Source organism: Orrella sp. JC864, assembly GCF_037026685.1.
Classification (GTDB): Bacteria; Pseudomonadota; Gammaproteobacteria; order Burkholderiales; family Burkholderiaceae_B; genus Orrella.
Map to the genome: position 1 here is coordinate 56,760 of NZ_JBANET010000016.1, position 54,885 is coordinate 111,644.

The 54,885-nt window shown below is 69.8% G+C and carries 51 protein-coding genes, 1 tRNA gene and 1 other RNA gene (2 of these 53 running past the window's edge); 31 read left to right on the forward strand and 22 right to left on the reverse strand.

Annotated elements, in window-relative coordinates; genetic code table 11:
* Positions 1-153 carry the 3' portion of a glycine zipper 2TM domain-containing protein gene (locus tag V8Z80_RS14905; RefSeq protein WP_155196528.1) on the forward strand. 75 nt of this gene lie to the left of the window's left edge, so 153 of the gene's 228 nt are visible here — the last part of the coding sequence; its start codon lies beyond the left edge, outside the window; its stop codon occupies positions 151-153.
* Positions 154-402: 249 nt separating this feature from the next.
* Positions 403-1,014 (forward strand): NAD(P)-dependent oxidoreductase, encoded by a 612-nt coding sequence (locus V8Z80_RS14910; RefSeq protein ID WP_336062544.1) that lies wholly within the window; start codon positions 403-405, stop codon positions 1,012-1,014.
* 88 nt (positions 1,015-1,102) lie between these two features.
* Here V8Z80_RS14910 and minE read toward each other — a convergent pair whose 3' ends face one another.
* The 4 genes from minE to V8Z80_RS14930 all read right to left on the reverse strand — a co-directional run bounded on the left by minE (position 1,103) and on the right by V8Z80_RS14930 (position 4,985).
* Positions 1,103-1,354: a cell division topological specificity factor MinE gene (gene minE, locus V8Z80_RS14915; RefSeq protein WP_155196526.1), complete on the reverse strand. Its 252-nt coding sequence runs from the start codon at positions 1,352-1,354 to the stop codon at positions 1,103-1,105.
* A gap of 3 nt (positions 1,355-1,357) precedes the next feature.
* Positions 1,358-2,173 (reverse strand): septum site-determining protein MinD, encoded by an 816-nt coding sequence (gene minD / locus V8Z80_RS14920; RefSeq protein ID WP_155196525.1) that lies wholly within the window; start codon positions 2,171-2,173, stop codon positions 1,358-1,360.
* A 109-nt stretch (positions 2,174-2,282) separates the two neighbouring features.
* Complete coding sequence (gene minC / locus V8Z80_RS14925) at positions 2,283-3,137, reverse strand: septum site-determining protein MinC (RefSeq protein WP_336062545.1); 855 nt, start codon at positions 3,135-3,137, stop codon at positions 2,283-2,285.
* Positions 3,138-3,221: 84 nt separating this feature from the next.
* A complete protein-coding gene (locus V8Z80_RS14930) occupies positions 3,222-4,985 on the reverse strand; it encodes a glutamine--tRNA ligase/YqeY domain fusion protein (protein ID WP_155196524.1) in 1,764 nt (587 codons plus the stop codon).
* Positions 4,986-5,117: 132 nt separating this feature from the next.
* Between V8Z80_RS14930 and V8Z80_RS14935 the strand changes: the two genes are divergently transcribed.
* Entirely contained in the window at positions 5,118-6,458 is a 1,341-nt protein-coding gene (locus V8Z80_RS14935; protein WP_336062546.1) for a cytochrome ubiquinol oxidase subunit I, read from the forward strand.
* Positions 6,455-7,504 (forward strand): cytochrome d ubiquinol oxidase subunit II, encoded by a 1,050-nt coding sequence (locus V8Z80_RS14940; protein ID WP_155196522.1) that lies wholly within the window; start codon positions 6,455-6,457, stop codon positions 7,502-7,504. The genes V8Z80_RS14935 and V8Z80_RS14940 overlap by 4 nt, the downstream gene beginning before the upstream one ends.
* Here V8Z80_RS14940 and V8Z80_RS14945 read toward each other — a convergent pair.
* Together V8Z80_RS14945 and V8Z80_RS14950 are read right to left on the reverse strand one after the other, a co-directional pair.
* Positions 7,501-8,910, reverse strand: a complete 1,410-nt coding sequence (locus V8Z80_RS14945) for a HAMP domain-containing sensor histidine kinase (protein WP_155196521.1) — start codon at positions 8,908-8,910, stop codon at positions 7,501-7,503. The two genes, V8Z80_RS14940 and V8Z80_RS14945, sit on opposite strands and share 4 nt — an antisense overlap.
* Positions 8,907-9,611: a response regulator gene (locus V8Z80_RS14950; protein ID WP_155196520.1), complete on the reverse strand. Its 705-nt coding sequence runs from the start codon at positions 9,609-9,611 to the stop codon at positions 8,907-8,909. The genes V8Z80_RS14945 and V8Z80_RS14950 overlap by 4 nt, the downstream gene beginning before the upstream one ends.
* An 81-nt stretch (positions 9,612-9,692) precedes the next feature.
* Between V8Z80_RS14950 and V8Z80_RS14955 the strand changes: the two genes are divergently transcribed.
* From V8Z80_RS14955 to ypfJ, 3 genes are all read left to right on the forward strand, one after another.
* Positions 9,693-10,967 (forward strand): hypothetical protein, encoded by a 1,275-nt coding sequence (locus V8Z80_RS14955; protein ID WP_336062547.1) that lies wholly within the window; start codon positions 9,693-9,695, stop codon positions 10,965-10,967.
* A 66-nt stretch (positions 10,968-11,033) separates the two neighbouring features.
* On the forward strand, positions 11,034-12,860 hold the full coding sequence (recQ, locus tag V8Z80_RS14960) for a DNA helicase RecQ (RefSeq protein ID WP_155196518.1): 1,827 nt from the start codon (positions 11,034-11,036) through the stop codon (positions 12,858-12,860).
* 50 nt (positions 12,861-12,910) lie between these two features.
* Entirely contained in the window at positions 12,911-13,756 is an 846-nt protein-coding gene (ypfJ, locus tag V8Z80_RS14965; protein ID WP_336062548.1) for a KPN_02809 family neutral zinc metallopeptidase, read from the forward strand.
* Positions 13,757-13,799: 43 nt separating this feature from the next.
* Here ypfJ and ruvB read toward each other — a convergent pair whose 3' ends face one another.
* Complete coding sequence (gene ruvB, locus V8Z80_RS14970) at positions 13,800-14,867, reverse strand: Holliday junction branch migration DNA helicase RuvB (protein ID WP_155194353.1); 1,068 nt, start codon at positions 14,865-14,867, stop codon at positions 13,800-13,802.
* Positions 14,868-15,045: 178 nt separating this feature from the next.
* Between ruvB and V8Z80_RS14975 the strand changes: the two genes are divergently transcribed.
* Complete coding sequence (locus V8Z80_RS14975; protein WP_336062549.1) at positions 15,046-16,056, forward strand: threo-3-hydroxy-L-aspartate ammonia-lyase; 1,011 nt, start codon at positions 15,046-15,048, stop codon at positions 16,054-16,056.
* A 32-nt stretch (positions 16,057-16,088) separates the two neighbouring features.
* Here the strand turns inward: V8Z80_RS14975 and miaA are convergent, their stop codons facing one another.
* The 4 genes from miaA to tsaE all read right to left on the reverse strand — a co-directional run bounded on the left by miaA (position 16,089) and on the right by tsaE (position 20,973).
* Positions 16,089-17,066 (reverse strand): tRNA (adenosine(37)-N6)-dimethylallyltransferase MiaA, encoded by a 978-nt coding sequence (gene miaA / locus V8Z80_RS14980; RefSeq protein WP_336062550.1) that lies wholly within the window; start codon positions 17,064-17,066, stop codon positions 16,089-16,091.
* Positions 17,063-19,051, reverse strand: a complete 1,989-nt coding sequence (gene mutL / locus V8Z80_RS14985; protein ID WP_336062551.1) for a DNA mismatch repair endonuclease MutL — start codon at positions 19,049-19,051, stop codon at positions 17,063-17,065. The genes miaA and mutL overlap by 4 nt, the downstream gene beginning before the upstream one ends.
* 69 nt (positions 19,052-19,120) lie before the next feature.
* Positions 19,121-20,509: an N-acetylmuramoyl-L-alanine amidase gene (locus V8Z80_RS14990; RefSeq protein WP_336062552.1), complete on the reverse strand. Its 1,389-nt coding sequence runs from the start codon at positions 20,507-20,509 to the stop codon at positions 19,121-19,123.
* The gene (tsaE, locus tag V8Z80_RS14995) at positions 20,467-20,973 is read right to left on the reverse strand and encodes a tRNA (adenosine(37)-N6)-threonylcarbamoyltransferase complex ATPase subunit type 1 TsaE (RefSeq protein ID WP_155194344.1); all 507 of its coding nucleotides are present in this window, start codon (positions 20,971-20,973) and stop codon (positions 20,467-20,469) included. Before tsaE ends, V8Z80_RS14990 begins: the two co-directional genes overlap by 43 nt.
* A gap of 137 nt (positions 20,974-21,110) precedes the next feature.
* Between tsaE and fumC the strand changes: the two genes are divergently transcribed.
* Positions 21,111-22,499 (forward strand): class II fumarate hydratase, encoded by a 1,389-nt coding sequence (fumC, locus tag V8Z80_RS15000; protein ID WP_155194342.1) that lies wholly within the window; start codon positions 21,111-21,113, stop codon positions 22,497-22,499.
* A gap of 71 nt (positions 22,500-22,570) precedes the next feature.
* On the opposite strand, the gene V8Z80_RS15005 is transcribed toward fumC, so the two are convergent.
* A complete protein-coding gene (locus tag V8Z80_RS15005) occupies positions 22,571-23,476 on the reverse strand; it encodes an AEC family transporter (protein WP_155194341.1) in 906 nt (301 codons plus the stop codon).
* Between the two features lie 205 nt (positions 23,477-23,681).
* On the opposite strand from V8Z80_RS15005, the gene V8Z80_RS15010 reads away from it, so the two are divergent.
* The 4 genes from V8Z80_RS15010 (at position 23,682) to V8Z80_RS15025 (ending at position 26,617) form a co-directional block, all read left to right on the forward strand.
* Positions 23,682-24,668 carry a tripartite tricarboxylate transporter substrate binding protein BugE gene (locus V8Z80_RS15010; protein ID WP_442951986.1) on the forward strand — a complete coding sequence of 329 codons (987 nt, stop codon included), beginning with the start codon at positions 23,682-23,684 and terminating at the stop codon, positions 24,666-24,668.
* Positions 24,669-24,874: 206 nt separating this feature from the next.
* Positions 24,875-25,363 carry an aminoacyl-tRNA deacylase gene (locus tag V8Z80_RS15015; protein ID WP_336062553.1) on the forward strand — a complete coding sequence of 163 codons (489 nt, stop codon included), beginning with the start codon at positions 24,875-24,877 and terminating at the stop codon, positions 25,361-25,363.
* A 157-nt stretch (positions 25,364-25,520) separates the two neighbouring features.
* Positions 25,521-26,099: a DJ-1/PfpI family protein gene (locus tag V8Z80_RS15020; RefSeq protein WP_155194337.1), complete on the forward strand. Its 579-nt coding sequence runs from the start codon at positions 25,521-25,523 to the stop codon at positions 26,097-26,099.
* Positions 26,100-26,239: 140 nt separating this feature from the next.
* Entirely contained in the window at positions 26,240-26,617 is a 378-nt protein-coding gene (locus V8Z80_RS15025) for a ribbon-helix-helix domain-containing protein (RefSeq protein WP_155194336.1), read from the forward strand.
* 37 nt (positions 26,618-26,654) lie between these two features.
* Here V8Z80_RS15025 and V8Z80_RS15030 read toward each other — a convergent pair.
* Positions 26,655-26,729 (reverse strand) — tRNA-Arg (locus tag V8Z80_RS15030).
* Between the two features lie 198 nt (positions 26,730-26,927).
* On the opposite strand from V8Z80_RS15030, the gene V8Z80_RS15035 reads away from it, so the two are divergent.
* From V8Z80_RS15035 to ffs, 3 genes are all read left to right on the forward strand, one after another.
* Positions 26,928-28,127, forward strand: coding sequence for an MFS transporter (locus V8Z80_RS15035; RefSeq protein ID WP_336062554.1), 1,200 nt, complete (start codon positions 26,928-26,930; stop codon positions 28,125-28,127).
* A 15-nt stretch (positions 28,128-28,142) separates the two neighbouring features.
* Positions 28,143-28,355 (forward strand): hypothetical protein, encoded by a 213-nt coding sequence (locus V8Z80_RS15040; RefSeq protein ID WP_336062573.1) that lies wholly within the window; start codon positions 28,143-28,145, stop codon positions 28,353-28,355.
* Between the two features lie 80 nt (positions 28,356-28,435).
* Positions 28,436-28,533, forward strand: an RNA gene (gene ffs / locus V8Z80_RS15045) — signal recognition particle sRNA small type.
* Positions 28,534-28,609: 76 nt separating this feature from the next.
* Here the strand turns inward: ffs and V8Z80_RS15050 are convergent.
* Genes V8Z80_RS15050 through V8Z80_RS15065 form a run of 4 tightly spaced genes read right to left on the reverse strand, consistent with a single transcriptional unit; the run spans position 28,610 to position 32,954 of the window.
* Positions 28,610-29,716, reverse strand: coding sequence for an enolase C-terminal domain-like protein (locus V8Z80_RS15050; RefSeq protein WP_336062555.1), 1,107 nt, complete (start codon positions 29,714-29,716; stop codon positions 28,610-28,612).
* A 36-nt stretch (positions 29,717-29,752) separates the two neighbouring features.
* A complete protein-coding gene (locus V8Z80_RS15055) occupies positions 29,753-31,294 on the reverse strand; it encodes an acetolactate synthase large subunit (protein ID WP_336062572.1) in 1,542 nt (513 codons plus the stop codon).
* 11 nt (positions 31,295-31,305) lie between these two features.
* Positions 31,306-31,932, reverse strand: coding sequence for a glutathione S-transferase family protein (locus tag V8Z80_RS15060; protein WP_336062556.1), 627 nt, complete (start codon positions 31,930-31,932; stop codon positions 31,306-31,308).
* A gap of 59 nt (positions 31,933-31,991) precedes the next feature.
* Entirely contained in the window at positions 31,992-32,954 is a 963-nt protein-coding gene (locus V8Z80_RS15065; protein WP_336062557.1) for a Bug family tripartite tricarboxylate transporter substrate binding protein, read from the reverse strand.
* Positions 32,955-33,173: 219 nt separating this feature from the next.
* Between V8Z80_RS15065 and V8Z80_RS15070 the strand changes: the two genes are divergently transcribed.
* The 8 genes from V8Z80_RS15070 to V8Z80_RS15105 all read left to right on the forward strand — a co-directional run bounded on the left by V8Z80_RS15070 (position 33,174) and on the right by V8Z80_RS15105 (position 40,436).
* Positions 33,174-33,974 (forward strand): FadR/GntR family transcriptional regulator, encoded by an 801-nt coding sequence (locus V8Z80_RS15070; protein ID WP_336062558.1) that lies wholly within the window; start codon positions 33,174-33,176, stop codon positions 33,972-33,974.
* Between the two features lie 28 nt (positions 33,975-34,002).
* Positions 34,003-36,060: a DNA polymerase III subunit gamma/tau gene (locus tag V8Z80_RS15075; protein ID WP_336062559.1), complete on the forward strand. Its 2,058-nt coding sequence runs from the start codon at positions 34,003-34,005 to the stop codon at positions 36,058-36,060.
* Positions 36,061-36,115: 55 nt separating this feature from the next.
* Positions 36,116-36,442, forward strand: a complete 327-nt coding sequence (locus V8Z80_RS15080; protein ID WP_155194328.1) for a YbaB/EbfC family nucleoid-associated protein — start codon at positions 36,116-36,118, stop codon at positions 36,440-36,442.
* A gap of 13 nt (positions 36,443-36,455) precedes the next feature.
* The gene (gene recR, locus V8Z80_RS15085) at positions 36,456-37,067 is read left to right on the forward strand and encodes a recombination mediator RecR (RefSeq protein ID WP_336062560.1); all 612 of its coding nucleotides are present in this window, start codon (positions 36,456-36,458) and stop codon (positions 37,065-37,067) included.
* A 141-nt stretch (positions 37,068-37,208) separates the two neighbouring features.
* Positions 37,209-38,249 carry an ABC transporter substrate-binding protein gene (locus tag V8Z80_RS15090; RefSeq protein WP_155194325.1) on the forward strand — a complete coding sequence of 347 codons (1,041 nt, stop codon included), beginning with the start codon at positions 37,209-37,211 and terminating at the stop codon, positions 38,247-38,249.
* Positions 38,242-39,051, forward strand: a complete 810-nt coding sequence (locus V8Z80_RS15095; RefSeq protein ID WP_155194323.1) for an ABC transporter ATP-binding protein — start codon at positions 38,242-38,244, stop codon at positions 39,049-39,051. The genes V8Z80_RS15090 and V8Z80_RS15095 overlap by 8 nt, the downstream gene beginning before the upstream one ends.
* Before the next feature lie 4 nt (positions 39,052-39,055).
* On the forward strand, positions 39,056-39,847 hold the full coding sequence (locus tag V8Z80_RS15100; RefSeq protein ID WP_336062561.1) for an ABC transporter permease: 792 nt from the start codon (positions 39,056-39,058) through the stop codon (positions 39,845-39,847).
* A gap of 55 nt (positions 39,848-39,902) precedes the next feature.
* Entirely contained in the window at positions 39,903-40,436 is a 534-nt protein-coding gene (locus V8Z80_RS15105) for a carboxymuconolactone decarboxylase family protein (protein WP_155194319.1), read from the forward strand.
* A 25-nt stretch (positions 40,437-40,461) separates the two neighbouring features.
* Here the strand turns inward: V8Z80_RS15105 and tal are convergent, their stop codons facing one another.
* The gene (gene tal / locus V8Z80_RS15110) at positions 40,462-41,418 is read right to left on the reverse strand and encodes a transaldolase (protein ID WP_336062562.1); all 957 of its coding nucleotides are present in this window, start codon (positions 41,416-41,418) and stop codon (positions 40,462-40,464) included.
* A 112-nt stretch (positions 41,419-41,530) separates the two neighbouring features.
* Here tal and carA point away from each other — a divergent pair, with 112 nt between their 5' ends.
* From carA to V8Z80_RS15130, 4 genes are read left to right on the forward strand one after another with little or no spacing between them, the layout of a single operon-like run.
* Positions 41,531-42,685, forward strand: coding sequence for a glutamine-hydrolyzing carbamoyl-phosphate synthase small subunit (gene carA, locus V8Z80_RS15115; protein WP_336062563.1), 1,155 nt, complete (start codon positions 41,531-41,533; stop codon positions 42,683-42,685).
* A gap of 17 nt (positions 42,686-42,702) precedes the next feature.
* Positions 42,703-45,948, forward strand: a complete 3,246-nt coding sequence (gene carB / locus V8Z80_RS15120) for a carbamoyl-phosphate synthase large subunit (protein WP_155194316.1) — start codon at positions 42,703-42,705, stop codon at positions 45,946-45,948.
* 57 nt (positions 45,949-46,005) lie between these two features.
* The gene (lpxO, locus tag V8Z80_RS15125; RefSeq protein ID WP_155194314.1) at positions 46,006-46,902 is read left to right on the forward strand and encodes a lipid A hydroxylase LpxO; all 897 of its coding nucleotides are present in this window, start codon (positions 46,006-46,008) and stop codon (positions 46,900-46,902) included.
* A gap of 5 nt (positions 46,903-46,907) precedes the next feature.
* Positions 46,908-47,669, forward strand: a complete 762-nt coding sequence (locus V8Z80_RS15130) for an SDR family oxidoreductase (protein WP_336062564.1) — start codon at positions 46,908-46,910, stop codon at positions 47,667-47,669.
* Positions 47,670-47,703: 34 nt separating this feature from the next.
* Here V8Z80_RS15130 and V8Z80_RS15135 read toward each other — a convergent pair whose 3' ends face one another.
* The 3 genes from V8Z80_RS15135 to V8Z80_RS15145 all read right to left on the reverse strand — a co-directional run bounded on the left by V8Z80_RS15135 (position 47,704) and on the right by V8Z80_RS15145 (position 51,737).
* Complete coding sequence (locus V8Z80_RS15135) at positions 47,704-49,848, reverse strand: amylo-alpha-1,6-glucosidase (RefSeq protein ID WP_336062565.1); 2,145 nt, start codon at positions 49,846-49,848, stop codon at positions 47,704-47,706.
* Between the two features lie 5 nt (positions 49,849-49,853).
* A complete protein-coding gene (locus V8Z80_RS15140; RefSeq protein ID WP_155194306.1) occupies positions 49,854-50,915 on the reverse strand; it encodes a glycosyltransferase family 4 protein in 1,062 nt (353 codons plus the stop codon).
* A gap of 174 nt (positions 50,916-51,089) precedes the next feature.
* Complete coding sequence (locus tag V8Z80_RS15145; protein ID WP_336062566.1) at positions 51,090-51,737, reverse strand: histidine phosphatase family protein; 648 nt, start codon at positions 51,735-51,737, stop codon at positions 51,090-51,092.
* A 192-nt stretch (positions 51,738-51,929) separates the two neighbouring features.
* On the opposite strand from V8Z80_RS15145, the gene V8Z80_RS15150 reads away from it, so the two are divergent.
* The 3 genes from V8Z80_RS15150 (at position 51,930) to V8Z80_RS15160 (ending at position 54,560) form a co-directional block, all read left to right on the forward strand.
* Entirely contained in the window at positions 51,930-53,231 is a 1,302-nt protein-coding gene (locus V8Z80_RS15150; protein WP_155194302.1) for a solute carrier family 23 protein, read from the forward strand.
* 395 nt (positions 53,232-53,626) lie between these two features.
* The gene (greA, locus tag V8Z80_RS15155) at positions 53,627-54,103 is read left to right on the forward strand and encodes a transcription elongation factor GreA (protein WP_155194300.1); all 477 of its coding nucleotides are present in this window, start codon (positions 53,627-53,629) and stop codon (positions 54,101-54,103) included.
* A 31-nt stretch (positions 54,104-54,134) separates the two neighbouring features.
* A complete protein-coding gene (locus V8Z80_RS15160; protein ID WP_155194298.1) occupies positions 54,135-54,560 on the forward strand; it encodes a DUF4149 domain-containing protein in 426 nt (141 codons plus the stop codon).
* Here V8Z80_RS15160 and V8Z80_RS15165 read toward each other — a convergent pair.
* Positions 54,509-54,885, reverse strand: partial view of a YhbY family RNA-binding protein gene (locus tag V8Z80_RS15165; RefSeq protein WP_155194296.1) — the 3' portion only. The gene runs 229 nt beyond the window's last position; the window shows 377 of its 606 coding nt (coding positions 230-606); its start codon lies beyond the right edge, outside the window; its stop codon occupies positions 54,509-54,511. The two genes, V8Z80_RS15160 and V8Z80_RS15165, sit on opposite strands and share 52 nt — an antisense overlap.

Here is a 54,885-nt window from a genome sequence, read left to right on the forward strand (position 1 = left end):
GATTCCATGAGCTCGCGCCAGAAATCCACCGTGACCGGCGCGGGCCTGGGCGGCGTCGCAGGCGCTGTCATCACCAACGGCGGCGTGCTGGGTACCGTCGGCGGTGCGGCCATCGGCGGCGTGATCGGCGACCAGATCGGCAAGAACCGCTGACCGTGCGCAGCGCCACTCCGTCCAAGCATCACCGGCCCGGGCCCTTCGGGGCTTGGCCGATGGTAGGAGCCGCCGGGTGAAACACCCGGCCTGCGGTTCCAAGAGCCCGCCAGATGGCGGGCTCTTTTTTGGCCGGGGGGCAGCAAGCCGAAGGCGCAGCGTGGGGTGGGGGCATTTTTCCATGCGCCCGGCACGCCAAAGGGTTATTTTGTGACTTGGTCCTATATTCCCACGAAAGAGGAGTACCCCATGGCACGCATCGCACTCATCGGCGCCTCCGGACAGGCCGGCACGCGCATCCTCAAGGAACTCTCCGATCGCGGACACGCCGTCACCGCCATTGCACGCAATCCGGAGAAGATCGCGGCACTGCCCAATGTCAGCGCCAAGGCGGGCGACGTGGCCGACAAGGACGCGCTGGCAAAGCTGCTGGCCGGGCATGACGCGGTGGTTAGCGCCGTGAGGTTTGCAGACTGCGACCCGCGGGTGCTGATCGACGCGGTGCGCGCTGCGGGCGTCAAACGCTATCTGGTCGTGGGCGGCGCCGGCAGCCTGGAGGTCGCGCCGGGCCAGCGCCTGATCGACCAGCCGGATTTCCCCCAGGCCTACCGCCCCGAAGCCGGCAAGGGGGCTGAATTCCTTGCGGTACTCAAGCAGGAAAAAGAACTGGACTGGACCTTCCTGTCGCCTTCGGCCGAGTTCGTGCCGGGCGAGCGCACCGGCAAGTTCCGTTTGGGCAAGGACGCGCTGCTGGTCGGCGAACAAGGCAGCCGCATTTCCTTCGAGGATTATGCGGTGGCGCTGGTGGACGAGATCGAGCGGCCGGCGCACTCGCGCCAACGTTTCACGGTGGGCTACTGAGGCATGCCCTGATGAAACCGCTGCCGGCCATTTCCATGCGGCACGGCAGGCGCGGCGCCGCGGCGGTCCTGCCGCGGCGGCCGGGCGCTCAGTTTTGCGGCATCTCGATCTTGACTTCCAGGATTTCCAGCGAATCCTGCTTCTCGACGTGGACCTTGATGTCGTCGGGATTGATCTTGATGTATTTGGAGATGACCTCGATCAGCTCTTTCTGCAGCTGCGGCAGGTAGTCGGGCGCATCGCGGTCCGAGCGTTCGTGCGCCAGGATGATCTGCAGGCGTTCCTTGGCGACGCTGGCGGAAGTCTTCTTCTGTCCGAGCAGGAATGACAACAGGGACATGGCTTACTTCCCTCCGAACAGGCGCTTGAGCAGGCCGGGCTTTTCGTATTCGGTGAAGCGCAGCGGCTTTTCCTCGCCAAGGTAGCGCGCCACCACGTCCTTGTAGGCTTCCGAGACGTCGCTGTCCTTCAGGTGGATGGCCGGCACGCCCTGGTTGGAGGCCTGCAGCACGGCTTCCGACTCGGGGATCACACCGATCAGCTTGATGCGCAGGATGTCCTCGATGTCCTGGCGCGAAAGCATTTCGCCGCCTTCCACGCGCTTGGGGTTGTAGCGGGTGAGCAGCAGGAATTCCTTGACCGGCTCGTCGCCTTCGATGGCCCGGCGCGACTTGGCGGCCAGGATGCCCAGGATGCGGTCCGAGTCGCGCACCGAGGAGACTTCCGGGTTGGTGACCACCAGCGCGTCGTCGGCGAAATAGGCCGCCATCAGCGCGCCGGCCTCGATGCCGGCGGGCGAATCGCAGACGATGTACTCGAAGCCCATGGCCTTGAGCTCCTCGATGACCTTGCCCACGCCTTCCTGCGTGAGGGCGTCCTTGTCGCGGGTCTGCGAGGCGGGCAGGATGAACAGGTTGTCCAGCTGCTTGTCCTTGATCAGCGCCTGCTTGAGCGTGGCTTCGCCCTGGATGACGTTGACGAAGTCGTAGACGACGCGGCGCTCGCAGCCCATGATCAGGTCCAGATTGCGCAGGCCGACGTCGAAATCGATGACCGCCGTCTTGTGCCCGCGCATGGCCAGGCCCGAAGAGAAGCTGGCGCTGGTCGTGGTCTTGCCTACGCCGCCCTTGCCGGAAGTCACCACCACAATACGTGTCATGACGCGATAACCTTATTGATGTGTTTGAGTTAAACCGCAGTATCGTAAAGCAAAATGCGCCGTAAACGCTGATTACCAGATGTAGGCAAACGTAGGCGCTCGGCCGGGGTCAGCCCGCCAGCGGCGCGATGTGCAGGGTATCGCCGTCCAGGCTCACCACGCCGGGCCGGTTGTGCAGCGCGGCCGGCAGCCGGGCTTCCACCACCTTGTAGACCCCGGCGATGGCCAGCAGCTCGGGATCGAGCTGGGTGGTGAAGATGCGCGCCGTGCCGTCGCCGCGCGCGCCGGCCATGGCCTTGCCGCGCAGCGGCCCGTAGACGTGGATGTTGCCGTCGGCGATCACCTCGGCGCCCTGGCTGACCATGCCCACCACGATCAGGTCCGTGCCGCGCGCGTAGATGCGCTGGCCCGAGCGCAGCGGCCGCGATACCACCATGGCGGCGGGAGGCGCCGCGGCGTGAGCCTGCTCCGGGACCGCCGCCGTGCCGGCCGGCGCGCCCGTGTCCCCGGGCGCGGCGGATTCGCCGGATTCGGCCGCTTCGGCGGGCGGCGGCGCGGTGGCCACCTTGGCCGCCTCGACGTCCAGCGCCGCGGCCGGCGCGGCGGTGTCCGGCGCCGGCGCCTGGGGCCGCGAGGCGGCGGCCAGTTCGACCGGGACCAGGCCGGCCGCCTGGGCGGCGTGCAGGTTGGCGCCCTCGGCGACCACTCCGATGGGCGGCAGGGCGTGGCGGCGCAGGGCCTGCAGCAGGGCAGGCCAGTCCAGCGGCTGTTCGATCCGGCTGGCGTCGATCACCACCGGCTCGTTCTGGAAGAAGCTGCCGGCGTCCTGCATGCGCTGGTCCAGGGCGGCCAGCAGCGCGCCGGTGTCGGCGTTCTGCAGCACCACCCGCAAGGCATAAAGGTTGGCGCTCTTGAAGTCCAGCGCCAGCTTGGGCGCGGCGGGGGAGGGGGCGGTATCGGCCAAGGGATTCGATGCAACAAAAAGAAAGCCGCAGTGTAACGGCTGCGCCGGGGCCGTGTTAACCCCGGCGCGCCGTCCGCCCGCTGGCTAGCCGCGGTCTGCCCAGGAGTCGCGCAGCGTGGCGGTGCGGTTGAGCACCGGCCGCTCGACGGTGGACAGTTCGCGGTCGGCGGTGAAATAGCCCAGCCGTTCGAACTGCCAGACCGCGCCCGGCTCGGCGCGGGTGCCCGGTTCGAGCCAGCCTTGCACCACCTTGATGGAGTCCGGGTTCAGCGCGTCCAGGAAATTGCGCTCGCCCCCGTCCGGATGGGGCTGCGCGAACAGCCGGTCGTACAGGCGGATCTGGGCCGGCACCGCATGGGCCGCGCTGATCCAGGTGATGTTGCCCTTGACCTTGACGCTGTCGGCCCCCGGCGTGCCGCTCTTGGTGTCCGGCAGGTATTCGGCATGCACCTCGACCACCTCGCCGTTCTCGTCCTTGACGCAGCCCGTGCACGTGACCACATAGCCGTATTTCAGGCGCACCGAGTTGCCCGGGTAGAGCCGGAAGTATTTCTTGGGCGGGACTTCCATGAAGTCGTCGCGTTCGATCCACAGCTCGCGCGAGAAGGGGAACTCGCGCTGGCCCGCCTGCGGGTCGTGCGGGTTGCGCGGGGCGGTGCAGGTTTCGCTGCGGCCTTCGGGATAGTTGGTGATGACCAGCTTGAGCGGCTGCAGCACCGCCACCGAGCGCGCCGCGATGGGATCCAGGTCGTCGCGCACGGCCTGCTCGAGCAGGCTGTAGTCGATGCGCGAATCGGACTTGGACACGCCCGTGCGGTCGCAGAACAGGCGGATCGAGGCGGGCGTATAGCCGCGCCGGCGCAGGCCCAGCAGCGTGGGCATGCGCGGGTCGTCCCAGCCCTGGACGTGGCCTTCCTGCACCAGCTGCAGCAGCTTGCGCTTGCTGGTGACGATGTAGGTCAGGTTCAGGCGCGCGAACTCGTACTGTCGCGGCAGCGGCTCGGCCAGCTTGCCCAGCTCGGTCAGGCGCGCCAGCACCCAGTCGTAGAAGGGGCGCTGGTCCTCGAACTCGAGCGTGCAGATGCTGTGGGTGATGCCTTCGAGCGCGTCCTCGATGGGGTGCGCGTAGGCGTACATGGGATAGATGCACCACTGGTCGCCACTGCGGTGGTGGTGCGCGTGGCGGATGCGGTAGAGCACCGGATCGCGCAGGTTCATGTTGGGCGAGGCCATGTCGATGCGCGCGCGCAGCACCAGGCTGCCGTCCGGGTGCTGGCCCTCGCGCATCTCGCGCAGCCTGGCCAGGGATTCTTCGGCCGGCCGGTTGCGCCAGGGCGAATCCACGCCCGGCTCGGTCAGGGTGCCGCGGTTGATGCGCGTCTGCTCGGCGCTTTGCTCGTCCACGTAGGCATGGCCGGCCATCACCAGCGCCTCGGCGAACTCGTACATGTAGCCGAAGTAGTCGCTGGCGAAATAGCGGTTGTCGCGCCCGTCGGCCTGCCAGTCGAAGCCCAGCCAGCTGACCGCCTCGGTGATGGCGTCGACGTATTCCTGGTTTTCCTTTTCGGGGTTGGTGTCGTCGAAACGCAGGTGGCAGACGCCGCCGTAGTCGCGCGCCAGGCCGAAGTTCAGGCAGATGCTCTTGGCATGGCCGATGTGCAGGTAGCCGTTGGGTTCGGGCGGAAAGCGCGTGCGGATGCGGGCCGGATCGGGTTCGCCCTGCGCCTGCACGGCGGCCGGGCCGGGACGCCCGGCCCAGCGTTTGCCCTGGTAGCGGCCGCGCTCTAGGTCGGCTTCGATGATCTGGCGCAGGAAATTGGTGGCCGCGGGCGGCGTGGGATGGCTCATTGCAGGCAGGGTGAAGCGGCGTGGGTAAAAACGTCAATTTTGCCACGGCTGGCCGGCCGTCCTGTTATTCTCCGCTGCGCGGCTATTTGGGGTCCGCCCCCGCCGACCTTCTTTCCGACCACGCCCTGCACCATGGATGTCACCCCGTTGTCGCTGGCGCGCGTGCATTTTCTCGCCAGCCTCGGATTCTTCGCGCTGTTCCTGGCCATCGCCCTGGCGCTGGCATGGGTGCTGCTGCTGTTCAAGATCCAGGCGCGCCGCACCGGCGCGCCGGGCTGGACGGCGGCCTACCGCCTGTGGGTGCGGCTGTTCGCCCTGGCCTTCGTGCTGGCCCTGGCCGCCTGCGTGCCCTTGCTGTTCCAGCTGGGCGCGCTCTGGCCCATCCTGATGGAGCGCGTGGGCAACGTGCTGGGGCCTTTGCTGGGCTTTGCCGTGGTCACCGTCTTCGTCCTGAAGTCCTGTTTCCTGGGCGTGATGCTCTTTGGCCAGCGCCGCGTCTCCGACCTGGCCCATACGCTGTCGGTCGGCATGGTGGCGGCGGGCCTGCTGCTGGCGACCTTCTGGCTGGCCGCCATGGTGTCCTGGACGCACGCGCCGGCAGGCGCCGTGCTGGTGGATGGCCGCTACGTGCTGCTGGACTGGGTCGAGGCGGTGTTCAACCCGGCCATGCCCTGGCTGTTCGCCTCGCTGGTGCTGGCCTCGGCCTTGACGGGCGCCTTCCTGCTGGTGGGCGTGTCGGCCTGGCAGGCCTTGCAGCGCCCGCCGGCCGATGCCGAGCGCATGGCTTTCCGGGTGGGCCTGCGCCTGGCCGGCGTGGCGCTGGCGCTGCAGGTGGCCGCCGCGACCGGCGCGGCACAGTGGATCGCCCAGGCCCAGCCGGCCAAGGCCGCCGCCGCGGCGGGCTACTGGCATGGCGGCGAAACCGCCCGCTGGGTGCTGTTCGGCTGGCCGGACGCGGCCGGCCAGCGCAACCGGGCCGAAATGGCGCTCGGCCGCCTGCCGGACTGGTGGCTGGGCAGGTCGGCCGAGGGCGGGCAACTGGGCCTGGACGCCTATTCGGGCATGCTGCCGCCGGTGGCCGCCACGTTCTGGTCCTTCCGCATCATGGTGCTAGCCGGGCTGGCCATGATCGTGCTGGCCGGCCTGACGCTGCTGCGGCTGCACCGGCGCCGCCTCGACCCGGCCGGCTTGCCGCGCGCCTGGCTGCACGGGCTCTCGGCCGGCACCTGGCTGGGCGGCCTGGCCCTGCTGGCCGGCTGGGGCTATATGGAATTGGGCCGCCAGCCCTATGCCGTCTACGCCACCGTCACGGTCACCGAGGCCGCGGGCGATATCCCGGCCGGCCTGCTGGCCGGTTCGCTGGCCGCCCACCTGGCGCTGTACGGCCTGCTGTTCGCGGCCTTCGTGCGCATGACCTACCACGCGGCCCGCTACGGCGTGGTGCCGGTGCGCAAGGCGGGGGCGCGGCCATGATCGAGCTGCTGGCCGCCGCCATGGGCCTTGCCGCGGACGATCCCGCGTTCTGGATGCCGCTGCTGTTCATGGGCCTGCTGTTCCTGCTGATCGCCGCGGGCACTTTGCTGGACGGCATCGACATCGGCGTGGGCATCCTGGTGCCGCTGGCGCCGGCCGAGTCGCGCAGCCGGCTGATGGTCATGCTCAGCCCCTGGCGCGATGCCAACGAATTCTGGCTGCTGCTGGGCGCGGGCCTGTTCGCCGCCGCCTTTCCCTTCGCCTGGGGCGCCATCCTGGCCAAGCTGTTCGCGCCGCTGGCCATGTTGATGCTGGGCGTGATGCTGCGCACCGTGGCCTTCGAGTTCCGCATCCGCGCCAGCGGCCGCGCCCGCCAGCGCTGGATACTGGGGTTCTGGGCCGGCTCGGTGCTGACCGCGTTCTCGCACGGCGTGCTGCTGGGCCGCGTGGCCACGGGCTACCAGGTGCAGGCGGCGCACCTGTGGTTCGACGCCTTCGTCGGCCTGTGCGCGGTGGCCGCCTACCTGCTGCTGGGCGCAACCTGGCTGGCCATGCGGGTGGACGGCCCGCTGCGCACGCTGGCCGTGCGCTGCGCCCGGCATGCGATCCGCTGGGCGGCCGCCGGCATGGTGGCGGTGTCGGTGGCCCTGGGGCTGGCCAACGCAGGCATCTTCTACAAGTGGAGCAACCTGGCGGACCTGTCGCTGGCCTTGCCGATCTGGATCCTCATGCTGGCCTGCTTCGTCTGCATGGAGATCGTGCTGCTGCGCCTGGCGCGGCCGGCCAGCCGGGCCCTGCCGGGCACGCCCTTCGCGCTGTGCCTGCTGCTGTTCCTGCTGATGCTGGTGGGCCTGGGATACAGCCTGTTCCCCTACATGATCCTGGACGACCTGACGCTGTGGGACGGCGCGGCGGCGGTCTCGTCGCTGCGGCTGGTGCTGGCCGCCACGGTGGTGGCCGTGCCGGTGATGGCGGTGTTCAGCCTGCTGGGCTACCGCTCGCTGTTCGGGCCGGATCGCTCGGACACGGATGTGGTGGCCCCCTAGGACTCGGCGCAGGCCGGCAGCCTGACCGTCACCTGCAGGCCGCCGGATGCGGCGGTCTCCAGCGCCAGGCTGCCGCCGTGGGCCCGGGCGATGGCATCGGCCAGCGCCAGGCCCAGCCCCACGTTGCCGCTGCGCGTGCGGGCATCGTCCAGCCGCGAGAACGGCCGCAAGGCGTCCTCGCGCCGCTCGGGCGCGATGCCCTGGCCGTGGTCGCACACGCGCAGCACGGCCGAGCCGTCCTCATGCTGCAGCGAGACCTGCACGGGCGGGGCGCCATGGTGCAGGGCGTTGCCGATCAGGTTGTCCAGCAGGCGCTCCAGCGCAGCCGCATCGCCTTGCACCCGCAGCGGCGTGTCGCAGTTGCGCGTCAAGGAGACCGGCGCCCCGCTGCTTTGCCAGGCCGTCACGCGCTCGGCCAGCCACTCGTTCAGGGGCCATTCGGTAAAGCGATAGGTGCCCGGGTCGGTGCCGCGCACGAAGCCGATGAACTGGTCCACCATGCCTTGCATGTCGCTCAGGTCCTTGCGCAGCCCTTCCTTCAGGGCCGGGTCCTCGGCCATCTCGACCCGCAGGAACATGCGCGCCAGCGGGCCTTTCAGGTCGTGGGGCAGTCCCGCCAGCAGGGTGCGCCGCACCCGGTCTGATTCGGCCAGCGCATCGAGCATGGCGTTGAAGCGCTCGCCCAGCACCCGCGTTTCGTGAGGTCCCGATGGCGTCACGCGGCTGGGATGGCCCCGCGCCAGTTCGTCGGCAGCCTGCGCCAGGTGCGTGATGGGGCGCGAGATGTGCCAGGAGAACCAGGCCGCTAGCAGCAGCAGCAGGCCCAGGCCGCCGAGCCAGAACACCAGCAGCGGCGTGCCCACTGGCGGGTCGATGCGGTCCAGCGGCACCACCAGCCATTCGTGCAGGCCCGGCGTGTCGTCCTGGGTGTTGGCCGACAGCGAGATGAACAGCTGCGGCCGCGGCCCGCGCGAGAGCGCCACGCGGGTGCCTTCGCCCAGGTGGGCGTTCAGGCGCTCGACCAGCCCGCGCAGGTTGCGGCGGATGTCCGCCGGGTCCGGGTCCCAGCTGGGCGGCGGGCGGCCGCGCATGCCGCGGCCCTGCACCCGCGCATCCGAGGGCAGGGTGCGCGACCAAAGGCGCCAATGGCCTTGCGAGGCGTCGCGCACGAATTCGTCGCGCGCATGCGGCGGCACGATGTTCACGGAAAAGCGCAGGGCGCGGATCGTGGTGGCGATCAGGTCGATGGCCACGGCGTCCAGGTAGTGGCGCTGGTAATGGGTCACCGTGGCCAGCGTGGCCGCCTGCGCCAGCAGCAGGGTGCCCAGCACGAGCGCGATCAGGCGCGCCCGCAGCGTGCGCGGCAGCAGCGCGGACACCACCGCGGGCAGGGTGGGCCATCTCATGGAGAGAAACGGTAGCCGATCCCCCACACGGTCTGGATCCAGCGCGGCTGCTTGGGGTCGTCCTCGATGGCGCGGCGCAGCCGCAGCACCGCGATGTCGATGGCGCGGTCGTTGCGTTCGCCGCCGTCGTCGTCGCGGGCCAGCGCCAGCAGGCGCTCGCGCGACAGGGGCTTGCCGGGGTTGCGCACCAGCGCCTCGAGCAGGTTGATTTCGCCGCCGGTCAGGCGCACGACCTCGCCGCCACGGCTGAGCTGGCGGGTGGCCGGATCGAAGACGAAAGGCCCGAAACTTACCGGCGCGTCGCGCGTCAATGCCGAGGGGCCGCTTTTGCGGCGCAGCACGGCTTCGATGCGGGCCAGCAGCTCGCGCGGATCGAAGGGCTTGCCCAGGTAGTCGTCCGCGCCGGCTTCCAGGCCGATGATGCGGTCCACGGTCTCGTCGCGGGCGGTCAGCAGGATGACGGGAATGTCCTCGCCCTGCTCGCGCAGGCGCCGGCAGGCGTCGGCGCCGTCCCCGCCGGGCAGCATGCGGTCCAGCACCAGCAGGTCGGGGCAATAGCGCGCGATGCGGGCCGGCAGGTCGGTGGCGTCGGGCGCCAGCAGCGTGTCGTAGCCATGCCGGTTCAGGTAGTCGGCCAGCAGCTGGCGCAGCGCCGGGTCGTCGTCCACGACCAGCAGTTTGACGGGAGGCGTATTGTCCATGGGCAGCAGTGTCGCCGCAGCGCGCGGCGCAGGCAAGCATGGAGAAATGGTCTGAAATAACCGTGGCCGCCAGGCCCTAGAATGAACGCTATGCTGCGATGCTTCCAGTATCCGTCCGCCGCGCCGCTTTCTCCCGCCACGGTGAAACCGGGGCAGGGCGGGCGGGCGCGCGCCGCCGGGGCGGCGCTGGCGCTGGCGTGCGCTATCTTGCTGGCGCCGCCGGCCGCCGGCCAGGCGCGCGGCGGCTGGGTCGATCCCTACGGCGGCTCCTTCCTGCCGGGTCCGCAGGGCATTTCCCGCCTGTCCGCGGCGCAGTCCTATCCGGTGCGGCCGGCCGAGGGGCGCGTACGCGTGCGCGAGCTGCCGCCGCCGGTCCTGGTCGAGCCCGAATCGGGGACGGATGGCTGGATACCCCTGCCGGTGGAGCAGGGCGAGCTGTTCGGGCCGGACTACGACTGGCGCTATGTCCATACCTGGGGTCCCGACGACGCGCCGGTGGAAGTGGTGTCCTCGGCCGAGCGCACGGCGCGCCGCTTCTCGCCGGTGGCCGGCCTGTCCGGCCTGCAATACGGCCAGCAGGGCCTGACCTACCGCCAGGCCGGCGGTCCCAGTCTGAGCGTGGGCATGCTGCGGCCCAACGCGCCGCGCTGGAGCAACGTGGCGCCGATCAGCGGCCTGCAGCTGGCCCGCTGGAGCGGCGCGGCCGATGCGGTGCTGCCCGAGGGCACGCTGGGCTATTCCTCCACCATCGGCCGGCTGGACTATTCCGACCCGGCCGCCGAGTCCGGCGGCCTGCTGGTCGGCCCCTCGGCCGGCGGGGGCTCGCTGCGCTACGGGCTGACCTCGGACCTGACGCTGGAAAGCCACCTGCAGCGCGCGCCCGACCTGACCGCGGTGGGGCTGGGCGGGGTCTATTCGCTGGGCGGGCTGGGCACGCTGCAGGCCGGCGCCGTGCAGGCGCACATGCAGCAGTACACCGGCTGGCGCTACCAGGTGGGCTATAACGTGGACCTGTTCGAGTCGGTGCGCCTGGGCTACCAGGGCGTCACCACCGACCGCGGCTACGGCGACCTGGCCAGCTATGCCTCGGGGCCGCTCACGGCGGCCAGCCAGCGCAACGTCCTGACCGCCGGCCTGCCGCTGGGCAGCTACGGCACCTTCAGCGGCACCTTCAATACCCTGCGCGCGGACGGCATCACCACCGAGCAGCGCCTGGGCGTGCAGCACAGCATGGAGCTGACCCCGCGCACCCGGTTCATGCTGGGCGCCAACCGCGACGCGGTCAGCGGCGCCTACCAGATGCTGATGCAGCTGACGCTGCCGGTGGACGTGCTCGAAGGCAGCCTGGTGCGATAAGGGCGCCCGCCCGCCTGCCGGCGCCGGGGCGTAAAATGCCGGCCATGACGCATACCGGCTTTCCCCATGTCTGACCCCCGCGCGCTCGAAGTCTTGCAGCGGGTCTTCGGCTACGAGTCCTTTCGCGGCGAGCAGCAGGCCATTGTCGACCAGGTCATCCAGGGCGGCGACGCCCTGGTGCTCATGCCCACCGGCGGCGGCAAGTCGCTGTGCTACCAGGTGCCCGCGCTGGTGCGCGAAGGCACGGGCGTGGTGGTCTCGCCGCTCATCGCGCTGATGCAGGACCAGGTCGATGCCCTCACCGAACTGGGCGTGCGCGCTGCCTATCTCAATTCCACGCAGGACTGGCAGGCGGCGCGCGAGGTCGAGCAGGCCTTCGTGGCGGGCGAGCTCGACCTGCTCTACGTGGCGCCCGAGCGCCTGCTCACCGACCGCTGCCTGGCCCTGCTCGAGCGCGGGCGCATCGCGCTGTTCGCCATCGACGAGGCGCACTGCGTTTCCCAGTGGGGCCACGACTTCCGGCCCGAATACCTGGGCCTGTCCATGCTGCACGAGCGCTGGCCCCAGGTGCCGCGCATCGCGCTCACGGCCACCGCCACCGAGGCCACGCGCGTGGAGATCGCGCAGCGCCTGGCGCTGGACGATGCCCGCCATTTCGTGGCCAGCTTCGACCGGCCCAACATCCGCTACCGCATCGTCGAGAAGAACGACGTGCGCCGCCAGCTGCTGGCCTTCATCCGGGGCGAGCACGAAGGCGAGGCCGGCGTGGTGTACTGCCTGTCGCGCTCCCGGGTCGAGGAAACCGCCGCCTTTCTCAGCGCCCAGGGCATCGCTGCGCTGCCCTACCATGCCGGCCTGCCGGCGCCGGTGCGCGCGGCCAACCAATCGCGCTTCCTGCGCGAGGAAGGCATCGTCATGGTGGCCACCATTGCCTTCGGCATGGGCATCGACAAGCCCGACGTGCGTTTCGTGGCCCATATCGACCTGCCCAAGTCGGTCGAGGGCTACTACCAGGAAACCGGCCGCGCCGGGCGCGACGGCCTGCCGGCCAACGCCTGGCTGGCCTACGGCCTGCAGGACGTGGTGCAGCAGCGCCGCATGATCGACGATTCGCCCGGCGACGAGGCCTATCGGCGCCGCCTGGGCGCCCAGCTCGACGCCATGCTGGGCCTGTGCGAGACCGTCGATTGCCGCCGCCAGCGCCTGCTGGCCTATTTCGGCCAGCGCATCGGGCCCTGCGGCAACTGCGACACCTGCCTGGAGCCGCCGCAGGCCTGGGACGGCACCGTGGCCGCGCAAAAGGTGCTTTCCACCGTCTACCGGCTCTGGAAAGAGCGCGGCCAGCGCTATGGCGCCGGCTACATCATCGACATCCTGCGCGGCAAGCGCAGCGAGCGCACCGCGCAATACGGCCACGAATCGCTCAGCGTCTTCGGCGTGGGCGCCGACCTGTCCGAAACCGCCTGGCGCGGCGTGCTGCGCCAGCTGCTGGCGCTGGGTCTGCTGACCGTCGACACCGAGGGCTACGGCACCCTGGCCCTGACCGAGGACAGCCGCGCCGTGCTCAAGGGCGAGCGCACCCTGATGCTGCGGCGCGAATCGGAAAAGTCCGCCGCGCGCGGGCGCGCCGCCAGCCGCGGCAAGACCGAGCTGCCGCAGCTGCCGCCCGAGGCCCAGGCCCTGTTCGAGGCCTTGCGCAACTGGCGCGGCGAGGTGGCGCGCAATCACGGCGTGCCGGCCTACGTCATCTTCCACGACGCCACGCTGCGCGAGATCGCGCTGGCCCGGCCCGAAACCCTGGAAGACCTGGGCCATATCAACGGCGTAGGCGCGCGCAAGCTCGAAGCCTACGGCCAGGACATCCTCGAACGGGTGGCGGGGCAAGCCGCCTAGCGGTCCGCGCCTGGCCCGCCGCGCCCGCACATCGCCAACGGAGCATCGCCATGAGACTGGACAGATCGCGCAGGAGCCGGAACGTCGAAGACCGCCGCGCCGGCGGGCCGCGCATGGGGGGCGGCCGCATCGGGCTGGGCGCCATCGTGCTGGCGCTGGTGGCCATGTATTTCGGCGTGGATCCCAGCGTGGTGCTGGACCTGGCCCAGCAGCAGGCGCCGCAGCAAACCCAGGGCACGGCCGTCCCGCCTGACGACGCCCAGGCGCAGTTCGTCGCCACCGTGCTGGGCGAGACCGAGGACACCTGGCGCGAAATCTTCCAGACGCAAACCACCGGCCAATACCAGGACACCACGCTGGTGCTGTTTCGCGGCGCCACGCCCACGGCCTGCGGCACGGGGCAATCGGCCATGGGGCCGTTCTATTGCCCGGCCGACCGCAAGGTCTACATCGACCTGGCCTTCTTCGACGAGATGCGCAGCAGGCTGGGCGCGCCCGGCGATTTCGCGCAGGCCTACGTGATCGCCCACGAGGTCGGCCATCACGTGCAGAACCTGCTGGGCACGCTGGGCCGCGTGAACCAGCAGCGCGCCCAGGTCTCGCCCTCGCAGGCCAACCAGCTTTCCGTGCGGCTGGAGTTGCAGGCCGACTGCTACGCCGGCGTCTGGGCCCACCATGCCGACGCGGCGCGCCAGGTGCTGGAACACGGCGATATCGAAGAGGCGCTGGGCGCGGCCAGCGCCGTGGGCGACGACACCTTGCAGCGGCGCCAGCAGGGCAGGGTGGTGCCTGACTCGTTCACCCACGGCAGCTCGGCGCAGCGCATGCAGTGGTTCCAGCGCGGCTACGAAACCGGCCGGATGAAGGCCTGCGATACTTTTGCCGCAGCGGGCTGAGGCGCTGCCGCGCCGATCGCCCCACCCGGGACGGCGGGAAGGGTCAGCCTTCGAACAGCCCGCCGCTGTGCAGGCCGCCGGGCACCGCCAGGCCCAGATGCCGCCAGGTGGTCTGCGTGGCCATGCGCCCGCGCGGGGTGCGCTGCAGGAAGCCGTGCTGGATCAGGTAGGGTTCGATCACGTCTTCGATGGTGTCGCGCTCCTCGCCGATCGCCGCCGCCAGGCTGTCCACGCCCACCGGGCCGCCGTCGAACTTGTGCACGATGGCCTCGAGCAGCTTGCGGTCCATCAGGTCCAGGCCCTGCGGGTCGACCTCGAGCATGCTGAGCGCGGCCGCGGCCACCGGCCCTTCGATCGCGCCGCGCGCCTTGACCTCGGCATAGTCGCGCACACGGCGCAGCAGCCGGTTGGCGATGCGCGGCGTGCCGCGCGCGCGGCGCGCGATCTCGGCCGCGCCCTCGGGCGTGATGGCCGCGCCCAGCAGCCCCGCGCTGCGCGAGACGATGCGCGCCAGGTCGTCGGGCGTGTAGAACTCCAGGCGCGAGACGATGCCGAAGCGGTCGCGCAGCGGGTTGGTCAGCATGCCGGCGCGGGTGGTCGCGCCCACCAGCGTGAAGGGCTGCAGGTCGAGCTTGACGCTGCGCGCGGCCGGGCCTTCGCCGATCAGGATGTCGATCTGGAAGTCCTCCAGCGCGGGGTAGAGGATTTCCTCGACCACCGGCGACAGGCGGTGGATCTCGTCGATGAACAGCACGTCGTTCTTCTCGAGATTGGTCAGCAGCGCGGCCAGGTCGCCAGGGCGCTCGAGCACGGGGCCGGAGGTCTGGCGCAGGTTCACGCCCATTTCGGCCGCGACGATGTGCGCCAGCGTGGTCTTGCCCAGGCCCGGCGGGCCGAACAGCAGCACGTGGTCCAGGGACTCGCCGCGCTGGCGGGCGGCCTGGATGAAGATCTCCAGCTGCTCGCGCACCCGCTGCTGGCCGACGTAGTCGCCCAGCACCTTGGGGCGCAGGGCGCGCTCCACCGATTCTTCGTTGGGGGAGGCGGGCTTGGGCGTCACCAGGCGGGACGGCTCGCCCAGCGAGGAAAGGGAGTCGGACTGGATGGCCATGGCAATGACTGGATAAACGGACAGTCATCGTACACCAGAGCCGCGCGCCTTGTGCTTGCCCGGCACGCCGCGCCGCGGGCGATTATCATCGGGGGCGTGGGCACGGCCGCCCGATGCATCCCGCCGCGCCAGCCTGCCCAGCCATGCCGCAGGAATTCCCAAGGACCAATCCGCACCCATGCCTACAGCCAGCCCCACCCCCGACCTGCCCACCTTCGCACACGTCCAGCGCGCCGCCCAGGTGCTGCAGGGCGTGGCGCACCGCACGCCGGTGATGACTTCCGCCACCGCCGATGAACGGACCGGCGCGCGCGTCTTCTTCAAGTGCGAGAACTTCCAGCGCATGGGGGCGTTCAAGTTCCGCGGCGCCTATAACGCCATCGCCAACCTGGACCAGGCGCGCAAGCGCGCCGGCGTGCTGACCTTCTCGTCGGGCAACCATGCCCAGGCCATCGCGCTGGCCGCCCGGCTGCAAGGCGTGGCGGCCACCATCATCATGCCGCACGACGCCCCGGCGGCCAAGCGCGCGGCCACCGAAGGCTACGGCGGCAAGGTGGTGGTCTACGACCGCTACCGGCAGGACCGCGAGGAAGTGGCCCGCCGGCTGCAGGCCGAAAGCGGCGCCGCGCTGATTCCGCCCTACGATCACGAGCACGTGATCGCCGGTCAGGGGACGGCCGCGCTCGAACTGTTCGAGGAGGCCGGGGCGCTGGACTACCTGTTCGTCTGCCTGGGCGGCGGCGGCCTGCTGGCCGGCTGCGCGCTGGCGGCCAAGGCCCTGCATCCGCAATGCACGGTGATCGGCGTCGAGCCCGAGGCGGGCAACGACGGCCAGCAGTCGCTGCGCAAGGGCGAGGTGGTGCGCATTCCCACGCCCAAGTCCATTGCCGACGGGGCCTTGACCACGCACCTGGGCCGCCTGACCTTCCCGATCATCCAGCACAACGTGGCCGACATCTTGACGGTCACGGATGCCCAACTGGAAAACTCGGTGCGTTTCTTCGCCGAGCGCATGAAGATGGTGGTCGAGCCCACGGGCACGCTGGCCGCCACCGCGGTGCTGGAGCAATCCCTGGACCTGCGCGGCAAGCGGGTGGGCGTGGTGATCAGCGGCGGCAACGTCGACCTGAAGGCCTACGCGCGCATCCTGGCGGGTCCAGGCGATCAAACGGACAGCCGCGCCGCGTAGCGCCTTTTCCGCCGGGTTCCGGACCCGGCGCGCTAAGGCCGTTCGCCCGCCAGCCAGCGCGCCGCGGCGGCCACCACCCGGTCGGCGGCGTCGGGTGCCATGCAGTCGATGACCGTCTTGCCTTCCCAGCCGCGCAGCCAGGTCAGCTGCCTTTTCGCCAGCTGCCGTGTCGCGGCGATGGCCTGCTCCCGGGCCTGCCCGCGCGAGACTTCCCCGTCCAGCCAGGCCCACAGCTGCCGGTAGCCGACGCAGCGCACCGAGGGCAGGCCCGGGTGCAGGTCGCCGCGCGCGCGCAAGGCGCGCACCTCGTCTTCCAGGCCCGCGGCCAGCATCGCGTCAAAGCGCTGGGCGATGCGGGCGTGCAAGGCCAGCCGGTCCGAGGGCTCCAGGCTGAGCAAATGCAGCGGCGGCGCGGCCGGCGTCGGGCCGCCGCCCGGCTGCGCCGCCTGGCGCCCCAGCAGCGCCGACATCGGCTGGCCCGACACCAGGCAGATCTCCAGCGCGCGCTGGATGCGCTGGCTGTCGTTGGGCGCCAGGCGGGCGGCCGTGAGCGGGTCGTGGCGCGCCAGCTCCGCATGCAGGGCGGGCCAGCCTTGGGCCGCGGCCCGGGCGTCGAGCTGCGCGCGCAAGGCCGGATCCGCGCGCGGCAGGTCGTCCAGGCCATCGCGCAGGGCCTTGTAGTACAGCATGGTGCCGCCGGCCAGCAGCGGGATGCGGCCGCGCGCGCGGATCTGGCCGATCAGCCGCAGCGCGTCGTCGCGGAACTCGGCTGCCGAATACGATTGCGCGGGGTCGCGGATGTCCAGCAGGTGCTGGGGCGCCCGCGCGCGTTCAGCGGCGCCGGGCTTGGCCGTGCCGATGTCCATGCCGGTATAGATGGTGGCCGAATCGACGTTGACGATCTCCACCGGCCAGCGTTCGGCGATGGCCAGCGTGGCGGCGCTTTTGCCGGCGGCGGTGGGGCCGGCCAGGCACAGCACTGGCCCGCCCGGGTCATGCGGGCGCGTCATTGGCCGCGCAGGAACAGCTTGTCCAGGTCGGACACCGACCATTGCACCCAGGTGGGCCGGCCGTGGTTGCATTGGTCGGCGCGCTCGGTCTGTTCCATGCGCCGCAGCAGGGCGTTCATCTCGTCCAGCGTCAGGCGGCGGTTGGCGCGCACCGAGCCGTGGCAGGCCATGGTCGAGAGCAGCTGGTTGCGCTGCTCGAGCAGGCGTTGCGACACGCCCACCGTGGCCAGGTCGCGCAGCACGGCGCGCGCCAGCGTCTCGATGTCGCCCTTGGCCAGGATGGCCGGCACCGAACGCACCGCGATGGCGGCCGGGCCGGCCGGGCGCATCTCGAAGCCCAGTTCTTGCAGTTGTCCGGCGTGCTCCTCGACCAGGGCCACGTCCTTTTCCTGCGCATTGAAGACCACCGGCACCAGCAGGTCCTGGCGCGGCAGCGACTGGGCCTGCAGCGCCTGCTTGAGCTGTTCGTACACGACGCGCTCGTGCGCGGCATGCATGTCCACCAGCACCAGGCCCTGGCGGTTCTGCGCCACGATGTAGATGCCGTGCAGCTGGCCCAGCGCCATGCCCAGCGGCATGTCGTCCTGCGCGGCCACTGCATCCGGGACACGCTGCGCCAGCCGCGCGGCCTCGAAGGCGGCCGGCGCCCCGGCCCCGGCTTCGGCCGCGCCCGACGCAGCGGAACCCGACGCATTGCCGTGGCCGGCCTCGCCGTCCAGCGGACGGTAGAAGCTGCGCCAGTCTTCAATGGGGCGGCCGTGCCCGGGTTGGCCGGACCCCGCCATGCCATAAGGCAGGCCGGGTTCGTGCAGGCGAAAGGGCACCTGGGTGTGCGGCCTGGCCGGCGCAACAGCCACGCCGGCGCCCGCCGCGGCGGCGCGGTCGGGCCCGGACGAGGCGCCGGGCGCGCCGTCCGGGCCGGCGGCGGCCCAGCCGGCCTGGCCCGGGCCCGGATCGCCCTGGGCGTCCTGCCGCGCCGCCTCGTCCAGGCCCGCGCCGCCGGTGCGGGCCAGCGCCTGGCCCACCACCTGGCTGACGAAGCGGTGCACCGCGCCGCTGTCGCGAAACCGCACTTCGTGCTTGGCCGGATGCACGTTGACGTCCACCGCCAGCGGATCGATACGCAGGAACAGCACGTAGGCGGGCTGCCGGTCGCCGTGCAGCACGTCGGCGTAGGCGGTGCGCAGCGCGTGCGAGACGGTGCGGTCGCGCACATAGCGGCCATTGACGTAAAGGTACTGCCGGTCGGCCCGCGCCCGCGCCGCGGTAGGGCGGGTAATCATGCCGGACAGGCTGGCCGCGCCGGCTTCGGCGTGCACCGGCAGTCCCTGCTCGGTGAACTCCGCGCCCAGCACGTCGCGGATGCGCTGCGGCGCCGGGGCCGGCGGCCAATGGCGCTGCACGCGTTCGTTGTGGCTCAGGCGAAAGGCGATGTGCGGATGGGCCAGCGCCACGCGCTCGAGCACGTCCAGGCAGTGGCCCAGTTCCGTGCCTTCCGAGCGCAGGAACTTGCGCCGCGCCGGCACGGCGTCGAACAGCTGGCGCACGTCCACGGTGGTGCCCGGCGGCCCGGCGGCCGGTTCGGCCTGGCGGTCCCCCCCGCGAATCTGCCAGGCGTGGGACGCGCCGCGCGTGCGCGAGGTCAGGGTCAGCTGCGCCACCGAGGCGATGGAGGCCAGGGCTTCGCCGCGAAAGCCCATGGAAGCGACCGACTCCAGCTCGTCCAGGCTGCCGATCTTGCTGGTGGCGTGGCGCGCCAGCGCCAGCGGCAGTTCTTCGGGCGGTATGCCCACCCCGTCGTCGGTGACGGCGATGCGCTGGATGCCGCCGCCCTCCAGGCGCACCTCGATGGCGCGCGCGCCTGAATCCACCGCGTTCTCCAGCAGCTCCTTGAGCACCGAGGCCGGCCGCTCGATGACCTCGCCGGCGGCGATCTGGCTGATCAGCAGGTCGGGCAGGGGGGCGATGCGGCGGCGTTCGGTCATGTCAGGCAAGGCGGCTCAGGGGGCGAGCGGGAATTGTAGTCCCGCGGCCCGGCGCGGCCCGCCCGCCGCTCAGCCCACCGAGGCCAGCGGCGGATTGGCCGCGAAGTACCTTTCGATGCCCGTCATCATCGCGATGGCCAGCTTTTCCTGGTGCGCGCTGCTGCGCAGCAGGCGTTCCTCGGCCGGATTGCTGATGAAGGCGGTTTCCACCAGGATGGAGGGAATGTCCGGCGCGCGCAGCACGGCGAAGCCGGCCTGCTCCACGCGGGGCTTGTGCAGGCGGTTGATGGCCTTGATCTCCTCCAGCAGATGCGAGCCCACTTTCAGCGAATCGTTGATCTGCGCGGTGGTGGACAGGTCCAGCAGCACCTTGGCGATCTGCCGGTCCTGCGCGCCGATGTTCACCCCGCCGATCAGGTCGGCGGCGTTCTCCCGGCTGGCCAGCATGCGCGCGGTGGTGCTGCTGGCGCCGCGCTCGGACAGCGCGAATACCGAGCTGCCGCGCGCCGTGGGCTTGATCCACGCGTCGGCATGGATGGAGATGAACAGGTCCGCCCGCACCCGCCGGGCCTTCTGCACGCGCACGTGCAGCGGCACGAAGAAGTCCTTGTCGCGCGTCATGTAGGCCCGCATGCCCGGCGTGGCGTCGATGCGCGCCTGCAGGCGCTTGGCGATCTGCAGCACCACGTCTTTTTCGCGGGTGCCGCCCGGGCCGATCGCGCCCGGATCCTCGCCGCCGTGGCCCGGGTCCAGCGCGATGGTCAGCGTGCGGCGGCGCGCCCGGGAAGGGGTCGAGGGCTGCGGCGCAGGCTTGGCCGGCGGACTGGGCTGCGGCGTGGGCAGGGCGATCTGGCCCGGCGCGGTGGGCGCCGGCGGCACGGCCTCCCCGGGCGTGGTGGGATTGTTGGCGATGTCCTCCAGGATCTTGGCCAGGGGATCGTCGTCCATGGCGCCCTGTTTTTTCAGCAGGGCGACGATGGGATCCTGGGCGATCTTGGGGTACAGGTCCAGCACCAGCCGGTACTGGTATTCGCCCACGGGCTTGAGCGTGAATACCTGGGGGGCGATGGACTGCTTCAGGTCGAAGACCAGGCGCACCACGTTTTCGCGGTTCTGCGCCACGCGCACCGAGGCGATGTAGGGGTCGTCGGGCTGGACCTTGCGGATCAGGTCGTCCAGCGTGCGGGTCATGGTCAGGCCCTGGATGTCGACCACCAGGCGGTGCGGCCCTTCCAGGGTGAAGTGTTCGGCCTTGAGCTCGCTGTCCAGCTCCAGGGTGATGCGGGTGTATTCGTCGGCGGGCCAGGTGCGCACCGCCAGGATGGTGGCTGCCTGGGCCATCCGGGGGATGACCGGCAGCAGCAGCAGGGTGGCCGCCGCACCGATCAGGCGACGCCGGTTGGCCGCCTCGGGCTTTAGCCAGAGGCCTCGGGGGGGAAGTTCAGTGCGGTCAGCCATGATAGCCCTCGAGCGGTGTAGGCGGTCAGCAACGCTTGCCGGCCGGACCCTGCGTAGACCAGTTCGATGTCCAGATCGGGAGGGGGCAAAAGACCCTCCGCCCGCTCGGGCCATTCGATCAAAACGAGCGCATCGTCACGCAGTATGTCGCGGAATCCGGCGTCGAGCCACTCACGCGCATCGCTAAATCTATAAAAATCAAGGTGATACAAGTATAAGTTAGAAATTTTATAGGATTCAAGTAGCGCATAGCTCGGACTTTTGATACGGCCTGTAATGCCGCAGGCCCGCAACAGGGCTCGCACCAGCGTGGTTTTGCCCGCGCCCAGCTCGCCGCGCAGGTGGATGCGTCCTCCCGCCGGCCCCCCGGAAGGCGGCACGGCCAGCGGGGCCAGGCGCCGGGCCAGCGCCTCGGTGGCCGCCTCCTCGGACAGGGACAGGCAGCGCGTGGCTAGGGCAGACATGGCGGCTCTCCAGTGGAAAAATGGGAAGGATTATAGGAAGCGGCGCCGGGCCGGCCGCATCTGCTATCCTTGTGTGTATTGATACACATTCTCAATTGAACCGGGCCAGTTCGGCCCGCATCCGGAGCCGCACGTCCATGACCCACCGTATCGAAAAAGACACATTCGGTCCCATCGAGGTGCCGGCCGAGCATCTTTGGGGCGCCCAGACCCAGCGTTCGCTGCAGTTCTTCGCGATCTCCACCGAAAAAATGCCGGCCGCGCTGATCGACGCGCTGGCGCGCCTCAAGCGCGCCGCCGCCCGCGTCAATGCCGAACTGGGCGAGCTGGACGGCCCGCTGGCCGATGCCATCGTCCAGGCGGCCGACGAAGTGGTCCAGGGCAAGTGGCCCGGCGAGTTTCCGCTGTCGGTCTGGCAGACGGGTTCGGGCACGCAAAGCAACATGAACATGAACGAGGTGCTGGCCAACCGCGCCTCCGAGCTGCTGGGCGGCGAGCGCGGGCAGGCGCGCAAGGTGCATCCCAACGACCACGTCAACCGCGGCCAGTCCTCCAACGACGTGTTTCCCACCGCCATGCACGTGGCCGCGGCGGCCCAGGTCGAGCAGGTGCTGCTGCCCGCGCTGCAGGGGCTGCGCGACACGCTGGCGGCCAAGAGCCAGGCTTATCGCGACGTGGTCAAGATCGGCCGCACCCACTTGCAGGACGCCACGCCGCTGACGCTGGGCCAGGAGCTGTCCGGCCACGTGGCGCAGCTCGACCTGGCGCAGCGGCAGATCCGCGCCGCCTTGCCGGGCCTGCACGAACTGGCCATCGGCGGCACGGCCGTGGGCACGGGCCTGAACGCCCATCCCGAGTTCGCCGAGCGCGTGGCCCGCGAACTGGCGCGCGACACCGGCCTGGCCTTCGTGTCGGCGCCCAACAAGTTCCAGGCCCTGGCCGGGCACGAGGCGCTGCTGTTTGCGCACGGCGCGCTCAAGACCCTGGCGGGCTCGCTGATGAAGATCGCCAACGACGTGCGCTGGCTGGCCAGCGGCCCGCGATCGGGCCTGGGCGAGATCAGCATTCCCGAGAACGAGCCGGGCAGCTCGATCATGCCGGGCAAGGTCAACCCCACCCAGTGCGAGGCCCTGACCATGCTGGCGGCCCAGGTCATGGGCAACGACGTGGCCGTGAACATCGGCGGGGCCAGCGGCAATTTCGAGCTCAACGTCTTCAAGCCCGTGATCATCCACAACTTCCTGCAGTCGGTGCGCCTGCTGGCCGATGGCATGAGAAGCTTCGATGCCCATTGCGCCGCGGGCATCGAGCCCAACCGCGAACGCATCCAGGAACTGGTCGAGCGGTCCTTGATGCTGGTGACGGCGCTGAACCCGCACATCGGCTACGACAAGGCCGCGCAGATCGCCAAGAAGGCCCACAAGGAAAACCTCTCGCTGCGCGAATCGGCGCTGGCGCTGGGCTTTCTCAGCGCCGAAGAGTTCGACCGCTGGGTGGTGCCGGCGCAGATGACCAACCAGCAATAGGGGGCCGCCGCGCCGCGGGGCAGGCCCGGCTGCGCGGGCGCGGCCCGCCTGCCGCCGAGCCGGCCGGCCGCTCAGCCGGCCAGCCATGCGGCGGCGGCCAGCCACAGGGGGATGGTGGCCGCCGAGATCACCGTGGCCAGCGAGACCTGCAGCGCCACCAGCCGGCCGTCCCCGCCCATGCGCATGGCCAGCACGTAGGCCGAGGAGGCCGGCGGCAGGGCGGCGAACAGCAGCAGCATCTGGCGGGTGAGCGCATCGAGCGCCAGCAGGTGTCCCACCGCCAGCGCGGCCAGCGGCAGCCACAGCAGCTTGACCGCCGTCATCCATGCCATCAGGCCTGCCTGCCCGCGTCCGCCCTGCCAGGTCAGGTTCGCGCCCACGCACAGTATGCCCAGCGCGACCGCTGCCGCGCCCAGGCGCGCCATGACCGTGTCCACCGGCCCGGGCAGCTGCAGCCCGGCCAGGTTGGCCGCCAGTCCGGCCAAGGTCGCCAGCACCAGCGGGTTGCGCACGATTTCGCGCAAGGGCCTGGCGCCGCTCTGGCGGGCCAGGGCATGCACGGCGGCGACGTTGACCAGCGGCACGGCAAAGCCCACGATCAGCGCCATCAGCGTTTGCCCGGCCGGGCCGGCCAGATTGGCCGCCAGCGCCAGGCCGATATAGGTATTGAAGCGGTAGGCGCATTGCGCCGTCGAGGCGTAGGCCAGCAGGGCCGGGCGCAGCAGCGGCTTGGCCAGCCAGGCCAGGACCATGCCCGCGCCGCAGACCAGGGCGGTGGCCAGCAGCAGGTCGGCCGCGGTCGCGGCGCTGATGGGGGTGCGCAGGATGGATTGGAACAGCAGGGCGGGAAACAGCACGAAATACACCAGCCGTTCCATGCCGGCAAAGAACTCGCGCGTGAAGGCCAGGCGGTGGTGCAGCAGCCATCCCAGGGCGACCAGCAGAAAATCGGGCAATACCAGCAGGACGACTGACATCTTTATAGGGTGGAATAGGGTGCGGCGGCCCGGCGCGCCGCGCGCCTGGGGAAAGCCCCAAGCCTTGGCGGGCCCTTGCGGGGAAGATAGCTGATATTCTCCCCCATTCGAGCCGACCGCGCCGCCTGGCCCGAACAGGGGCGCGCCATGCCCCGGCTCAAACCTATCTCCCCTAGGCAAAAAACACTATATCCAGGAGTCAGCGATGTACAACACGCGCACTTTCGCTGCCGTCGTGGCCGCCATCAGCGGTACCGCGGCCATGCTGGCCGCGCCCCAGGCGCATGCAGCGTATCCCGAGAAGCCCATCCGGGTGATCGTGCCCTTCGCACCGGGCGGGGCCACCGACATCATCGCGCGGCTGGTCACCCAGCGCATGGCCCAGGAGCTCGGCCAGCCCATGGTGGTCGAGAACAAGGGCGGCGCCGGCGGCGCCATCGGCGCGGCCGAGGCTGCGCGCGCCGCGCCCGACGGCTACACCTTGTCGATCGCCACGGTCTCGACCATGGCGGTGAACGCGGCCTGCCGCCCCAACGACCTGCCCTACGATCCGATCAAGGATTTTGCGCCCATCACCAACTTCGCCAACACCGCCAACGTGGTGTCGGTCAATCCGAAGTTCCCGGCCAACGACTTCAAGTCCTTCGTCGAAGAGCTCAAGAAGAACCCCGGCAAGTACTCCTACGGCAGCTCGGGCACCTGCAGCGTGCTGCACCTGATGGGCGAATCGTTCAAGCTGGCCACCGGCACCGATATCGTGCACGTGCCCTACAAGGGCGCGGGTCCGGCGGTGGCCGACACCGTGGGCGGCCAGATCGAGATCATGTTCGACAACCTGCCCTCGTCCAACCCGCAGATCCAGGCCGGCCGCCTCAAGGCCATGGCCATCGCCTGGCCGCGCCAGCTGCCCACCCTCAAGGGCGTGCCCACCTTCGAAGAGGCCGGCTATCCGGTCGTGAACCAGCCGGTCTGGTATGGCCTGCTGGCCCCGGCCAACACGCCCGCCGACATCATCAACAAGCTGCGCGACGCGGCCGTGGTGGCGCTCAAGGATCCCAAGGTGATCCAGGTGCTGCAAGAGCAGGGCTCCGAGCCCTCGGGCAACACGCCCGAAGAGTTCGCCAAGGAAATCCAGGAGCAGTTCGAGTGGGCCAAGGACGTGGTGGCCAAGCAGAACATCAAGCTGGAGTAATGGGCCCACCCCCGAGGCGCTGCGCGCTCCCCCCTCAAGGGGGCGACGCCGGCGGACCGGCAAAGCCGGCTCCGCGGCGCCCCCGGTCGGACCGGGGCGGCAGCGGAGGGCGTTTTTGCGAACGTTCCGGCTTCCCTGGGTACAAGGCAGGCGGCAGTGATGCCGCCTGTTTTCTTTTTGCCTTGGGGCGGTATGATCGGCGGGCCATGAGCAGCAAATCCCGCCACGTTTCCGAAACGCCCGCCACGCAGCTGTTGCGCAAGCTCGGGGTGGCGTTCACCGAGCACGTCTACGACTATGTCGAGCACGGCGGCAGCGCCGAGGCGGCGCGCCAGCTCGGGCTCGACCCGCACACGGTGGTCAAGACCCTCGTCATGGAGGACGAGGCGGCCCGGCCGCTGGTGGTGCTGATGCACGGCGACCGCGAAGTGTCCACCAAGAACCTGGCGCGCCAGGCGGGCATCAAGAAGGCCGCGCCCTGCCTGCCCGAGGTGGCGCAGCGCCATTCGGGCTACCTGGTCGGCGGCACCTCGCCTTTTGCCACGCGCAAGCGCATGCCGGTATGGGTGCAGGCCAGCGTGCTGGCGCTGCCGGGCATCTACATCAACGGCGGGCGGCGCGGCTACCTGATCGGCATCGACCCGCAGGTGCTGGTCAGGGTGCTGCAGGCCCGGCCCGTCGAGGCCGCGCTTTGATCCGGATCAGGCCCGCGGCGGCAAGGCCGGCCGTATCCTGAGGTAATCGGCTACCACCAGCACGGCGCGCGCAAGCGGCACAATCGTTGCCAAGACGCTGGCAACAGCCGCGCAGGCGCGCGCCATCCCGGCGCCCGCACCCTTCATGGAGACTCGCATGGCCAAGAAGCTTTTGATGCTCGTCGGCGACTACGCCGAGGACTACGAAACCATGGTGCCCTACCAGACCCTGCTGGCGGTCGGCCACACGGTGCATGCCGTGTGCCCGGACAAGAAAGCGGGCGAGCAGGTGGCCACCGCCATCCACGACTTCGACGGCGCGCAGACCTACAGCGAAAAACGCGGCCACAACTTCACCCTGAATGCCGACTTCGACACCATCGATCCGGCCCAGTACGACGGCCTGGTCATCCCCGGCGGACGCGCGCCCGAGTACCTGCGCATGAACCCGCGCGTGATCGAGATCGTCAAGCACTTCGACCAGGCCGGCAAGCCCATCGCGGCGGTCTGCCACGGCGCGCAGCTGCTGGCCGCGGCCGACGTGCTGCGCGGGCGCACCTGCTCGGCCTACCCGGCCTGCGCGGCCGAGGTCAAGCTGGCCGGCGGCAACTATGCCGACATCGCCATCGACGCGGCCCATACCGACGGCAACCTGGTCACCGCGCCGGCCTGGCCCGCGCATCCGGCCTGGCTGTCGCAGTTCCTTGCCGTGCTGGGAACAAAAATCGTACATTGACGGGCAATGGCGCGGGCGCGGGCGGGCCTTGCCGTCCGTGCCTGCCGCTATGCAGCCTGGCCTGGCGCGCACCGCGCCGCGGGACATGCCCCGCGGCGCGGTGCGCGCCAGTGCCGGGTCCGCTTCGGGAGCCCCGTCATATGTGTGAAATCTTCATCCGCGCCAATGCGCGCTCCTATGCCAGCGAGTCGCGCTCGCTGCGCCTGCACGGCGTGGCCACCAGCGTGCGGCTGGAAACCCTGTTCTGGCGCGTGCTCGAAGACATCGCCCAGCGCGACGGCATGCGCGTCAACCAGCTGATCGAGCGCCTTTACGACGAACTGGTCGCCTATCGTGGCCAGGCCGCCAATTTTTCTTCGTTCCTGCGGGTGTGCTGCCTGCGCTACCAGATGCTGCGCGCCGAGGGCCGCATCCCGGCCGACCCGCACGTGCCGGTGCGTACACTGGATGCCGAACGTGTTTTCGAGGGCCTGCCCGCGGACCTGTTCGACACGCGGGCGCTGCACGAGCAGGTTTGAGGAAAAGGGCGCGGCGGCCGGGGCGCCATGCGCGAACTGGCCTCGCCGACAGGAATCGAACCTGTAATCTCCCCTTAGGAGGGGGAAGTTATATCCATTTAACTACGGCGAGCCGAGGGGCAACGCGGTCGAATCATAGCATTTGTCCCGTTCGCGGCCGGGCCGGGGCGCCGGGCAATGCATATCCTGGCGGCAGGGCCTTTCCTTTCTTGCGTCGCTTATTTCTATATGATGCAACACGGACCTGCCGCATAGAAAGAATGGCAGGCCGCCTGGGCTCCATGCAGGAGCGGCCCTTTCCTGGACGATCATGTCGACGCAATCCGATGCCTTTCCCGCCCGTACCGTCATCCTCGGGACGATGGTGGTGTTGTTTGCCATGGGGGTGCGCGCCACCTTCGGCTTGTTCATGCAGCCCATGGGGCTCTCGCACGGCTGGGGCCGCGAAGTCTTTTCCATGGCCTTTGCCATCCAGAACCTGGTGTGGGGCCTGGCTTCCATCGGCATGGGCATGCTGGCCGACCGCTACGGTTCGGGCCGCACCATCGCGCTGGGCGCGCTGCTATACGCGGCGGGGCTGATCGGCACGCGCTTGGCCTCGTCCGAACTCGAACTCATGCTCACGGCCGGGGTGCTGGTCGGGCTGGGCCAGGCCGGCACCACGTTCCCGGTCATCCTGCCCGTGATCGCGCGCGCCGTGCCGCCTGCCTCGCGCAGCACCGCCATGGGCATCGCCAGCGCCGGCGGCTCCCTGGGCCAGTTTCTCATCGTGCCCACCGGCCAGCATCTGATCGAGGGATTCGACTGGAGCGGGGCGCTGTGGGCCTTGTCCATGATCGTGGCCATCGCCGTCCCCATGGCCTGGTGGCTGCGTGGACGCCCCAAGGCCAGCGCCGGCATCGAACAGTCGCTGGCCTCGGCCGTGCGCCAGGCGGTGCGGCATCCGTCCTTCCATTTCCTGTTCTGGAGCTACTTCGTCTGTGGCTTCCACACCGCCTTCATCACCCTGCACCTGCCTGCCTACGTCACCGATGGCGGCCTGAACGCCAGCCACGGCGCGGTGGCCATCGCGCTGATCGGCCTGTTCAACGTGTTCGGCTCGTTCGGGGCGGGCAAGCTGGGCGGCATCTACAGCAAGAAGATGCTGCTGGCCTGGGTCTACGGGCTGCGCGCCGTGGGCATCCTCTGGCTCATGCTGATGCCGCTCACGCCCTGGGTGCTCTACGGCTTCGCGGCATGGATGGGCGTGTTCTGGCTGGGCACCGTGCCGCTGACCCAGGGTCTGATCGGGCAGATCTACGGCCTGCGCTACGCGGCCACGCTGTCGGGCATCGTGTTCCTGGGCCACCAGGTGGGCAGCTTCGTGGGCGTCTACCTGGGCGGACGCGCCTACGCCCTGACCGGCAGCTACGACCTCGTCTGGTGGCTGGGCGTGGCGCTGGCCCTGGTTGCGGCGGTACTATGTCTGCCAGTGAAGGAGCAACCCCTGGCCCAGCCCGCCAGGGCCTGAACCCGGACCTCAGCCATGGACGCCTTTCGCCAGCCCCCCAGCGCCCCGCGCAGGACATGCCCCCATGCTGCGCCTGGCGGCACTGCGCCCGGCGGCAAGAGGGCCCTGCGCATCGCGGCCTGGGCGGCCCTGGCCGCCGTGCTGGCCCTGGGTTTCTGGGGCTATACCCAACCCGGCATGAAGCTCAACTGGGAAACGCTGGCGGCCTTGTGCGGCTTCGGGCTATGAGCGTTCCCGGCGGGGGGATTGCAGCCGGGCGACAAGTGCCATTCAAGCGGGCCCCTGCGGGCCCTGCTAGAATGTGACCTGGCGGGCCCCTTCGCATGGTTCGGCGGCGAACCTGGTCAGGTCGGGAACGAAGCAGCCATAGTCGTGCAGAAGCAGTGCCGGAGTAAGGCTCGCCTCCCTATCCCCTTCTCTTTCTTGCCGCGTCGCGCCTTCCTGGCGCCGTGCCGTGCGGCCAGCGCCCCCCTGCTGCGGCGCTACAGCGTCGCCACCCGCTTTCGCTCGATCAGCTCGAAGTCGATCCTGGCGCCCAGGCCGGGTTCGGTCGGGGCATGGACATAGCCTTCGGCGTCGGGCTCGATATCCTGGACCAGGCCGTACTTCTGCGCGCCCCCCGGAAGCAGCACCTCGAAGAACTCGGTGTTCTTGAGCGCCATGGCGACGTGCAGCTGCGCCACGTTGTTCAGGGAGTTCCCGCCGTGGTGGATTTCATAGTTCATGCGGTGGGCTTCGGCCAGATGGGCCGCCTTGAGCATGTTGGTGATGCCGCCCTTGAGCGGCACGTCGCCGCGCAGGAAATCCGTGGCGTGCTGCTGGATCCAGGGCACATAGGCGTCCAGCACGGCGGCCGGCGCCTCGGTGGCCATGATGGGGATGTGCAACTGCTGCTTGAGCTTGACGTAATTGTAGATATCCGAGTCCTGCAGCGGATCCTCGTACCAGTAGTAGTCCAGCGCCTCGATGGCGCGTCCGACGCGTACCGCTTCGGGATACTGGTAGGCCCAGGCGGCGTCGAGCATCAGCAGATAATCGTCGCCGACCGCCGCGCGCACCGCCTGGCAAACGCGGATGTCCTCCTGCCAGGGATGGGGGGGATGGATCTTGTAGGCGGCCCAGTTCAGCGACCGATAATGACACGCTTCTTCGGCATATTCCTGCGCCGAGTCCAGGATCATCGAGCTGGCATACGCCTTGATCTTGGTCCGGTAGCCGCCGATCAGGCGATGGATGGGCAGTCCGGCCACCTTGCCGGCGATATCCCATAGCGCCACGTCGCACGCCCCGATGGTGCGCACCGTGGTCGTGCGCGAGCGGCGCCACATGGCGTGGAACAGGCGTTCCCTTTCCAATGGGTCCTGCCCCATCAGGATCGGCTTCAGGTACTTGATCAGATTGGGCGCATCCAGGTCGGCCGGATAATAGGCCGATCCCAGGAAGGCATGCCCGGTAACGCCTTCATCGGTCTGGATGGATAAAAGCCCCAGCTTGCTGGAGCCGGAGAACTTTCCCGTATGCGCCGCGTAGCTGGTGGGCGGGATGTCGTCCCAGGAGAAAAGGGTCAGGCTGACGTTATCGATCTTCACGGAAACTCCAAGGAAGGCGGCTGCCGGCCGCCTGGTTCAACACAGCAATTCGATCAGGAAGGGCCCCTGGCTGCGCAGGGCCCGCCCCAATGCGTCCGCCAGGTCTTGCATGGTGTCCACGCGCCGGGCGGGCACGCCCATGCCCTGGGCCAGGCTGACCCAGTCGAGCGATGGCTCCGTCAGCTTGAACAGGGCCTCCGATGCCGGGCCGGGCGTGGCCCCCACCGCGTGCAGTTCTGCCTGCAGGATGCGATAGGCCCGGTTCGAAAACACGATGGTCACCACCTTGAGCGACTCGCGCGCTTGCGTCCACAAGGCTTGCAAGGAATACATCCCCGCCCCGTCTGCCTGCAGGCAGACGACCGGCCGGTCTGGGCAGGCGATGGCCGCGCCCGTGGCCGTCGGCATGCCGCCGCCGATCGCGCCGCCGGTGTTCTGCAGCCAGTCATGCGGCGCGGCGCCGAACGTGGGGCCGAACAGGCCGCGGCCCGAGGTGACGGCATCCTCCATCACGATGCTCCCGGCGGGCAGCAGGCCGGCCAGCACCTGGCCAAAGGCGGCCGGTGTGAACGGACCATGGGGCAGGCCGGGTCCGGGGGCGGGCGGCGGCCCGAGCGGGCGGACCGGCGCGGCCAGGGCGTCGGCCAGTGCGATGAGCGCTGTTTCGGCATCTTCGCCGGTGCCGGCCAGCGACAGCACGTGCGTGCCCGGGGCCCACAGCTCGCTGGGCTTGTCCGGGTAGGCGAAGAACGCGGCGGGCGCCGGCGCCCCCGCAAGAATCAAGGTGCGCATCGGCGCCAGCTCGGCCACCGCCTGGTCGACGGCGTAGGGCAGGCGGTCGATGGGCGGGCGTCCCTGGCCCCGAGGCATGCGCGCCACGAAAGTGGTGGTGCGCAAGGCGGCGCCCGTGGCGCCCGCCAGGCGCCAGGCGGCCGACAGGCCGGCTTGGCTTAACGCGCTGGTGCCCAGCAGGATCATGGCCGGCTGGCCCTGGCGCAATGCGCGCGCGGCCTCGTCGATGCGGGGGCTTTCCACCTGCGGCCGGTCCGGGACCGGCAACGCCGGGCGAGGCCCCGCGGACGGACTCCAGGCCGTGTCGGCGGGCAGGATCAGCGTGGCGACGCCGCCTGGGGCGCCGCATGCCGCCTGCACGGCCAAGGCGGCGTCGTCGGCCACCTCGCGCGCATGGCGCGACAGCCGCACCCAGCGCGACACAGGATGCGCCAGGGCCGCCACGTCGCAGGTCAAGGGGGTGTCATGGCCCACGTGATAGGTGGCGTGGTCGCCAACGATATTGACGACCGGCGTATAGGCGCGCTTGGCGTTGTGCAGGTTCGCCAATCCGTTGGCCAGCCCCGGCCCGCAATGCAGCAGCGTTGCGGCCGGATGTCCCGTCATGCGGCCGTAGCCATCCGCGCAGCCGGTCACGACCGTCTCGGCCAGCCCCAGCACGCAGCGCATGCCCGGCACACGATCCAGCGCCGAGACGAAGTGCATCTCCGACGTGCCGGGGTTGGCGAAGCAGGCGGTCACCTTGGCCCCGACCAGGGTTCTTGCCAAGGCCTCGGCGCCGTTCATCGGGGGTCCGTTCACTGTGCGGCCTCCGTATGCAGGCGCATCCCGCTCGTCACGCCGGGCCGCGCGGCCATGCGCGCGGCCCAGGTGGTCAATGCGGGATAGGCGGCGGGCTCCAGCAGATGCCGGCGCAGCGCATAGTTCGGGTACAGAATGAAGTCGGCATAGCTGATGGCGCCGGCCAGGTAGTCGCGGCCGGCCAGATGCGCCTCCACGATGCCGAAATAGCGCAGGAAGCGCTTGCGGAAAAGATCGATGTGGGCCTGCACCTTCTCGGGCGATACGACCTCGACCTGATTCATCGCGGCGCTGGTGCCGCCTATGTCCGTGCCCGCCTGCCATGCCCACTGCATCGCCAGGGCCTGGCTTTGCGCATCGTCCGGAATGAAGCGTCCGGCCTTGCGGCAGGCGTACAGCACGATGGCGCCAGACTGCGCGAGAAGCAGGGGGCGCGCGCCGGGGCCGTCGGGATCGACCATGGCGGGAATCTGGCCGGCGGGGTTGATGCGCAGGTATTCCGGCGCCTTGTGCGCGCCTGCCCCCACGTCTATGGGAATGACCCTGTGCGGCAGTCCGCATTCGGCCAGGGCGATGGTGGCGCGCAAGCCGTTGGTGGTGCGCCAGGCGTACAGGTCTATCATCGAAATCATCTCCTTGCATTGCGCCCCGGGGGGCCAGGCCACGCGGGGATGCCCGCGCTTCATTCCACTTTCACGTTGGCCCGCTTGATGAGCGCCGCCCATTCCTGGGCCTCTCCATCCAGCCATTGCTGGTATTGGGCCGCCGACTGGTAGACGGGCTCGACCATCATCTTGCGCAGCGTCTCCTGGGTGTCGGGCTCGCGCATGAAGTCCTGGATGGCCTGGTTCAGTTTCTGGACGGTTTCCGGCGGCGTGCCGGCAGGCGCGAACAGGCCTTGGGAAATCATCGCGGCAAAGCCCGGCACGCCGGCCTCGCTGATGGTGGGAACGTCCGAGGCATAAGGGGAACGTTCGGGCGTGGCGATCGCCAGCGCGCGCAGCTTGCCCGCTTTCAGCAGCTCCAGCACGGAGGGCAAGCCCGTGAACACCATGTCCAGGTGGCCGCCCACGGTATCGGAAATGGCAGGGCCGCTTCCTTTGTAGGGCACGTGCACCAGCTTTATCTTGGCCTGTTCCATCAGTTTTTCAGCCGCAAGGTGCGTGATGCCGCCCGTGCCTGAAGAGCCGATGGTCAAACTGCCGGGAGACTTGCGGGCGGCATCGAGCAGGTCCTGGAAAGTCTTGAAAGGGGAGCCGGCCGGCACGACCAGCACGTTGCCGAAAGTCGCCAGATTGGCCACCGGGACCAGGTCCTTGCGCGAATAGGACAAGGAAGGATAAAGGGACGGGATGATGGTGTAGACCGCCGAATCGGAAACAAGCAGCATTTTGCTTTCGGGCGTGGACCGGACAACGGCTTCGGTGCCGATGATGCCGCCCGCGCCTGCGCGGTTCTCGACGATGACCGTTTCGTTCAAGGCCTTGCCCAGCCCGGGCGAGACCAGCCGCCCGAAAAGATCGGAGCCTCCGCCCGGGTTGTAGGGCACGATCAGCCGGACAGGCCCTGCCTGGGCGAAGACGGCGGCGGACGCGACAGAAAGGCCCAGCGCGAGGCAGCTCGCGCGCAACAGTGCTTTGAACATGGTTTGTCTCCTGGTTTTTTGAATGGGTACTGCGTGCAGGACCGGCGGGACTGCTGCTGTTGGCCGCCTAGGACTGTTTTTCGGCTAAATTACATCATTGTAAAGTTGTAAGGCAACTAGTCGGTGCGCCGGCGGCGGGCCGCAGGGCGCCGCTATACTGGTCACCCCACGGCCTCGCCCTGGGCAGGGCGGTACGTTGTCCTGATTTCCGGAACGTCTATGTCCAGAGTTCAATCAAACGCCCGGGCGCGGGGCGCCTTGCGCGAGCCCGCCGCCGAAGACCTGCGCGCACAGCGCCCGCCAAGGCTGGCAGACCAGCTCTACGACCGCCTGCTGCAGCAGATCACCTATGGCAAATATCCCGAGGAAAGCCGGCTGCCGTCGGAGTTCGAGCTGTGCGCGGCTTTTGGCGTTTCCCGGCCGGTGGTGCGCGAGGCCCTGTTTCGCCTGCAGGCCGACGGCGTGATCGTCTCGCAGCGCGGGGCCGGCTCGTACGTGCGCAGGCGACCCAGTCCGGAGCTGATCCGGCTCGCGCCGATCGGCGGCCTGGCCGAGCTGGTGCGCTGCATGGAGCTGCGCGGCGCCCTGGAAGGCGAGGCCGCCTACATGGCCGCCATGCGCCGCGGCGACGAAGACATCCAGGCCATTGCAGCGGCGCTCCAGGACATGCGGCTCGCTTTCGAGGCGCGCCAGGTGGGCAACGAGGCCGATTACCGTTTTCACCAGGCGATTGCGGCGGCTTGCGGCAACGACCTTTTCGTCACCATGCTGCAATCGCTTTCCCAGCAGATCTTCGATTACATGCGCGTGATGCGCAGCCTTGCCCTGGCCAGCGCCGCCAGCCGGGGCCAGCAGGTGCAACGCGAGCACGAGCGCATCTTCCAGGCCATCCGGGACCAGCGGCCCGAGCAGGCGCGGGAGGCGATGCGCGAGCACATCTACAACTCCAGGATGCGCACCCTGGATGCGAGCTTCTCGCCGGGCGCAAACCGGGGGCCTGGCGGGACCGCGGCCGCCTAGGCATTGCAAAGGCTCTACAATCGCCCGCATGAGCTACCTGGTATTGGCCCGCAAATGGCGCCCGCGTTCCTTCGACACCCTGGTCGGGCAGGATCACGTGGTGCGCGCCCTGACCCATGCGCTGAGCACCCAGCGGCTGCATCACGCCTGGCTGTTCACGGGCACGCGCGGCGTGGGCAAGACCACGCTCTCGCGCATCCTGGCCAAGTCCCTTAATTGCGAGACCGGCATCACGCCCACCCCTTGCGGCACCTGCCGGGCCTGCACCGAGATCGACGCGGGGCGCTTCGTCGACTATCTGGAGCTGGACGCGGCCTCGAACCGCGGCGTGGACGAAATGACCCAGCTGCTGGAGCAGGCGGTGTATTCGCCGGGGGCGGGGCGCTTCAAGGTCTACATGATCGACGAAGTGCACATGCTGACCGGGCATGCCTTCAACGCCATGCTCAAGACGCTGGAAGAGCCGCCGCCGCACGTCAAGTTCATCCTGGCGACCACCGATCCGCAAAAGATCCCGGTGACGGTGCTCTCGCGCTGCCTGCAGTTCAACCTCAAGCAGATGCCGGGCGAGGCCATCGTCGGCCACCTGCAGCATGTGCTGGACCAGGAGTCCATCGCCTACGAGGTGCCGGCCCTGCGGCTGATCGGCCAGGCGGCGGCCGGCTCGATGCGCGATGCGCTCTCGCTCACCGACCAGGCCATCGCCTATAGCGCCGGCAACCTGACCGACGAAGCCGTGCGCGGCATGCTGGGCACCATCGACCAGCGCCACCTGGTGCGCCTGCTCGATGCCCTGGCCGCCAATGACGCGGCCGCCGTGCTGGCCGTGGCCGACGAACTGAGCACGCGCGGCCTGTCCTATTCCGGCGCGCTGGCCGACCTGGCGGTGCTGCTCTCGCGCGTGGCCATCGCCCAGCGCGTGCCGGGCGCGGCCTCGCCGGACGATCCGGTGGCCGCCGACATCGAGCGCCTGGCGCAGACCCTGCATCCGGACACCCTGCAATTGTTCTACTCCGTCGCGGTGCACAGCCGCGGCGAGCTGACGCTGGCCCCCGACGAATACGCCGGCTTCGTGATGGCTTGCCTGCGCATGCTTGCGCTGCTGGGCGATGCGCCGCCGGCGCCGGCTGGCGGGCCGGGCGGCGGCAAGGTTTCGGCTTCTCCGGACCGGCCAGGCACGCCGGCCCCCGCGGCCCCGGCCCCGGCCCCTGCGGCTGCCCCGGCTGCCGCTGCCCCGGCTGCCGTGGCTTCGGCGGCTCCAGCCGCGCCTGCGTCCGCCGCGCCCGAGCCGGCAGCCTCGGCGCAGGCGGCGGATCGCCCGCCTGCCGCGCCGCAGGCCCCGGCCGCTGCCGCCAGGACGCCGCAGGCTCCCGCCGCCGCGCCCGTTTCCGTGCCTGCATGGGAAGACGCGCCGCCGGCCGCGCCCCACGTTGCCGGGCGTCCGGCAACGGACCAGTCCGCCGCCCCCGAGCCGCCCGACGACATGGATTACGGCGATCCGGGCTACGACATGGCCTATGACGGCCCGCCGCTGGGCTTCGAGCAGGACGGCTACGAGCCCGTGCCGATGGCCGAGCCGCTGCGGCGCGAAGCCCTGCGCGCCGAGCCGCCGCCTTCGGCCGGCAAGACGGTGGTGGCCGTGCCGGCCGCCTCGGCGCTGGGCGCGACCCCCACCGAAGGCGACATCAAGCTCGAAGGCGAATGGCATCGCCTGGCCGCGCGCCTGCCGGTCACGGGCCTGGCGGCCGAACTGGCCCGCCAGAGCGAGTGGGCCGGTGCCACGGGCCGGCGCATCACGCTGCGCGTGGCGGCCCGCACCCTGGCCGACAGCCCGGGCCGCGAACGCCTGCGCCAGGCGCTGGCCGAGCATTTCGGCGGCCACGTCCTGCTGGACATCGAAGTCGGTTCCACCGGCGCGGGCACGGCCCACGCCGTGGCCCTGGCCGAACAGGCGGCGCGCCAGCAGGCCGCCGAGCAGGCCATCCAGGCCGATCCCTTCGTGCAGGCGCTGCTCGACGATTTCGGCGGACGCATCCTGCCCGGTTCCATCCGCCCCGTTTCGATTCCTCCCGCCGCCGCGGCCTGAGCCCCGCGCCGCCGGTCCGACCCTTCAAGCCTCAACGTACACGGAAGCTTCCATCATGATGAAAGGACAACTCGCCGGCCTGATGCGCCAGGCGCAGCAGATGCAGGAAAACATGAAGAAGGCCCAGGAAGCCCTGGCCGACATCATCGTCGAAGGCGCGGCCGGCGGCTCGCTGGTCAAGGTTTCCATGAGCTGCCGCCACGACGTCAAGCGCGTGACCATCGATCCCAGCCTGCTCGAGGAAGACAAGGACATGCTCGAGGACCTGGTCGCCGCGGCCTTCAACGACGCGCTGCGCAAGGCCGAGGCGGCCGCCCAGGAAAAGATGTCCTCGGTGACCGCCGGCATGCCGCTGCCCCCCGGCATGAAGCTGCCGTTCTGACGCACCGGCCTGGATGGACCGTCCCAGCCTGCCCGAGCCCGAGCCGCTGCTCGAGCTCATCGACGCCCTGCGCCGCCTGCCCGGGGTGGGCGCGCGCACGGCCCGGCGCATGGCCTATCACCTGATGCAGCACGACCAGGCCGGCGCCGGCATGCTGGCGCGCAGCCTGTCGGGCGCGGTGGAGCGGCTGCGCCACTGCGCCCGCTGCAATACCTTTACCGAGGACGAGGTCTGTCCGACCTGCCTCAATCCCCGGCGCGACGCCACGCAGCTGTGCATCGTCGAGACGCCGGCCGACCAGAACGTGATCGAGTCCAGCCACGGCTACCGCGGCCTGTACTACGTGCTGATGGGCCGGGTCGCGCCGCTGGAGGGCATCGGCCCGCGCGAGCTGGACTTCGAACGCCTGCTGGCGCGCGCCGCCGACGGCGTGGTGCAGGAGGTCATCCTGGCCACCAATTTCACCGCCGAGGGCGAGACCACCGCGCATTTCCTGGCCGAGGCGCTGCGCGCGCGCGGCCTGGCGGTCTCGCGCCTGGCGCGCGGCGTGCCGGCCGGCAGCGAACTCGAATACGTCGATGCAGGCACCATCGCCTGGGCGCTGATGGAGCGGCGCGCTACCTGAGCGCGGCGAGCCCTGCGGCGTCGGCATCGGGAATCCCCCGATTCCCGGCTTGTCGTAGCGCCGCGGGCCTGGGGTATCATCCAACGGCCCGCCGTCCCAGCCGCAGGATGGCCGGGCGAGAACGATAACCAGGAGACCGCCATGACCTTCAGCCGTCGTCGCATCTTGCAGGCCGCCGGCGCCGCCGCCGCCTTGGGCGCGCTGCCCTCGCTTTCCTTTGCCCAGAAGCCCGAATCGTCCAAGGTCCACATCGCCGTGGGCGGCAAGGCGCTGGTCTACTACCTGCCGCTGACCATCGCCGAGCAGCTGGGCTACTTCAAGGACGAAGGGCTGGACGTCACCATCTCGGACTTCGCCGGCGGCTCCAAGGCCCTGCAGGCCGTGGTGGGCGGCAGCGCCGACGTGGTCTCGGGCGCCTTCGAGCACACGCTGCACATGCAGTCCAAGGGCCAGGCCTACCGCGCCTTCGTGCTGCAGGGCCGCGCGCCCATGATCGGCTTTGGCGTCTCCAGGAAGAACATGGCCGACTACAAAGGGCCGGCCGACCTCAAGGGCAAGAAGATCGGCGTGACCGCGCCGGGTTCGTCCACCAACATGCTGGTCAATTTCTTCCTGGCCCAGAACGGCCTGAAGGCCTCGGACGTTGCCATCATCGGGGTGGGCGCGGGCGCCGGCGCCGTCACGGCGCTGCGCAGCGGCCAGATCGACGCCATCTCCAACACCGACCCGGTGATCTCCATGCTGGAAGAGGGCGGCGAGCTGCAGACCATCGCCGATACCCGCACCATGAAGGACACGCTGCAGATCTTCGGCGGCAACATGCCGGCCGGCTCGCTCTATGCGCCGCAGGCCTGGCTCAAGGCCAATCCGAACACCGCGCAGGCGCTGGCCAACGCCATCGTGCGCGCCGACAAGTGGATCCAGAAGGCCGGCGTGGACGAGGTGGCCAAGACCGTGCCGGCGTCCTACCTGCTGGGCGAGCCCGAGGTCTACAAGGCCGCGGTGCGCAAGAGCCTGGACGGCCTGTCGCCCGACGGCATGATCCCGCCGGACGGCGCGGCCACCGCGCTCAAGGCCCTGGCGGCCTACATCCCGGACTTCCCGGCCGACAAGATCGATCCCGACAAGGTCTGGACCAACGAGTTCGCCGAGCGCGCCAACCAGAAGTACCCCAATGGCTGAACCGGCGCTGTCGCTGCAAGGCATTACCTGCACCTTCGTCTCGCGCGAGGACCGCAGCCGGCGCTACACCGCCGTCCAGGACACCGCGCTGGACGTGGCCGAAGGCGAGTTCGTCTCGGTGGTCGGCCCCACCGGCTGCGGCAAGTCCACCTTGCTGAACGTGGGCGCCGGCCTGCTGGCGCCCTCGTCCGGGCAGGTCAAGGTCTTTGGCCAGCCCTTGCAGGGCATCAACCGGCGCGCCGGCTACATGTTCCAGGGCGAGGCGCTGCTGCCCTGGCGCAACGCGCTGGACAACGTCATCGCCGGCCTGGAATTCGCCGACGTGCCGCGGGCCGAGGCGCTGGCGCGCGGGCGCGAGTGGATGCGCCGCGTGGGCCTGGGCGGCTTCGAGGAACGCTATCCGCACCAGATGTCCGGCGGCATGCGCAAGCGCACCATGCTGGCGCAGACGCTGATCCGCGACCCGGACATCATCCTGATGGACGAGCCTTTCTCGGCGCTGGACATCCAGACGCGCCAGCTGATGGAAAACGAGGTGCTCGAGCTGTGGATGGCCAAGCGCAAGGCCGTGCTGTTCATCACGCACGACCTGGACGAGGCCATCGCCATGAGCGACCGCGTGGTGGTGCTCTCGGCCGGCCCGGGCACCCGTCCCATCGGCGAGTTCGCCATCGACCTGCCGCGTCCGCGCGACGTGGCAGAGGTGCGCATGCACCCCCGTTTCGTCGAGCTGCACGCGGCCATCTGGGCGGTGCTGCGCGACGAGGTCCTCAAGGGCTATGCCCAGCAAAAACGGGCCTGACGCCATGTGGAAGATCAAACCCGGTTCGTTTTCCCTGCGCGCCTGCCAGCTGCTGCTGCTCGTGATCATCCTGGGCGGCTGGCACCTGCTCTCGCGCGACCCCAAGATCGCCTTCTTCTTCGGCGAGCCGCTCAAGGTCTGGGACCGCGTCTGGAACTGGTTCGTCGTCAACGGCGACATCTACCGCCACCTGGGCGTGACCCTGACCGAGACCGTGCTGGCTTTCGTCATCGGCACCGTGGCCGGCCTGCTATTCGGGCTGTGGCTGGGCCTGTCGCGCACGGCCAGCGCCATCCTCGATCCCTACATCACCGCGGCCAACTCCATGCCGCGCGTGATCCTGGCGCCCATCTTCGGCATGTGGTTCGGCCTGGGCATCTGGTCCAAGGTGGCGCTGGCGGTCACGCTGGTGTTCTTCATCGTGTTCTTCAACGTCTACCAGGGCGTGCGCGAGGTCAGCCCCACGCTGCTGGACAACGCCCGCATGCTGGGCGCCGACCGCCGCCGCCTGCTGCGCTATGTGTACCTGCCTTCGGCCACCAGCTGGGTATTCTCCAGCCTGCACACCTCGGTGGGCCTGGCCTTCGTGGGGGCTGTGGTGGGCGAGTACCTGGGCTCGGCGCAGGGCGTGGGCTATCTCATCCTGCAGGCCGAAGGCACGTTCGACGTGAATACGGTGTTCGCCGGCATCCTGGTGCTGACCGCCTTCGCGCTGGTGCTCGACGGGCTGGTGGGCCTGATCGAGCGGCGCCTGATGCGCTGGCAGCCGCGCTCGGGGGAAACGGAAAAGCTCTAGCGGCGATTCGTATAAAGTAGCCTCCTTTGCCTACAACGACAAAGGAGTCCGCAGCATGGCCCGTATCCCCTATGCCGATCTGGAAGGCGCCCAAGCCAAGCCCCTGGTCGAGCGCATCGTCGCCGAGCGCGGCAGCGTCCTGCACCTGTACCAGATGCTGCTGCACAGCGCGCCGGTGGCCGAGGGATGGCTCAACTACCTGACCGCCATCCGCCAGAAGAACAGCCTGCCCGGCGACCTGCGCGAGCTGGTCATCATGCGCGTGGCCGCCATCAACGGCGCGCCCTACGAGGCCGACCAGCACGCCCCCATCGCGCTCAAGGAGGGCGTCTCCCAGGCCCAGCTCGATGCGCTGCCCCAATGGGAGCAATCGGACCTGTTCGATGCGCGCCAGCGCGCGGTGCTGGCCTATACCGACGCCATGACGCGCACCGTCCAGGTGCCGGACGCGGTGTTTGCCGCCGTGCAGGCCCATTTCGACCACCGCGAGCTGGTCGAGCTGACCGCCACGGTGGCCGCCTACAACATGGTGTCGCGCTTCCTGGAGGCCCTGCAGGTGCACAGCCACGACGAGCCGGGCAAGCACTGAGCCGGCTTTCGCCCGGCGCTGGGCCTTAGCCCCGCGCCGCCTCGATCAGGCCATCGAGCTTGACCGCGTCGGCGCAGAACACCCGGATGCCCTCGGCCAGCTTTTCGGTGGCCATGGCGTCCTCGTTCAGGCGGAAGCGGAAGCTGGCCTCGTCGGCCGGCATGTGCTGCGCCTCGCTCTGGCGGGCGGCTTCGGGCGTGAGCTGCGGCGGCACCTCGCCTTCGGCCTGCGACAGCTGCTGCAGCAGCTCGGGGCTGATGGTCAGCAGGTCGCAGCCGGCCAGCGCGCGGATCTGCCCGACGTTGCGAAAGCTTGCGCCCATGATCTCGGTGGGAATGCCGAACTTCTTGTAGTAGCGGTAGATGCCCGCCACCGACTGCACGCCCGGGTCGTTGGCGCCCGCCTGGGCGGCCTCGTCCCAGTCCTTGCCGGCCTGCTTCTTGTGCCAGTCGTAGATGCGCCCGACGAAGGGCGAGATCAGCTGCACGCGGGCATCGGCGCAGGCCACCGCCTGGCACAGCGAGAACAGCAGGGTCATGTTGCAGCGGATGCCCTCGGCCTGCAGGATGCGGGCGGCCTGGATGCCTTCCCACGTCGAGGCGATCTTGACCAGCACCCGCTCGCGGCCGATGCCGGCCTGCTCGTACAGGCTGATGATGCCGCGCGCCCGTTCGACGTTGCCGCGCGTGTCGAAGGACAGGCGGGCGTCCACCTCGGTGGAGACCCGGCCGGGCACCAGCTTCAGGATTTCCACGCCGAAGGCCACCAGCAGCCGGTCCAGCAGCTCGGCGGTGGGCGCGTCGGCGTGCTCGCGCACCACGCGCGCGAGCAGGGCGCCGCCGGCTTCCTGCTGGACGGCCTTCAGGATCAGGCTGGGGTTGGTGGTGGCGTCGGTGGGGCGGTGCAGGCGGATGGCTTCCAGGTCGCCGGTATCGGCCACCACGGTGGTCGTCTGGCGCAGGGAGTCGAGCTGGCTGGTCATCGTCGGAAAAACCCAAGGCTGGTTGGCGGAAAGCTTGAGTTTACCGGGCGGATCCCGCCGCCAGGGTATAATCAGAAAGTTTGATTACTGATTCTTGACACCGGGGTGTATCGTGCTTGCGTCACTTTTTCCCGAGGGTGCTGCCGCGTTCCCTCCTGCAATCCTAGCGCTGGCGGACGGCACGGTTTTCCGAGGCGTTTCCATCGGCGCGCCGGGCCATGTCGTGGCCGAGGTGGTCTTTAACACCTCCATGACGGGCTACCAGGAGATCCTGACCGATCCCAGCTACTACGGCCAGATCGTCACGCTGACCTATCCCCACATCGGCAATACGGGCGTCAATGACGAGGACATCGAGGCGCGCCGCGTGTTCGCCTCGGGCCTGGTGGTGCGCGACTGTCCGGCGCGCGTGTCCAATTTCCGGGCCACGCAGTCGCTGCCCGACTACCTGGCCGCCCAGGGCGTGGTGGCCATCTCCGGCATCGACACGCGCAAGCTTACCCGCATTCTGCGCGAAAAGGGCGCCCAGGGCGCCTGCATCATGGCCGGCACCGACGCCGACCGCGCCATCGAGCTGGCGCGCGGCTTTCCGGGCATGTCGGGCCAGGACCTGGCGCGCGAGGTCTCCATCACCGAAAGCACCGACTGGAAGCAGGGCACCTGGCAACTGGGCCAGGGCTTCGGCAAACCGGCCCAGGACCGCTTTCACGTGGTCGCTTACGACTACGGGGTCAAGAGCAACATCCTGCGCCTGTTGGCCGACCGCGGCTGCCGCATCACGCTGGTGCCGGCCCAGACGCCCGCCGAAGAAGTGCTCAAGCTGTCCCCGGACGGCGTGTTCCTGGCCAACGGCCCGGGCGACCCCGAGCCTTGCGACTACGCCGTGGCCGCCACACGCGTTTTCCTGGCGCGCAAGCTGCCGGTCTTCGGCATCTGCCTGGGCCACCAGCTGCTGGGCCTGGCCGTGGGCGGCAAGACGGTCAAGATGAAGACCGGCCACCACGGCGGCAACCACCCGGTGCAGGACGTGCAGACGCGCCGCGTCTTCATCACCAGCCAGAACCACGGCTTCGCGGTCGATGCGGCCAGCCTGCCGGCCAACACGCGCGTGACCCACGTGTCCCTGTTCGACGGCACGCTGCAGGGCTTCGAACTGACCGACCGCCCGGCCTTCTGCTTCCAGGGCCACCCCGAAGCCAGCCCCGGGCCGCACGACATCATCGTGCTGTTCGACAAGTTCATCAGCCTGATGTCAGGCCAAAAGTAAAAGCCCGATCAAATACCATGCCCAAGCGTACCGACATACAAAGCATCCTCATCATCGGCGCCGGCCCCATCATCATCGGGCAGGCCTGCGAGTTCGACTATTCCGGCGCCCAGGCCTGCAAGGCCCTGAAGGCCGAGGGATACCGCGTCATCCTGGTCAACAGCAACCCGGCGACCATCATGACCGACCCGGAGACGGCCGATGTCACCTATATCGAGCCCATCACCTGGCAGGCGGTCGAGAAGATCATCGAGCGCGAGAAGCCCGATGCCCTGCTGCCCACCATGGGCGGGCAGACGGCGCTGAACTGCGCGCTGGACCTGGCCCGCCACGGCGTGCTGGCTAAGCACGGCGTGGAGATGATCGGCGCCAACGAGCACGCCATCGAAAAGGCCGAGGACCGCCAGAAGTTCAAGCAGGCCATGACCGACATCGGCCTGGAGTCGGCCAAGTCGGGCGTGGCCCACAGCATGGACGAAGCCTGGGAAGTGCAGCGGCGCATCGCCGCGGAAACCGGCACCTCGGGCTTTCCGGCGGTCATCCGCCCCAGCTTCACCATGGGCGGCTCGGGCGGGGGCATCGCCTACAACGCCGAGGAATTCGAAACCATCTGCCGGCGCGGCCTGGAGGCCTCGCCCACCAGCGAGCTGCTGATCGAGGAATCGCTGCTGGGCTGGAAGGAATTCGAGATGGAAGTGGTCCGCGACAAGGCGGACAACTGCATCATCGTCTGCTCGATCGAGAACCTCGATCCGATGGGCGTGCACACGGGCGACTCCATCACCGTCGCGCCCGCGCAGACGCTGACGGACAAGGAATACCAGATCATGCGCAACGCCTCGATCGCGGTGCTGCGCGAGATCGGCGTCGATACCGGTGGCTCGAACGTGCAGTTCGCCGTCAACCCGGCCAACGGCCGCATGATCGTCATCGAGATGAACCCGCGCGTCTCGCGTTCGTCGGCGCTGGCCTCCAAGGCCACCGGCTTTCCCATCGCCAAGGTCGCCGCGCGCCTGGCCGTGGGCTATACGCTGGACGAGCTGCGCAACGAGATCACCGGCGGCGCCACGCCCGCGTCCTTCGAGCCCTCGATCGACTACGTGGTCACCAAGGTGCCGCGTTTCGCCTTCGAGAAATTCCCGGCCGCCGACTCGCGCCTGACCACGCAGATGAAGTCGGTGGGCGAGGTCATGGCCATCGGCCGCACCTTCCAGGAGTCCTTCCAGAAGGCCCTGCGCGGGCTGGAAGTGGGCGTGGACGGCCTGAACCAGAAGACCACCGACCGCGAGAAGCTGCAGGTCGAGCTGGGCGAGCCGGGCCCCGAGCGCATCTGGTACGTGGGCGATGCCTTCGCGCAGAACTTCACGCTGGACGAAGTGCATGCGCTGACCCGGATCGACCCGTGGTTCCTGGCCCAGATCAAGGAAATCGTCGACATCGAGCTGGCGCTCGAACAAAAGACGCTGGCCGACCTGGACTACGACACGCTCTGGCAGCTCAAGCGCCGCGGCTTCTCCGACCGCCGCCTGGCCTTCCTGCTGGACACGGCCGAGAGCGAGGTGCGCAAGCTGCGCCACCAGCTGAACGTGCGGCCGGTGTACAAGCGGGTGGACACCTGCGCGGCCGAGTTCGCCACCAACACCGCCTACATGTACTCCACCTATGAGGAGGAGTGCGAGGCGCAGCCGTCCGACCGCAAGAAGATCATCGTGCTGGGCGGCGGGCCCAACCGCATCGGCCAGGGCATCGAGTTCGACTACTGCTGCGTGCACGCGGCGCTGGCCCTGCGCGAGGACGGCTACGAGACCATCATGGTCAACTGCAACCCCGAGACCGTCTCGACCGACTACGACACCTCGGACCGCCTGTACTTCGAGCCGCTTACGCTGGAAGACGTGCTGGAGATCGTCCACAAGGAAAACCCGGTGGGCATGATCGTGCAGTACGGCGGCCAGACGCCGCTCAAGCTGGCGCGGGCGCTGGAAGCCAACGGCGTGCCCATCATCGGCACCAGCCCCGAGTCCATCGACATCGCCGAGGACCGCGAGCGCTTCCAGAAGCTGCTCAACAAGCTGGGCCTGCGCCAGCCCCCCAACCGCACCGCGCGCACCGAGGCCGAGGCCCTGTCGCACGCGGCCGAGATCGGCTATCCGCTGGTGGTGCGTCCCAGCTACGTGCTGGGCGGGCGCGCCATGGAGATCGTGCACGAGCAGCAGGACCTGGAGCGCTACATGCGCGAGGCCGTCAAGGTCAGCAACGACTCGCCCGTGCTGCTGGACCGCTTCCTGAACAACGCCACCGAAGTGGACGTGGACTGCCTGGCCGACGGCCAGACCGTGTTCATCGGCGGCGTGATGGAGCACATCGAGCAGGCCGGCGTGCACTCGGGCGACTCGGCCTGCAGCCTGCCGCCGTATTCGCTGTCCGACGAGGTCATCGCCGAGATCAAGCGCCAGACCAGCATGATGGCCCGGGCGCTGAACGTCACCGGCCTGATGAACGTGCAGTTCGCCATCCAGAACGACGAGGTGTTCGTGCTGGAAGTGAACCCGCGCGCCTCGCGCACCGTGCCCTACGTTTCCAAGGCCACCGGCCTGCAGCTGGCCAAGATCGCCGCGCGCGCCATGGCCGGCAAGAGCCTGGCCGAGCAGGGCGTCACCCAGGAGATCGTGCCGCCGTATTTCTCGGTCAAGGAGGCGGTGTTCCCCTTCGTGAAGTTCCCCGGCGTGGACACCATCCTGGGGCCCGAGATGAAGTCCACGGGCGAGGTCATGGGCGTGGGCGCCAGCTTCGGCGAGGCCTTCGTCAAGTCGCAGCTGGCCGCCGGCGTGCGCCTGCCGGAAAACGGCACGGCCTTCATCAGCGTCAAGAACCAGGACAAGCCGCGCGCCGTCGAGGTGGCCCGAGGGCTGCACGGCCTGGGCTTCAAGATCGTGGCCACGCGCGGCACCGCCGCCGAGATCGAGGCCGCCGGCATCCCGGTGCAGTCGGTCAACAAGGTCACCGAAGGACGTCCGCATATCGTCGACATGCTCAAAAATGGCGAGATCTCGCTGGTGATCAATACCGTCGAAGAACGCCGCAACGCCATTGCGGATTCGCGTACGATACGCACCCAGGCCCTGTCCGACCGCGTGACCTTCTTCACCACCATCGCGGGCGCGCGCGCTGCCGTCGAAGGCATGCAATACCTGCGCCAGGGCCTGGGCCTGCAGGTATACCCGCTGCAAGAACTGCACGGCTCGCTGGCACAGCAGCACTAGCACTGCCGATACCGGATGCGCGGCCGCGGCGGCCGCGCACGGCAGCAAGGAGCCGTCATGAAATGGTTCGTTCTGGCCTTGTTCGTCGTCACCGCCGCCGTGGTGCATTACCGCGGCCGGGTGCGGCATCCCTTCCTGCGCCAGGCCCTGGATCACTCCACCTTCACGGCCCCCATCAATTGCTTCATGTACGCGTTCTCGCGCGTGCCCAACCAGCCCTACATCCCGCTGGAGCACTTCCCGCAGCTGCAGCCCCTGATGGACCGCTGGGAGGACATCCGCGCCGAGGCGGTGCAGCTGTTCGGCGACGGGCACATCAAGCCCTCCAGCCGCTATGACGACGCCGGCTTCAATTCCTTCTTCAAGCGCGGCTGGGGCCGCTTCTACCTCAAGTGGTACGGGGCCGACCACCCCTCGGCGCGCGAGCTGTGCCCCGTCACCACGGCGCTGCTGGCCGATATCCCCGGCGTGAAGGCCGCCATGTTCGCGGCCCTGCCGCCGGGCAGCCGGCTGCCGCGGCACCGCGACCCGTACGCGGGCTCGCTGCGCTTTCACATGGGCCTGATCACGCCCAACAGCGCCGATTGCTACATCAGCGTGGACGGCCAGGAGTACTACTGGCGCGACGGGCAGGCGGTGGTCTTTGACGAGACCTTCATCCACTACGCCGAAAACCGTACCGGGCAGAACCGCATCATCCTGTTCGCCGACATCGAGCGGCCCATGAAGTACGGCTGGACGCAGGCAGTCAACCGGGCGCTGGGCAAGGTGCTGCTGCGCGCGGCCGCCTCGCCCAACCAGGAAGGCGACCGCACCGGCGGCATCAACCGCATCTTCGGCTCGGTGTATGCGGTGCGCCGTTTCGGCAAGGCCGTCAAGCGACGCAGCAAGCCGGCCTACTACGCGATGAAGTGGACGGCGGTGCTGGGCGTGCTGGCGCTGATTTTCCTGTAGCGGCGATGACGCAGGCCGTCTTCATCACCGGCGCCAGCAGTGGCCTGGGCCAGGCGCTGGCGCGGCAATACGCGGCCCGGGGCGCCACGCTGGGCTTGCTGGGGCGGCGCGAGGACGCCTTGCGGACCCTGGCCGCCAGCCTGCCGGGCGCGCACCGCTGCTATGCGGTGGACGTGCGCGAGCGCGCGGCGCTGCACGCCGCGGCGGCCGACTTCCTGGGCCTTACCGGCGGCCGCATCGACGTGGTGATCGCCAGCGCCGGCATCAGCGCGGGCACCCTGTCCGAGCACGCCGAGGACTACGCCGTGTTCGAGGCCATCGTCCATACCAACCTGCTGGCCACGGTGGCGACCTTCGAGCCTTTCATCGCGCCCATGCGTGCGCGCGGCCAGGGCCGGCTGGTGGGCATCGGCAGCGTGGCGGGGGTGCGGGGGCTGCCCGGGGCCGGCGCCTACAGCGCCTCCAAGGCCGCGCTCGCCGTCTATTGCGAAAGCCTGCGCCTGGAGCTGGCGCCGGCGGGCATCAAGGTCGTCACCATCGCGCCGGGCTACATCCGCACCCCCATGACCGACGGCAATCCTTATCGCATGCCCTTCCTGATGGCGCCCGAGGCCTTCGCCCGGCGGGCGGCCGCCGCCATCGCGCAAGGCCGCCGCTACACCGTCATTCCCTGGCAGATGGGCATCGTCGCGCGGCTCATGCGCCTGCTGCCGGGTTGGCTGTACGACCGCCTGGCCCGCAACGCGCCGCGCAAGCCGCGGCGCTGAAGGCGGCCGGCCAGGCCGCGCTGGGCGCCGGTGCTCAATTGAGCCGCACGTCCACTGCCGGCGCGCCGTCCCCGGGGGGCGTATCGGTCCAGACGACCACCTGGCCGCTGGTGCGCTGGAACACCAGGTTCACCGCATGCCCGCCCACCGCCAGGCGGCGGATCTCCAGGCGGTCCATGCCGACCGGCAGCTGCGGGCGCTCGATCAGGATCGAGCCGGGGCGCCCGCTGGCAGGGTCCTGCGCGCGGATGTCCAGCCCCAGGCTGGCCTGCAGCAGCATGTATGCCGCGCCGCTGGCCCAGGCCTGCGGCAGGCAGGCCACGGGATAGCGCACGGGCGCCTCGGCGGCGGCGCGCGGCAGGCCGCAGAACAGCTCGGGCAGGCGCATAGAGAAGTGCGCGGCGGCCTCGAACATGGCCTGCAGCAGCCGCGCCACGGCGGCGCGCTCGCCATACCGCGACATGCCCAGCGCGCACAGCGCCACGTCATGCGGCCACACCGAGCCGTTGTGATAGGACATGGGGTCGTAGCGGGCCGCCTCGGTCGCCAGCGTGCGGATGCCCCAGCCGCTGTACAGCCCGCGCGAGCACAGGCCGGCGATCAACGATTTCGCGCGCTCGGCCGAGGGCAGCCCGCAATACAGCAGGTGGCCGGCGTTGGAGGCGCGCACGCGGCAGGCCCGCCCCAGGCCGTCCACGGCCAGGGCGTAGTAGGACTGTTCCGGCAGCCAGAAGCGCGCCTCGACCGTGGCGCGCAGGCGCCGGGCCTGTTCGCGCCAGCGCCGGGCCGCCTCGGGCTGCCCGGCGCGCTGGGCCAGTTCGGCCATGTCCAGCCAGGCCCGGTAGGCATAGCCTTGCACTTCCACCAGCGCGATGGGGCCGTCCGCGCCCGTGCCGTCGGCATGGAATACCGAGTCGTGGCTGTCCTTCCAGCCCTGGTTGGCCAGCCCGGTGGCCTGGGCGCGGGCATAGGTGACCAGTCCCAGCGGGCTGCGGGCGGCGTTTTCGTCCAGCCATTGCGCGGCCTGCCACAGGGCCGGCCGGATGCGTGCGACCAGGTCGGCGTCGCCGGTGCGGCGCAGGTAGGCCGCCGCCAGGATGATGAACAGGGGCGTGGTGTCCACGCCGCCGTAATACCGCGCGAAAGGCAGCTCGCCCAGCGCGGACATCTCTCCCTTGCGCGTCTCGTGCATGATCTTGCCCGGCTCGGCATCGCGAAACGCCGACTGCTCGCGCGCCTGGTGTTCGGCCAGATAGGCCAGCACGCCGCGCGCCAGCGCAGGGTCCAGCCACAGCATCTGCAAGGCGGTGATGACCGCGTCGCGCCCGAAAGGCGTGGAGAACCACGGTATGCCGGCATAGGGATAGGGGCCGGTGGGCAGTTCGGTGGTCAACAGCGCGATGTCGCCGCGCGCCCGGTCCAGCCAGGCCTGGAACAGGCGTCCGCTGGCCCGCACGGCCGCGCCGCGCCGCCGGCGCCGCCGCATCGCCAGCCAGGCCTGGGCGGCCGCGCGCCGGAAGGTGTCGCGTCCGGGGGCGGGCTCGCCATCGGCCGGGCCGGCCTGCAGGTAGACCTCCCAGGTGCCGTGCGGCGGCACCTCGGCCTCGAAGCGCAACTGCGAGGCATCGGCCTGCTGCGGGGGCTGCGAGACGGCCAGAACGGTACGCCGCAGCTTGCCGTCCAGTCCTTCGTAGCCCAGCTCGACCCGGCTGCCGGCGGCCACCGACGCGCGCATGCGCCCGCGCGCGGGGCGCTGGCTGCCGCGCACTTCGAACATGTCGAAGAAGTCGGCGCCGAAGAACAGCTCCACCGGCACGCGCAGCGGCTGTTCGTGGTAGTTGCGCAGGCGGATCCGCTCGTGCAGCCGGCGCTCGCGCAGGAAGCGCTTGCGTTCGACGTGCACCGGCGGCCGGGCGCCGGCCTGCCCGCAGGCCGCGCTCAGGTGGGCCGTGAAGAACACGTTGTCCCGGCCGACCGAGCTCGACAGCAGCGCCGGGCGCTGCCCCGCCACGCGCAGCGCCAGGCGCGACAGCCAGCGCGTATCGTCCACGAACAGGCCGCAATCCCCTTCCTGCAGGTCGCCCAGCGCGTCGCTTACCAGGAAGGTGTCGGCATCCTTGAGCACCATGAGCGGCATGGCGCCGGGCGCCATGGCATCGGGCGAGAGCGGCGTCTCCATGGCGCTCAGTCCATGGCCACCAGGTCGGCGGCGCGGGCGGCCTGTCCGGCGCACAGCCGCTCGTAGAGCATGACGTAGGCGCGCGCCATGGCGTCGGCCGAGAAGCGCTGCTCGAACGCTTCGCGGATGCGCCGCCGGTCCAGTCCGGCCGCCTCGTGCACCGCGCGCACGGCCTGGGCCTGGCTGCGGACGATGAAACCGGTGGCGCCGTTCTCGATGATTTCGGGAACCGAGCCGTTCTCCCAGGCGATGACTGGCGTGCCGTGCGCCATCGCCTCGATCATCACCAGGCCAAAGGGTTCGGGCCAGTCGATGGGAAAGAGCAGCGCCTGCGCCTGGCCCAGGAACCGCGCCTTGTCGGCATCGCCGATCTCGCCGACGAATTCCACGCCCGGCTGCCCCAGCAGCGGCCGGATGTGCCGTTCGAAATAGTCGCGGTCGGCATCGTCCACCTTGGCGGCCAGCTTGATCGGCAGGCCGGCGGCGCGCGCGATGGCAATGGCCCGGTCGGGCCGCTTCTCGGGCGAAATCCTGCCCAGGAAGGCCAGGTAGCCGCCTTGGCCCGTGCCCGCCGGGCCGGGGATGTCCAGGCCGTGGTAGACCGTGCCGGCCCAGTTGGCCTGGGGCAGGGGGCTGCGCTGGTGGTAGGAGATCGAGACCAGCGGGAAATCGCGCCAGCGCGCGTAGGCCTGGGGCAGGTCGCAGATGTCCAGCCGCCCGTGCAGCGTGGTCAGGGTGCGCGCGGCCATGTCCTCGAACAGGGGAAAGTGCAGCAGGTCCACGTGAAAGTGCAGCACGTCGAATTCGCCCGCGCGCCGCCGCACCTCGTCGAGCATGGCCAGGTGGCTGGCCAGGTCGGACTTGAGCGGGCGCGGGTCCAGCCGCAGGGCCTGGTCCCGGCAGGCGACCAGGCGGGCGCGCGTGCGCGCATCGGCCGAGGCGAACAGCGTGACTTCGTGGCCCTGGCCCACCAGGGCGTCGGCCAGGTGGGCCACCACGCGCTCGGTGCCGCCGTACAGGCGGGGCGGGACGGCTTCGTACAGGGGTGCGATCTGCGCGATCTTCATCGGCGACTCCTTCAAGAAAGAATGGACGAGTGAACAAAGCGAGAATGCGCGGCCGCCGCGGCGGGCGGCTGACGCTGCCGGGCCTGATATGGGGACTGGCCGTCCGGTCTTCAAGACGGGCAAGGGGCAGGGCAGGGACCGCCCGGTTGGCGGACCCGGCAGGAGACGAGCGCGTCAGGGCGCCGAGAAATCGTCCTCGACGGCGACGTTCATGTGGCCGACGTCGCCCCAGTTGGCGATGCGCCAGCTGCCGGCGTCCACGACCACGCGGTTGATGCTCACGTTCAGCAGCGGCTCTTGCCGCGGGGCGTTCAGCGGCAGGTCCTGGGCGTGGTGCCAGATGATGTCCAGCACCCCGCCGTGGGTCAGCACCAGCACGCGCTCGTGCGCATGGCGGCTGGCCAGCGCGTCGACCGCATCGACCACCCGGGCGCGGAACTGCCCCAGCGTCTCGCCGCCTTCGATGGGGCGGTGCGGATCGCGGCTTTTCCAGGCGGCGGCGGCCTCGGGCTGCGCCTGGTCCATGCGCGCCAGCTCCACGCCTTCGAGCACGCCGAAGCAGCGTTCGCGCACGCCCGGCTCGGTGCGGATGCGCAGGTCCAGCTGCTCGGATATCGCCTGCGCCGTGTGGTGCGCGCGCATCAGGTCGCTGCTGTACAGGGCCGAGAAGGGCGAGTGCTCGGCATCGCCCCGCAGGCGCAGCGCCAGCTTGCGGGCCTGCGCCACGCCGTTGGCATTCAGGGGGATGTCCTGCCAGCCCTGCATGCGGCGGGCGACGTTCCAATCGGTCTCGCCGTGGCGGATGAACCAGAATTCAGTCATGGGATTGCACGATCTCCGGGAGGGGCCGGCCCGCCGCCGGCGGGCCGGCGCGATGGTGGCGGACCCCTGGGCGGCGCGCCACAGTGTCCCGATTGTAGAAGCAAGCGCCAAATGGCTTGCCGCCGTCATCGTCCGGACATACACTTTCGCCGCTTTTTTGCCTATCCATAGAGCCCTGGGAGGGGTGTCCCCATGTCCGAATCCTTCTTTCCCCGCTGGCGCCGCGTAGACGGCACCGGCGGGACCGTCATCGCGCCCGACGAGTGCCTCTCGCCCGGCCAGAACGTCGCCATGGGCGCGCAGCACGTGGTCGCCATGTTCGGCTCCACGGTGCTCGCCCCGCTGCTCATGGGCTTCGATCCCAACGTGGCGATCCTGATGTCGGGCATCGGCACCCTGATCTTTTTCTGCTTCGTGCGGGGCCGGGTGCCCAGCTATCTGGGTTCGAGCTTTGCCTTCATCGGCGGGGTGATCGCGGTCACCGGCTATGCCGGCTCGGGGCCCAATCCCAACATCGGCGTGGCCCTGGGGGCCATCGTGGCCTGCGGGCTGGCCTACACCGTGATCGGCGCGCTGGTCTGGATGGCCAACGCGCGCGGCGGCGGCGGGGCCGGCTGGATCGACAGGCTGATGCCGCCGGTGGTCACCGGCGCGGTGGTGGCGGTGATCGGCCTGCACCTGGCGCCCATCGCGGCGCGCAACGCCATGGGCGGCTCGACCTTCGACGCCCTGATGGCCCTGGTCACCATCGTGTGCGTGGGCGGCGTGGCGGTCTGGACGCGCGGCATGCTGCAGCGCCTGCTCATCCTGGCCGGCCTGGTGCTGGCCTGCGTGATCTACGGCCTGCTGGCCAACGTCGCCGGCCTGGGCACGCCCATGGACTTCTCCGGCGTGGCCCAGGCTGCCTGGTTCGGCCTGCCGCGTTTCGCCAGCCCCGAGTTCCAGCTGCCCGCCATCAGCCTGATCGCGCCGGTGGCCATCATCCTGGTGGCCGAGAACCTGGGCCACATCAAGGCCGTCAGCGCCATGACCGGCCGCGACATGGACCGCTACCTGGGCCGCGCCTTCGTGGGCGACGGCGTGGCCACCATGGTCTCGGGCAGCGTGGGCGGCACCGGCGTGACCACCTATGCCGAGAACATCGGCGTGATGGCCGTCACCCGCATCTATTCGACCCTGGTTTTTGTCATCGCCGCGCTCATCGCCATCGTGCTGGGCTTCTCGCCCAAGTTCGGCGCCCTGATCCTGACCATCCCCGGGCCGGTGCTGGGCGGCATGTCGGTCGTGGTGTTCGGCCTGATCACCATCGCCGGCGCGCGCATCTGGGTGGTCAACAAGGTGGACTTCAGCGACAACCGCAACCTCATCGTGGCGGCCGTCACGCTGGTCATGGGCGCCGGCGATTTCACGCTGCGCCTGGGCGAGTTCCACCTGAACGGCATCGGCACCGCCACTTTCGGCGCCATCATCCTGTATGCGCTGTTAAGGAAATAGCCCACCCCGGGGCTAGGCCCCAAGGGCAAGCCGCCGCTTGCAATTGCGGCGCAGTTTGCCGACAATGCGGTTTCAGACCCCGGTTGCACCGACCGGGGTTTGTTTTTTGCCGCCGGGCTGCCCCAAGGCAAAGAACGGCCCCCACGGGGGGCAGCAAGGCGCAGCGCGGGGGCTTTCCTGCCGCCGGGCTGCCCGTGCCCGCCGGCACGCCTGGCCGCGGGCCGGTTCCGGCCCGCGCCCGCAGGCCGCCGTGGCGCCCACGCGCCGGCGGCCCGACCTTGCGTTATTGATATTCATTCGTAGTGTTTTGACGCTCCTGCCCGGCGTCGGGCCGTCCCCTTGCGGGTGATGGCATGCCGCAGGCTTGGCCGGAGCGTGTTTTCATAGGAAGAGACATGTCTGCCATTCCCATCACCGCGCGCGGAGCCGAACGCCTGCAGCAGGAACTCCATCGCCTGAAGACCGTCGAGCGTCCCCAGGTCATCGATGCGATCGCCGAGGCGCGCGCGCAGGGCGACCTGTCCGAGAATGCCGAATACGATGCCGCGCGCGAGCGCCAGGGCTTCATCGAGGGCCGCATCAGCGAGCTCGAAGGGACGCTGTCCAATGCCCAGGTCATCGACCCGACCGAACTGGAGGCCGACGGCAAGGCCGTATTCGGCTCGACGGTCGACATCGAGGACCTGGAAACCGGCGAGCGCGTGGTCTACCAGATCGTGGGCGACGTCGAGGCCGACATCCGCAACAACCTGATCTCGGTGTCCAGCCCCGTGGCGCGCGCCCTGATCGGCAAGCGCGCCGGCGACGTGGTCGAGGTCAACGCCCCTTCGGGCGTGCGCGAGTACGAGATCATCGAAGTCAAGTACATCTGAAGCGCCGCTTCACCATGAAAAGCAGGCTGGCATGTCGACCGTGACCCGTATCCTGGCCGCGCTGTGGTGCGGCTCGCTCTGGAGCGTAGGCCTGCTGGTGGCGCCTGCGCTGTTCGCCACCCTCGGGCCGGCGCAGGCCGGCCAGGTGGTGGCCGTGGTGTTTTTCTACCAGGCGGTGGCGGGGCTTGCCGCCGCGGCCGTCATGCTGCTGCTGGACCGGATGGCCGGCGGCGGCACGCTGGGCCCGGCCGGCCGCAAGGCGGCGCTGCTGATGGCGGTGGGAGTCGGGCTGGGCTACTTCGGCCTCAAGCCGCTGATGGACCATGGACGGGCGCTGGCGGCCGCCGGGCAGGCCGTGCCGGCCTGGGCCGACTTCGGCATGCTGCACGGCGTGTCCACGGTGATCTACTTGCTGGTGGCCTTGCTGGGCCTGCGGCTGGTGGCCGTGGCGCGTTGAGTGCCCCGGCGCGCGCCGGCGCGCAGCGACAGGGCGCTGCCCGTCTTGCGGGGCGTGGCGGCGGTCTTTTTCTTGAGCGGCACGCGCGTGGAGGGGCGGGCAGGGCGCTCGGTCTCGTAGGGATCGCGGCGCACGGGCTCGACCGCCGGCTTGGCCGCACGGGCGGGGCGCTTGGGCGCGGTGCGCCCGGCGGCGGCCTGCTTCTTGGGCACGTGCGGGTCGCTGGCCTTCTTGCGCAGGGCCCGGGTCTGGGGCTGGGCGCGGGTTTCCAGTTCCTGGGCGGTGGGCCGGTACAGGATCAGCATCTTGCCCAGGTGGTGCACGG

Coding starts and splice junctions, on each gene's coding strand:
- V8Z80_RS14910 (WP_336062544.1), top strand. CDS start 403: ATGGCACGCATCGCACTCATCGGCGCCTCCGGACAGGCCGGCACGCGC.
- minE (WP_155196526.1), bottom strand. CDS start 1,354: ATGTCCCTGTTGTCATTCCTGCTCGGACAGAAGAAGACTTCCGCCAGC.
- minD (WP_155196525.1), bottom strand. CDS start 2,173: ATGACACGTATTGTGGTGGTGACTTCCGGCAAGGGCGGCGTAGGCAAG.
- V8Z80_RS14930 (WP_155196524.1), bottom strand. CDS start 4,985: ATGAGCCATCCCACGCCGCCCGCGGCCACCAATTTCCTGCGCCAGATC.
- V8Z80_RS14935 (WP_336062546.1), top strand. CDS start 5,118: ATGGATGTCACCCCGTTGTCGCTGGCGCGCGTGCATTTTCTCGCCAGC.
- V8Z80_RS14940 (WP_155196522.1), top strand. CDS start 6,455: ATGATCGAGCTGCTGGCCGCCGCCATGGGCCTTGCCGCGGACGATCCC.
- V8Z80_RS14945 (WP_155196521.1), bottom strand. CDS start 8,910: ATGAGATGGCCCACCCTGCCCGCGGTGGTGTCCGCGCTGCTGCCGCGC.
- V8Z80_RS14950 (WP_155196520.1), bottom strand. CDS start 9,611: ATGGACAATACGCCTCCCGTCAAACTGCTGGTCGTGGACGACGACCCG.
- V8Z80_RS14955 (WP_336062547.1), top strand. CDS start 9,693: ATGAACGCTATGCTGCGATGCTTCCAGTATCCGTCCGCCGCGCCGCTT.
- recQ (WP_155196518.1), top strand. CDS start 11,034: ATGTCTGACCCCCGCGCGCTCGAAGTCTTGCAGCGGGTCTTCGGCTAC.
- ypfJ (WP_336062548.1), top strand. CDS start 12,911: ATGAGACTGGACAGATCGCGCAGGAGCCGGAACGTCGAAGACCGCCGC.
- ruvB (WP_155194353.1), bottom strand. CDS start 14,867: ATGGCCATCCAGTCCGACTCCCTTTCCTCGCTGGGCGAGCCGTCCCGC.
- V8Z80_RS14975 (WP_336062549.1), top strand. CDS start 15,046: ATGCCTACAGCCAGCCCCACCCCCGACCTGCCCACCTTCGCACACGTC.
- miaA (WP_336062550.1), bottom strand. CDS start 17,066: ATGACGCGCCCGCATGACCCGGGCGGGCCAGTGCTGTGCCTGGCCGGC.
- mutL (WP_336062551.1), bottom strand. CDS start 19,051: ATGACCGAACGCCGCCGCATCGCCCCCCTGCCCGACCTGCTGATCAGC.
- V8Z80_RS14990 (WP_336062552.1), bottom strand. CDS start 20,509: ATGGCTGACCGCACTGAACTTCCCCCCCGAGGCCTCTGGCTAAAGCCC.
- tsaE (WP_155194344.1), bottom strand. CDS start 20,973: ATGTCTGCCCTAGCCACGCGCTGCCTGTCCCTGTCCGAGGAGGCGGCC.
- fumC (WP_155194342.1), top strand. CDS start 21,111: ATGACCCACCGTATCGAAAAAGACACATTCGGTCCCATCGAGGTGCCG.
- V8Z80_RS15005 (WP_155194341.1), bottom strand. CDS start 23,476: ATGTCAGTCGTCCTGCTGGTATTGCCCGATTTTCTGCTGGTCGCCCTG.
- V8Z80_RS15010 (WP_442951986.1), top strand. CDS start 23,682: ATGTACAACACGCGCACTTTCGCTGCCGTCGTGGCCGCCATCAGCGGT.
- V8Z80_RS15015 (WP_336062553.1), top strand. CDS start 24,875: ATGAGCAGCAAATCCCGCCACGTTTCCGAAACGCCCGCCACGCAGCTG.
- V8Z80_RS15020 (WP_155194337.1), top strand. CDS start 25,521: ATGGCCAAGAAGCTTTTGATGCTCGTCGGCGACTACGCCGAGGACTAC.
- V8Z80_RS15025 (WP_155194336.1), top strand. CDS start 26,240: ATGTGTGAAATCTTCATCCGCGCCAATGCGCGCTCCTATGCCAGCGAG.
- V8Z80_RS15035 (WP_336062554.1), top strand. CDS start 26,928: ATGTCGACGCAATCCGATGCCTTTCCCGCCCGTACCGTCATCCTCGGG.
- V8Z80_RS15040 (WP_336062573.1), top strand. CDS start 28,143: ATGGACGCCTTTCGCCAGCCCCCCAGCGCCCCGCGCAGGACATGCCCC.
- V8Z80_RS15055 (WP_336062572.1), bottom strand. CDS start 31,294: ATGAACGGCGCCGAGGCCTTGGCAAGAACCCTGGTCGGGGCCAAGGTG.
- V8Z80_RS15060 (WP_336062556.1), bottom strand. CDS start 31,932: ATGATAGACCTGTACGCCTGGCGCACCACCAACGGCTTGCGCGCCACC.
- V8Z80_RS15065 (WP_336062557.1), bottom strand. CDS start 32,954: ATGTTCAAAGCACTGTTGCGCGCGAGCTGCCTCGCGCTGGGCCTTTCT.
- V8Z80_RS15070 (WP_336062558.1), top strand. CDS start 33,174: ATGTCCAGAGTTCAATCAAACGCCCGGGCGCGGGGCGCCTTGCGCGAG.
- V8Z80_RS15075 (WP_336062559.1), top strand. CDS start 34,003: ATGAGCTACCTGGTATTGGCCCGCAAATGGCGCCCGCGTTCCTTCGAC.
- V8Z80_RS15080 (WP_155194328.1), top strand. CDS start 36,116: ATGATGAAAGGACAACTCGCCGGCCTGATGCGCCAGGCGCAGCAGATG.
- recR (WP_336062560.1), top strand. CDS start 36,456: ATGGACCGTCCCAGCCTGCCCGAGCCCGAGCCGCTGCTCGAGCTCATC.
- V8Z80_RS15090 (WP_155194325.1), top strand. CDS start 37,209: ATGACCTTCAGCCGTCGTCGCATCTTGCAGGCCGCCGGCGCCGCCGCC.
- V8Z80_RS15095 (WP_155194323.1), top strand. CDS start 38,242: ATGGCTGAACCGGCGCTGTCGCTGCAAGGCATTACCTGCACCTTCGTC.
- V8Z80_RS15100 (WP_336062561.1), top strand. CDS start 39,056: ATGTGGAAGATCAAACCCGGTTCGTTTTCCCTGCGCGCCTGCCAGCTG.
- V8Z80_RS15105 (WP_155194319.1), top strand. CDS start 39,903: ATGGCCCGTATCCCCTATGCCGATCTGGAAGGCGCCCAAGCCAAGCCC.
- tal (WP_336062562.1), bottom strand. CDS start 41,418: ATGACCAGCCAGCTCGACTCCCTGCGCCAGACGACCACCGTGGTGGCC.
- carB (WP_155194316.1), top strand. CDS start 42,703: ATGCCCAAGCGTACCGACATACAAAGCATCCTCATCATCGGCGCCGGC.
- lpxO (WP_155194314.1), top strand. CDS start 46,006: ATGAAATGGTTCGTTCTGGCCTTGTTCGTCGTCACCGCCGCCGTGGTG.
- V8Z80_RS15130 (WP_336062564.1), top strand. CDS start 46,908: ATGACGCAGGCCGTCTTCATCACCGGCGCCAGCAGTGGCCTGGGCCAG.
- V8Z80_RS15135 (WP_336062565.1), bottom strand. CDS start 49,848: ATGGAGACGCCGCTCTCGCCCGATGCCATGGCGCCCGGCGCCATGCCG.
- V8Z80_RS15140 (WP_155194306.1), bottom strand. CDS start 50,915: ATGAAGATCGCGCAGATCGCACCCCTGTACGAAGCCGTCCCGCCCCGC.
- V8Z80_RS15145 (WP_336062566.1), bottom strand. CDS start 51,737: ATGACTGAATTCTGGTTCATCCGCCACGGCGAGACCGATTGGAACGTC.
- V8Z80_RS15150 (WP_155194302.1), top strand. CDS start 51,930: ATGTCCGAATCCTTCTTTCCCCGCTGGCGCCGCGTAGACGGCACCGGC.
- greA (WP_155194300.1), top strand. CDS start 53,627: ATGTCTGCCATTCCCATCACCGCGCGCGGAGCCGAACGCCTGCAGCAG.
- V8Z80_RS15160 (WP_155194298.1), top strand. CDS start 54,135: ATGTCGACCGTGACCCGTATCCTGGCCGCGCTGTGGTGCGGCTCGCTC.